This window comes from Mesorhizobium sp. G2-6-1 (assembly GCF_055809095.1).
Map to the genome: position 1 here is coordinate 3,454,436 of NZ_CM147896.1, position 57,671 is coordinate 3,512,106.

Annotated in this window: 56 protein-coding genes and 2 tRNA genes (2 of these 58 running past the window's edge); 45 read left to right on the forward strand and 13 right to left on the reverse strand. The window is 54.0% G+C overall.

Annotated elements, in window-relative coordinates:
* The 8 genes from AC0L7S_RS16640 to AC0L7S_RS16675 form a co-directional block, all read left to right on the forward strand.
* Nucleotides 1–1,073: the 3' portion of a BTAD domain-containing putative transcriptional regulator gene (locus tag AC0L7S_RS16640; protein ID WP_473474337.1), read on the forward strand. 937 nt of this gene lie to the left of the window's left edge; 1,073 of the gene's 2,010 nt are visible here — the last part of the coding sequence; its start codon lies beyond the left edge, outside the window; its stop codon occupies nt 1,071–1,073.
* 135 nt (nt 1,074–1,208) lie between these two features.
* Entirely contained in the window at nt 1,209–1,772 is a 564-nt protein-coding gene (locus AC0L7S_RS16645) for a type I restriction-modification system subunit M N-terminal domain-containing protein (RefSeq protein ID WP_473472029.1), read from the forward strand.
* Nucleotides 1,772–3,370: an HsdM family class I SAM-dependent methyltransferase gene (locus tag AC0L7S_RS16650; protein ID WP_473474338.1), complete on the forward strand. Its 1,599-nt coding sequence runs from the start codon at nt 1,772–1,774 to the stop codon at nt 3,368–3,370. Before AC0L7S_RS16645 ends, AC0L7S_RS16650 begins: the two co-directional genes overlap by 1 nt.
* Nucleotides 3,371–3,396: 26 nt before the next feature.
* Complete coding sequence (locus tag AC0L7S_RS16655; RefSeq protein ID WP_473472030.1) at nt 3,397–3,945, forward strand: hypothetical protein; 549 nt, start codon at nt 3,397–3,399, stop codon at nt 3,943–3,945.
* Nucleotides 3,938–5,254, forward strand: coding sequence for a restriction endonuclease subunit S (locus tag AC0L7S_RS16660; RefSeq protein WP_473472031.1), 1,317 nt, complete (start codon nt 3,938–3,940; stop codon nt 5,252–5,254). The genes AC0L7S_RS16655 and AC0L7S_RS16660 overlap by 8 nt, the downstream gene beginning before the upstream one ends.
* Complete coding sequence (locus AC0L7S_RS16665) at nt 5,247–8,510, forward strand: type I restriction endonuclease subunit R (protein ID WP_473472032.1); 3,264 nt, start codon at nt 5,247–5,249, stop codon at nt 8,508–8,510. Before AC0L7S_RS16660 ends, AC0L7S_RS16665 begins: the two co-directional genes overlap by 8 nt.
* A complete protein-coding gene (locus AC0L7S_RS16670) occupies nt 8,510–9,217 on the forward strand; it encodes a M48 family metallopeptidase (RefSeq protein WP_473472033.1) in 708 nt (235 codons plus the stop codon). Before AC0L7S_RS16665 ends, AC0L7S_RS16670 begins: the two co-directional genes overlap by 1 nt.
* A gap of 584 nt (nt 9,218–9,801) precedes the next feature.
* Nucleotides 9,802–11,073, forward strand: coding sequence for an alpha/beta hydrolase (locus AC0L7S_RS16675; protein ID WP_473472034.1), 1,272 nt, complete (start codon nt 9,802–9,804; stop codon nt 11,071–11,073).
* A 1-nt stretch (nt 11,074) separates the two neighbouring features.
* On the opposite strand, the gene AC0L7S_RS16680 is transcribed toward AC0L7S_RS16675, so the two are convergent.
* Nucleotides 11,075–11,157: transfer RNA gene (locus tag AC0L7S_RS16680), tRNA-Ser, on the reverse strand.
* Nucleotides 11,158–11,289: 132 nt separating this feature from the next.
* Here AC0L7S_RS16680 and AC0L7S_RS16685 point away from each other — a divergent pair.
* On the forward strand, nt 11,290–12,522 hold the full coding sequence (locus tag AC0L7S_RS16685; RefSeq protein ID WP_473472035.1) for a tyrosine-type recombinase/integrase: 1,233 nt from the start codon (nt 11,290–11,292) through the stop codon (nt 12,520–12,522).
* A gap of 386 nt (nt 12,523–12,908) precedes the next feature.
* Entirely contained in the window at nt 12,909–13,106 is a 198-nt protein-coding gene (locus AC0L7S_RS16690) for a hypothetical protein (RefSeq protein ID WP_473472036.1), read from the forward strand.
* Between the two features lie 240 nt (nt 13,107–13,346).
* On the opposite strand, the gene AC0L7S_RS16695 is transcribed toward AC0L7S_RS16690, so the two are convergent.
* Nucleotides 13,347–13,769: an Arc family DNA-binding protein gene (locus AC0L7S_RS16695; RefSeq protein WP_473472037.1), complete on the reverse strand. Its 423-nt coding sequence runs from the start codon at nt 13,767–13,769 to the stop codon at nt 13,347–13,349.
* A 69-nt stretch (nt 13,770–13,838) separates the two neighbouring features.
* On the opposite strand from AC0L7S_RS16695, the gene AC0L7S_RS16700 reads away from it, so the two are divergent.
* The 7 genes from AC0L7S_RS16700 to nusG all read left to right on the forward strand — a co-directional run bounded on the left by AC0L7S_RS16700 (nt 13,839) and on the right by nusG (nt 19,007).
* Entirely contained in the window at nt 13,839–14,072 is a 234-nt protein-coding gene (locus tag AC0L7S_RS16700; RefSeq protein WP_473474339.1) for an Arc family DNA-binding protein, read from the forward strand.
* A gap of 241 nt (nt 14,073–14,313) precedes the next feature.
* Complete coding sequence (locus tag AC0L7S_RS16705; RefSeq protein ID WP_473472038.1) at nt 14,314–15,282, forward strand: P-loop NTPase family protein; 969 nt, start codon at nt 14,314–14,316, stop codon at nt 15,280–15,282.
* Complete coding sequence (locus tag AC0L7S_RS16710) at nt 15,279–15,515, forward strand: hypothetical protein (RefSeq protein WP_473472039.1); 237 nt, start codon at nt 15,279–15,281, stop codon at nt 15,513–15,515. Before AC0L7S_RS16705 ends, AC0L7S_RS16710 begins: the two co-directional genes overlap by 4 nt.
* Before the next feature lie 469 nt (nt 15,516–15,984).
* Nucleotides 15,985–16,563 (forward strand): HNH endonuclease, encoded by a 579-nt coding sequence (locus AC0L7S_RS16715; RefSeq protein ID WP_473472040.1) that lies wholly within the window; start codon nt 15,985–15,987, stop codon nt 16,561–16,563.
* A gap of 162 nt (nt 16,564–16,725) precedes the next feature.
* Nucleotides 16,726–17,928: a bifunctional DNA primase/polymerase gene (locus AC0L7S_RS16720; RefSeq protein ID WP_473472041.1), complete on the forward strand. Its 1,203-nt coding sequence runs from the start codon at nt 16,726–16,728 to the stop codon at nt 17,926–17,928.
* A 189-nt stretch (nt 17,929–18,117) separates the two neighbouring features.
* Nucleotides 18,118–18,474 carry a hypothetical protein gene (locus AC0L7S_RS16725; RefSeq protein WP_473472042.1) on the forward strand — a complete coding sequence of 119 codons (357 nt, stop codon included), beginning with the start codon at nt 18,118–18,120 and terminating at the stop codon, nt 18,472–18,474.
* The gene (gene nusG / locus AC0L7S_RS16730) at nt 18,471–19,007 is read left to right on the forward strand and encodes a transcription termination/antitermination protein NusG (RefSeq protein WP_473472043.1); all 537 of its coding nucleotides are present in this window, start codon (nt 18,471–18,473) and stop codon (nt 19,005–19,007) included. The genes AC0L7S_RS16725 and nusG overlap by 4 nt, the downstream gene beginning before the upstream one ends.
* Nucleotides 19,008–19,131: 124 nt before the next feature.
* Here nusG and AC0L7S_RS16735 read toward each other — a convergent pair whose 3' ends face one another.
* A complete protein-coding gene (locus tag AC0L7S_RS16735) occupies nt 19,132–19,404 on the reverse strand; it encodes a hypothetical protein (RefSeq protein ID WP_473472044.1) in 273 nt (90 codons plus the stop codon).
* A gap of 191 nt (nt 19,405–19,595) precedes the next feature.
* On the opposite strand from AC0L7S_RS16735, the gene AC0L7S_RS16740 reads away from it, so the two are divergent.
* From AC0L7S_RS16740 to AC0L7S_RS16835, 20 genes are all read left to right on the forward strand, one after another.
* A complete protein-coding gene (locus tag AC0L7S_RS16740) occupies nt 19,596–19,850 on the forward strand; it encodes a hypothetical protein (protein ID WP_473472045.1) in 255 nt (84 codons plus the stop codon).
* Nucleotides 19,851–20,032: 182 nt separating this feature from the next.
* Complete coding sequence (locus tag AC0L7S_RS16745) at nt 20,033–20,434, forward strand: terminase small subunit (protein WP_473472046.1); 402 nt, start codon at nt 20,033–20,035, stop codon at nt 20,432–20,434.
* Nucleotides 20,431–21,771, forward strand: coding sequence for a phage terminase large subunit (locus tag AC0L7S_RS16750; RefSeq protein ID WP_473472047.1), 1,341 nt, complete (start codon nt 20,431–20,433; stop codon nt 21,769–21,771). Before AC0L7S_RS16745 ends, AC0L7S_RS16750 begins: the two co-directional genes overlap by 4 nt.
* A gap of 52 nt (nt 21,772–21,823) precedes the next feature.
* Nucleotides 21,824–22,009: a hypothetical protein gene (locus AC0L7S_RS16755; protein ID WP_473472048.1), complete on the forward strand. Its 186-nt coding sequence runs from the start codon at nt 21,824–21,826 to the stop codon at nt 22,007–22,009.
* A 3-nt stretch (nt 22,010–22,012) separates the two neighbouring features.
* On the forward strand, nt 22,013–23,287 hold the full coding sequence (locus AC0L7S_RS16760; protein WP_473472049.1) for a portal protein: 1,275 nt from the start codon (nt 22,013–22,015) through the stop codon (nt 23,285–23,287).
* 61 nt (nt 23,288–23,348) lie between these two features.
* The gene (locus tag AC0L7S_RS16765; protein WP_473472050.1) at nt 23,349–23,651 is read left to right on the forward strand and encodes a hypothetical protein; all 303 of its coding nucleotides are present in this window, start codon (nt 23,349–23,351) and stop codon (nt 23,649–23,651) included.
* Nucleotides 23,648–23,926, forward strand: coding sequence for a hypothetical protein (locus AC0L7S_RS16770; protein ID WP_473472051.1), 279 nt, complete (start codon nt 23,648–23,650; stop codon nt 23,924–23,926). The genes AC0L7S_RS16765 and AC0L7S_RS16770 overlap by 4 nt, the downstream gene beginning before the upstream one ends.
* On the forward strand, nt 23,926–24,885 hold the full coding sequence (locus tag AC0L7S_RS16775; protein WP_473472052.1) for a hypothetical protein: 960 nt from the start codon (nt 23,926–23,928) through the stop codon (nt 24,883–24,885). The genes AC0L7S_RS16770 and AC0L7S_RS16775 overlap by 1 nt, the downstream gene beginning before the upstream one ends.
* 179 nt (nt 24,886–25,064) lie before the next feature.
* Nucleotides 25,065–25,904, forward strand: coding sequence for a phage capsid protein (locus AC0L7S_RS16780; RefSeq protein ID WP_473472053.1), 840 nt, complete (start codon nt 25,065–25,067; stop codon nt 25,902–25,904).
* Nucleotides 25,905–25,917: 13 nt separating this feature from the next.
* Complete coding sequence (locus AC0L7S_RS16785; RefSeq protein WP_473472054.1) at nt 25,918–26,178, forward strand: hypothetical protein; 261 nt, start codon at nt 25,918–25,920, stop codon at nt 26,176–26,178.
* 57 nt (nt 26,179–26,235) lie between these two features.
* Nucleotides 26,236–26,691 (forward strand): hypothetical protein, encoded by a 456-nt coding sequence (locus AC0L7S_RS16790; RefSeq protein ID WP_473472055.1) that lies wholly within the window; start codon nt 26,236–26,238, stop codon nt 26,689–26,691.
* 3 nt (nt 26,692–26,694) lie between these two features.
* The gene (locus AC0L7S_RS16795) at nt 26,695–27,315 is read left to right on the forward strand and encodes a phage connector family protein (RefSeq protein WP_473472056.1); all 621 of its coding nucleotides are present in this window, start codon (nt 26,695–26,697) and stop codon (nt 27,313–27,315) included.
* A gap of 146 nt (nt 27,316–27,461) precedes the next feature.
* Complete coding sequence (locus tag AC0L7S_RS16800; RefSeq protein WP_473472057.1) at nt 27,462–28,199, forward strand: hypothetical protein; 738 nt, start codon at nt 27,462–27,464, stop codon at nt 28,197–28,199.
* A complete protein-coding gene (locus tag AC0L7S_RS16805; RefSeq protein WP_473472058.1) occupies nt 28,196–30,037 on the forward strand; it encodes a phage tail protein in 1,842 nt (613 codons plus the stop codon). Before AC0L7S_RS16800 ends, AC0L7S_RS16805 begins: the two co-directional genes overlap by 4 nt.
* Entirely contained in the window at nt 30,037–30,390 is a 354-nt protein-coding gene (locus AC0L7S_RS16810; RefSeq protein ID WP_473472059.1) for a hypothetical protein, read from the forward strand. Before AC0L7S_RS16805 ends, AC0L7S_RS16810 begins: the two co-directional genes overlap by 1 nt.
* Complete coding sequence (locus AC0L7S_RS16815; protein WP_473472060.1) at nt 30,378–30,887, forward strand: hypothetical protein; 510 nt, start codon at nt 30,378–30,380, stop codon at nt 30,885–30,887. Before AC0L7S_RS16810 ends, AC0L7S_RS16815 begins: the two co-directional genes overlap by 13 nt.
* Nucleotides 30,887–33,583, forward strand: coding sequence for a phage tail tip lysozyme (locus AC0L7S_RS16820; protein ID WP_473472061.1), 2,697 nt, complete (start codon nt 30,887–30,889; stop codon nt 33,581–33,583). The genes AC0L7S_RS16815 and AC0L7S_RS16820 overlap by 1 nt, the downstream gene beginning before the upstream one ends.
* On the forward strand, nt 33,583–33,990 hold the full coding sequence (locus AC0L7S_RS16825) for a hypothetical protein (RefSeq protein WP_473472062.1): 408 nt from the start codon (nt 33,583–33,585) through the stop codon (nt 33,988–33,990). The genes AC0L7S_RS16820 and AC0L7S_RS16825 overlap by 1 nt, the downstream gene beginning before the upstream one ends.
* 17 nt (nt 33,991–34,007) lie before the next feature.
* The gene (locus AC0L7S_RS16830) at nt 34,008–37,823 is read left to right on the forward strand and encodes a hypothetical protein (protein WP_473472063.1); all 3,816 of its coding nucleotides are present in this window, start codon (nt 34,008–34,010) and stop codon (nt 37,821–37,823) included.
* A 385-nt stretch (nt 37,824–38,208) separates the two neighbouring features.
* A complete protein-coding gene (locus AC0L7S_RS16835; protein WP_473472064.1) occupies nt 38,209–39,771 on the forward strand; it encodes a hypothetical protein in 1,563 nt (520 codons plus the stop codon).
* 39 nt (nt 39,772–39,810) lie between these two features.
* On the opposite strand, the gene AC0L7S_RS16840 is transcribed toward AC0L7S_RS16835, so the two are convergent.
* Nucleotides 39,811–40,890: an acyltransferase family protein gene (locus AC0L7S_RS16840; RefSeq protein ID WP_473472065.1), complete on the reverse strand. Its 1,080-nt coding sequence runs from the start codon at nt 40,888–40,890 to the stop codon at nt 39,811–39,813.
* 95 nt (nt 40,891–40,985) lie between these two features.
* Here AC0L7S_RS16840 and AC0L7S_RS16845 point away from each other — a divergent pair, with 95 nt between their 5' ends.
* From AC0L7S_RS16845 to AC0L7S_RS16855, 3 genes are all read left to right on the forward strand, one after another.
* The gene (locus AC0L7S_RS16845) at nt 40,986–41,993 is read left to right on the forward strand and encodes a glycoside hydrolase family 19 protein (RefSeq protein ID WP_473472066.1); all 1,008 of its coding nucleotides are present in this window, start codon (nt 40,986–40,988) and stop codon (nt 41,991–41,993) included.
* A gap of 3 nt (nt 41,994–41,996) precedes the next feature.
* A complete protein-coding gene (locus tag AC0L7S_RS16850) occupies nt 41,997–42,251 on the forward strand; it encodes a hypothetical protein (protein WP_473472067.1) in 255 nt (84 codons plus the stop codon).
* A 169-nt stretch (nt 42,252–42,420) separates the two neighbouring features.
* Nucleotides 42,421–42,783 (forward strand): hypothetical protein, encoded by a 363-nt coding sequence (locus tag AC0L7S_RS16855; RefSeq protein WP_473472068.1) that lies wholly within the window; start codon nt 42,421–42,423, stop codon nt 42,781–42,783.
* A 685-nt stretch (nt 42,784–43,468) separates the two neighbouring features.
* Here AC0L7S_RS16855 and AC0L7S_RS16860 read toward each other — a convergent pair.
* The 7 genes from AC0L7S_RS16860 to metC all read right to left on the reverse strand — a co-directional run bounded on the left by AC0L7S_RS16860 (nt 43,469) and on the right by metC (nt 50,935).
* A tRNA-Arg gene (locus AC0L7S_RS16860) sits at nt 43,469–43,545 on the reverse strand.
* A 293-nt stretch (nt 43,546–43,838) separates the two neighbouring features.
* Nucleotides 43,839–44,438: an invasion associated locus B family protein gene (locus AC0L7S_RS16865; protein ID WP_473472069.1), complete on the reverse strand. Its 600-nt coding sequence runs from the start codon at nt 44,436–44,438 to the stop codon at nt 43,839–43,841.
* Complete coding sequence (locus AC0L7S_RS16870) at nt 44,404–46,365, reverse strand: YadA-like family protein (RefSeq protein ID WP_473472070.1); 1,962 nt, start codon at nt 46,363–46,365, stop codon at nt 44,404–44,406. Before AC0L7S_RS16870 ends, AC0L7S_RS16865 begins: the two co-directional genes overlap by 35 nt.
* 696 nt (nt 46,366–47,061) lie before the next feature.
* The gene (locus tag AC0L7S_RS16875) at nt 47,062–48,372 is read right to left on the reverse strand and encodes a mechanosensitive ion channel family protein (RefSeq protein ID WP_473472071.1); all 1,311 of its coding nucleotides are present in this window, start codon (nt 48,370–48,372) and stop codon (nt 47,062–47,064) included.
* 300 nt (nt 48,373–48,672) lie between these two features.
* Nucleotides 48,673–49,266 carry an OsmC-related (seleno)protein gene (locus AC0L7S_RS16880; RefSeq protein WP_473472072.1) on the reverse strand — a complete coding sequence of 198 codons (594 nt, stop codon included), beginning with the start codon at nt 49,264–49,266 and terminating at the stop codon, nt 48,673–48,675.
* 248 nt (nt 49,267–49,514) lie between these two features.
* Nucleotides 49,515–49,664 carry a hypothetical protein gene (locus AC0L7S_RS16885; RefSeq protein ID WP_473472073.1) on the reverse strand — a complete coding sequence of 50 codons (150 nt, stop codon included), beginning with the start codon at nt 49,662–49,664 and terminating at the stop codon, nt 49,515–49,517.
* Entirely contained in the window at nt 49,661–50,935 is a 1,275-nt protein-coding gene (gene metC, locus AC0L7S_RS16890) for a cystathionine beta-lyase (protein WP_473472074.1), read from the reverse strand. The genes AC0L7S_RS16885 and metC overlap by 4 nt, the downstream gene beginning before the upstream one ends.
* A gap of 444 nt (nt 50,936–51,379) precedes the next feature.
* Between metC and AC0L7S_RS16895 the strand changes: the two genes are divergently transcribed.
* From AC0L7S_RS16895 to AC0L7S_RS16915, 5 genes are all read left to right on the forward strand, one after another.
* On the forward strand, nt 51,380–52,408 hold the full coding sequence (locus tag AC0L7S_RS16895) for an amino acid ABC transporter substrate-binding protein (protein WP_473472075.1): 1,029 nt from the start codon (nt 51,380–51,382) through the stop codon (nt 52,406–52,408).
* 63 nt (nt 52,409–52,471) lie between these two features.
* On the forward strand, nt 52,472–53,659 hold the full coding sequence (locus AC0L7S_RS16900) for an amino acid ABC transporter permease (protein WP_473472076.1): 1,188 nt from the start codon (nt 52,472–52,474) through the stop codon (nt 53,657–53,659).
* Between the two features lie 3 nt (nt 53,660–53,662).
* Nucleotides 53,663–54,820, forward strand: a complete 1,158-nt coding sequence (locus AC0L7S_RS16905) for an amino acid ABC transporter permease (RefSeq protein ID WP_473472077.1) — start codon at nt 53,663–53,665, stop codon at nt 54,818–54,820.
* A gap of 21 nt (nt 54,821–54,841) precedes the next feature.
* The gene (locus tag AC0L7S_RS16910; protein ID WP_473472078.1) at nt 54,842–55,645 is read left to right on the forward strand and encodes an amino acid ABC transporter ATP-binding protein; all 804 of its coding nucleotides are present in this window, start codon (nt 54,842–54,844) and stop codon (nt 55,643–55,645) included.
* Nucleotides 55,646–55,897: 252 nt separating this feature from the next.
* On the forward strand, nt 55,898–56,527 hold the full coding sequence (locus AC0L7S_RS16915; protein ID WP_473472079.1) for a TIGR02117 family protein: 630 nt from the start codon (nt 55,898–55,900) through the stop codon (nt 56,525–56,527).
* 104 nt (nt 56,528–56,631) lie between these two features.
* On the opposite strand, the gene AC0L7S_RS16920 is transcribed toward AC0L7S_RS16915, so the two are convergent.
* Complete coding sequence (locus AC0L7S_RS16920; RefSeq protein WP_473472080.1) at nt 56,632–57,501, reverse strand: FAD-dependent monooxygenase; 870 nt, start codon at nt 57,499–57,501, stop codon at nt 56,632–56,634.
* A protein-coding gene (locus tag AC0L7S_RS16925; RefSeq protein WP_473472081.1) for an NAD(P)-binding protein crosses the window boundary here: on the reverse strand, nt 57,498–57,671 show its final stretch. 180 nt of this gene lie beyond the right edge of the window; only the last 174 of its 354 coding nucleotides appear in the window; the start codon falls outside the window, past its right edge; its stop codon occupies nt 57,498–57,500. The genes AC0L7S_RS16920 and AC0L7S_RS16925 overlap by 4 nt, the downstream gene beginning before the upstream one ends.

Here is a 57,671-nt window from a genome sequence, read left to right on the forward strand (position 1 = left end):
TGCGCGACCTTTTCGTCATAGCGCGCGGTTCCGTTTTCGCGCTTGCTGAACGCGCTATTGGCCCTGAAGACGCCGGCCGACGCCTTAATGTTGACTATGTCGCCAGCGGAACCGTTCGCCGCCGCGATGACCGTATCCTGACCACAATCGAACTGGTCGAGGTTCGCTCTGCCCGGATCGTCTGGACAGAAACCTTCGATCACGTGCTGGACGCAGCCTTCATCGTCCTCGACGAGATCGGCAACCAGATCGTGTCGTCGATCACCAGCGAAATCGAGATCGTCGAGCGTAACCGCGCCATTCTCAAACCGCCAAATTCGCTCGATGCCTGGGAGGCCTACCACCGCGGCCTATGGCATATGTATCGCTTCACTCAAACGGAAAACGAACAAGCCCAGCACTTCTTCCGCATGGCGATCCGTCTGGACCCGACCTTTGCACGCGCCTATGCTGGTCTGTCCTTCACCCATTGGCAAAATGCTTTCCAGCACTGGTCCGATGACGTGCAGGAAGCCGACTGGGCGCTTCAATCCGCCAGCCAAAGCCTCATCGTTGACGATCACAACCCGGCCTCACACTGGGCAATGGGCCGAGCTTTGTGGTTGAGGGGGCAAAACGATGAGTCGCTCGGTGAGTTGACGCGGGCTGTTGATCTCAGCCCGAATTTCGCGCTTGGCCACTACGCATTGTCTTTCGTCCATTCCCAGACGGGCGACCCGCATGCCGCTATCCGGTCGGCCGACCATTCGCGTCAACTCAGTCCGTTCGATCCATTGCTGTTCGGGATGATGGGGGCCCGCGCAATGGCCCATATCCGGCTCGGCCAGTTCGAGGAAGCTGCCGAATGGAGCCTCAAGGCAGCAGGCCGCCCCAATGCTCATGCCAATATTTTTGCGATAGCGGCCCACTCGCTCGCTCTGGCGGGACGGGTCGAGGAGGGGCGCGCTATTGCCGCCACCATCCGCAAATCGCTGCCGCACTACAATGTCGACGATTTCCTTACCTCGTTCCATTTCGCGTCCGATGATGCGAAGCTGTTTCGGCAAGGCGCGCGGCAAATCGGTTTGGACTGATGCACAGCCTGCCTCCCTTCAAAAGTCAATCGCAAGATCTACGGTCTTGACGGAGTGCAGTTCTCGGCGGCGGTATCTTTCCGGCAATATTCTGATTCTCGAAACTGAATGGTTCCTCGTTAAATGAAATCAAAATTGACGTTAACCCGGCTCGAGAGCCTGTTGTTGACCGCCTGCGACGATCTGCGCGGCAGCATGGATGCCAGTGAGTACAAGGAATACATTTTCGGCATGTTGTTCCTCAAGCGCGCCAGCGATCTGTTCGATCAGCGCCGTTTGGAAATGACCGCCGACCTCAACGCCAAAGGCATGAGTGCCGACGACATCGCCATCGAGCTGGAAGACCCAGATAACTACTCGGGCAAATACTTTTTCGTGCCTGAGCGGGCGCGTTGGAATGAGGGCTGGGAAACAGAACTTGTCGAGGATGGCGAAACCAGACTTGTGCAGCACCCAGCACTCAAGCATGTCAAGGAAAACGTCGGCACCACGCTGAACAAGGCTCTGGAAGCGATCGAGGACGCGAACCCCGACGCCCTGGAGGATGTTCTCAAGGGGATCAATTTCAACCGCAAGATCGGCCAACGCACGCTCGACGACGATACGCTCGCTGACTTCGTCCAGAATTTTGAAAAATACCGCTCCGGGACGAGCATTTTGAGTTTCCCGACCTGCTCGGCGCCGCCTATGAATGGCTGATCAAGTTCTTTGCCGATTCTGCTGGCAAGAAGGCCGGTGAATTCTATACCCCTGCCGAAGTGGTGCGTATCTGTGTCGAGATTTGCGACCCCAGGGAAGGCATGAGCGTATATGACCCGACAGTCGGTTCAGGCGGCATGCTGATCCAGACGCGGGACTATCTGCGCGAGAATAATGGTGATGCCAATGAGGTGTCGCTGAACGGCCAGGAGAAGATCGGTACCACCTGGTCGATTTGCAAGATGAACATGCTGCTGCATGGCATTTCGCATGCTGACATCCGCCAGGAAGATACGATCAAGGAGCCGCAGCACCTTGATGAGAACAATGAGCTGAGGCGCTTCGACCGGGTGCTTGCCAATCCGCCGTTCAGCCAGAACTACAGCAAGACCAATTTGAAATTTCCCGGGCGTTTCCCGGTGATGATGCCTGAAGGCGGCAAGAAAGCCGACTTGATGTTCGTGCAGCACATGCTCTCGGTGCTCAAGCACGATGGACGCCTCGCCACCGTCATGCCGCACGGGGTGCTGTTCCGGGGCGGCGAAGAGCAGGCGGCGCGCAAGCATTTCATCGAGCAGGGCTATCTCGAGGCGATCATCGGCCTGCCCAGCAATCTGTTTTATGGCACCGGCATTCCCGCCTGCATTCTGGTGATGAACAAGGCTGGCGCAAAACATTCTGATGGAAAGATCAAACGCGAACACGTCCTGTTCATCAATGCGGATCGCGAATATCGCGAAGGCAAGGCGCAGAACCATTTGCGGGCCGAGGACATCGACAAGATCATCGAAGCGTACCGATCGGGCAAGGATATCCCCGCCTATGCGCGCCGTGTACCAAAGGCGGAGATCGAGGCGGAGGACTACAATTGCAACATTCGCCGCTATGTCGATAACGCACCGCCGCCAGAGCCACAGGATGTCCGGGCGCATCTGCATGGTGGTGTGCCAATTGTTGAGGTGGACAACCTCGCGTATTTCTGGGTGAACTATCCGCAATTGCGCCAAGACTGCTTCGTGCCCCGCGACGAAGCATATTGTGACCTTGCGCCGGCTATTGGCCAAAAGCGCGATATTGCCAAGCTTGTCGCCACGCATCAAAGTGTGTTGGCCAGCCATGCGGCATTCATGCAGCAGCTCGAAGACTGGTGGCAGGCCAGTTTCCCGATTGTCGAAGCGCTTGCACCAGATCCCGAGAACCAGCACGAGCATGCGGGCAATGTCTATGTCATGCGCAGCACGATGCTGAGCAGCATCAATCAGGAACTCGCTGACCAGAAGCTGCTCACACCGTCCCAGGTGCGCGGTGCGTTTGCCAAATATGTTGACCTGCTCAAGGCCGACTTCAAATCCATCGCTGCCAGCGGCTGGAGGCCTGAGTTGATCCCGGGCGAGGATATCCTGCAAAGCCAGTTCCCCGAAGTGCTGGAAGACATGGAGAAGGCACAGGCACGATTGGGCGAGTTGCAGGCCCTTTTGCGGCGGCCGGTGAGGAAGACTTTGAAGATAGTGACGACAGCGGTGTCCTGCCTGCCGAAGAGGTTAAAAGCAAAAAGGCGGAACTTAAAACCGCCACCGCAGACTGGAAGGCTCAGCTAAAAACCATCAAGGATCTGGCCACCAACATGTTTGTCGAGCTGCAGGCGGCAGGATTGCTGCCCGCTGGTTCAAAAAAGGCCACCTATTGCAGCGAAGGTTTCACAGTCGGCAATCCGGTCTTTGACAATGGCCAGCGCATTCTCGATCTGGCCGCACAGGTGAACCACCAGTCAGACTATGCAGCGCCCCTGAGCGACGCCATTACGCTTGGCAAGCTTGGCTACCAATCGGCCCAGACCATCACCAAGGCGCTGGAGCAGCACAAGCTGCTGGAAGATGAAGTGAAGACGCTGAAGGCGACGATCAAGGCGATCGAGGGCAGGCGGGACGAACTGGTGGCCAGTGCGCGGGCAAAAATCTCGAATGACGAGGCGCGCATTGTCATTGTCGAGCGGTTGCGCAAAATCCTGATGCAGACCTATGCGGCCTATCTTCGCACCGACCAACGCGCCTGCGTCAAGGCCATCGAGAACCTTTGGTCGAAATACGCGGTGACGGCGAAGTCGATTGAAAAGGCACGGGATGAGGCCACGGCCAGGTTGCAGGGTTTTCTGGCGGAGCTCGGGTATGAGTGAGTGGAATGATTTCCAACTGTCGGAAATCGCAGACATTCGGATTAGCAATGTGGACAAGAAGGCACGGCAAGGCCAAGAGCCAGTTCGCCTATGCAACTACATGGACGTCTACTCGAATCCCTACGTTCGCGCAGAACTCGCCTTCATGGAGGCAACTGCCAGCCCGGCAGAAATAGAAAAATTCAGGGTCCTCAAAGGTGATGTCCTTATCACAAAGGACTCAGAAACCCCTTTTGACATAGGGATTTCGACCGTTGTTGTCGACGAGATTGAAAACCTCGTATGCGGGTATCATTTGGCGCGCATCAGGCCGAAGTCCTTGCTTGTCGATCCTGTCTACCTCTCCAAACTCCTCGGCACTGAAAGGAGCCAAAGATACTTCGCGCGGGTTGCGGCCGGGTCTACACGATATGGTCTTTCCAACGGAGCCATAGACAAGACCGCCGTCCGCCTACCTTCTGTTGGCCGACAGCGGTCGATCGCCACCATCCTTCAAACCATCGACCAAGCCATCGAGAAAACCGAGGCGTTGATTGAGAAGTACGGGCAGATCGAAGCGGGGATGATGCATGATTTGTTTACCCGGGGCCTCACCCCCGACGGCAAACTCCGCCCGCCCCGCGACCAAGCCCCCGAGCTTTACAAGGAAACACCTATTGGGTGGATTCCGAAAGAGTGGACGGCAAGAGATTTAAAAAGCATTCTCTTGGATGCTGGAGGCTACTTGCAAACCGGTCCATTCGGCAGCCAATTGCATGCTCATGAATATACTTCTGAAGGTGTCGAGGTAGTGATGCCTCAAGATATAAATGGGGGTCAAATATGTCTCGACCAAATTGCTCGCATTTCTAACACTCGTGCAAATACCCTTGAGAAGCACCGATTGAAAAACAAAGACATCATTGTTGCTAGAAGGGGCGATTTGAGTCGTGCTGCGGCGATAGGTGAAGACCATGTTGGTTCGATTTGCGGCACAGGGTGCTTTTTATTGCGGCTTGGCTCGAGCAGCCTAGATGCTAGATTTTTCAGTCAAATATATCGACATGATACAATCCAGCGTCAGGTAATGGGTTTGGCCGTTGGCTCTACTATGCCAAGTCTAAATAATGAAATCATGAGCAAGCTAATATTCCCGTATATGGTTACGACTGAACAAAATAGGATATCTGATAGGCTGGGACTGGTTGAGGGCAGAATCCTTGAACTAGTGGCAAATGCTGACAAGCTTAAGCTTCAAAAATCCGGCTTGATGCATGACCTTCTCACCGGCAAGGTCTCGGTCAAAGTGGACGAGGCCGCCAATGTCTGAATATACCGAGGTCGAGCAACCCTTCCTGAAGCAACTGTCGGACCTCGGCTGGACCAGCATCGACCAGGGTGCGGAGGTACCTCAAAATCCGCTCAAGAGCTTGCGGCAGAATTTTCGCCAGTGGATTTTGCCCGAAATCTTTGCCGCCGCCGTCTCACGCATCAACAAGATGGCCAAGGGCGGCGAATGGCTGACCAAGAAGCAGTTGCAGGATTTGCACGACGAGATTTCTCGCCAGCCCAACCGCACCCTGCTGGAGGCCAATGAAGCCATCCAGAAATTGCTGTTCAAGGCGCAGGTCGATGTCAACGAAGTGACGGGCGAACAAGACCCGATCGTTAAACTGATCGACTTTGCCAATCCGCAAAACAACAGTTTTCACGCCATCAACCAGTTTCGCATCGACACACCCGGCTGCGTGAAGCAGTTCATGGTTCCAGACCTTGTGCTGTTCGTGAACGGCATTCCGCTGATTGTCGTTGAATGCAAGAAGGGCGGCCCGACCTGCGCCAACCCGATGCCCGAAGCTTTTGAGCAGTTGCAGCGTTATATGAACGCCCGCAGCGCCACCAGACAGCAGGGTCTGAAAGAGGGCGAGCCACGCCTGTTCCATACCGCGATGATGCTGATCCGTAGTTGTGGGCTGGAAGCGGACTATGGCACCATCACCTCCGGCGAAGAGCATTTCTTTCCCTGGAAGACCCAGTGGCCGAATGATGATGCCACGGCCAAGGGCATGACCCAGCAAGAGCAGTTGATCAACGGCATGCTGACCAAGGCCAATTTGCTGAACATTTTGCGAACATGCTCGGTGTTCATGGACATTGATGGCGGGCCGCGCATCAAGGTGATTTGCCGCTATCAGCAGTTCCGTGCCGCCAACAAGATCGTTGAACGCCTGCGCAATGGCCACAGCGTTGCCGAGAAAAGCGGCGTCGTCTGGCACACGCAAGGATCGGGCAAGAGCCTGACCATGGTGTTCGTGGCGCGGATGCTGCGCACCTCCAAAGACCTGAACGATTACAAGATACTGCTGATCAATGACCGGATCGATCTGGAAGACCAGTTGACGGCGACTGCTGCGCTGATTGGCGGGCGCGTCAACACCATTGAAAGCGCCCAGGCGCTGCGCGCCGATCTGGCGAGCGACAGCTCGGACGTCAACATGGTCATGGTGCACAAGTTCCTGCTGCGCGACCAAAGCCTGCCGCTGACGGTGGCCGAAGCGCTGGGCACCTATCAGGCCATGCCGACCGGCCAGGTATTCGGGGTGGTGAATGCCTCGCCGCGCATCGTGCTGATGATTGATGAAGCGCACCGCACCCAGGGTTCGGATCTGGGTGACAATATTTTTGAGGCATTCCCCAATGCGGCACGGATCGCCTTCACCGGCACGCCGCTGATCACCGAACGTCATGGTGAGAAGAAGACACACAAGCGATTTGGCGAATATATCGACACCTACCGCCTGATGGACGCCGTCAACGACGGCGCTACGCTGCAAATCCTCTATGAAGGGCGCACGGCGGATTCCGCGCTCAACGACAAGCACGGCTTTGAAACCGAGTTTGAGAACCTGTTCAAGGATCGCAGCGACGAAGACCTGCTGGCCATCAAGAAGAAATACGGCGCCACCGGTGATATCCTTGAAGCTGAAGAGCGCATCAAGGCCATTGCCAAGGATATGGTCAGCCACTACTTGCAGCAAATCTTCCCCAACGGCTTCAAGGCGCAGGTGGTTTGTCATTCAAAACTGGCGGCCGTTCGTTACCAAAGCGCCATCACCAATGAGTTGAACGAGCGCGTGCAGGCGCTGAAAGCTGCGCCTGTTCCTGACCATGCGCTGATCAGGAAAGTGGAATTCCTGAAAGCTGCCGTGGTGATCTCCAGCGACGGGACCAACGAAGCCGCCTACATCACCGAGGCGCGCAAACAGGCCAAGGCCTGGAATGCGGTGGACAATTTTTGCCGGTCTTTCGATATGGACGATCCGGACAGGTCTCTCACCGGGATCGCCTTCCTGATCGTCTGCGACATGCTGATGACCGGCTTCGATGCGCCCGTTGAGCAGGTGATGTATATCGACAAGCGCATTCGCGAGCACACATTGTTGCAGGCCATCGCCCGCACAAACCGGGTCAAGAAGGGCAAGACGCGGGGCTACGTCGTCGATTATATCGGGCTGACGGAAAACCTCACCGATGCGCTGACCCTTTACGCTGCCGTTGACGAACAGCAGGAGCTTGCCCAGGGCTTAAAGAGCATCACGTCCGAAATGCCGGTTTTGGAGGAACGCTATCAACGCCTTCTGCAGATGTTTTCGGCAAACAAGGTCGCCAAGGTCGAGGCATTTGTTCAGGGCAAGCTGCCCAACCTCGAGGCTGACGCTGCTGTGGTTCATGCGGCCGTCAAGCTGCTCAAGGACGAGAAGTTGCGGGCGGATTTCGATGTCTATCTGAAGAAGTTTTTGGCGAGCATGGATATCATCCTGCCGCACCAGGCGGCGAACCCGTTCAAGGTGCCCGCCAAGCGTTTTGGTTACATCCTTCGGGTGACCAAGGAACGCTACAAGGATACAAGCTTGAACCTTGGTGATGCGGGCGAGAAGGTGAAAGACCTGATCAATGAGCATCTCATCAGCCTGGGCATCAACCCCAGGGTTCCTCCGGTTGAGTTGTTGTCCGATGACTTTATCGAAAGCCTCAATCTGCACGCCGCAGGAAATGCGGAAGCCAAGGCCAGCGAGATGGAACACGCCATTCGCAAGCATTGCACGGTGCATCACGACGAGGACCCCGCCTTTTACAAAAGCCTGTCTGAGAAAGTCGAAAACCTGCTCAACCAGCATCAAAACGACTGGATCCGATTGGCTGAAGAGCTGGAGCAACTGCGCACCGATGCCGCCGCTGGCCGGCAGGGTGGCGAGGACGGCATGAGCCGGGAAGCCACCACATTTTACGACCATGTTGCCAATCAAGCTTTTGACAACGGTATTGTGCCGCCCAAATCCAAGGCACAAATGAAGGTCGTGATGGAGGCCATCGTCGAGACCATGCAGGACAGCATTGGCAGCATCGATTTCTGGAACAATGCCGACAAGCAGAAGAAAACCCGTAGCGACATCAAGATCGCCCTGACGATGACCGGTATCGTGGAACTGAAAACCAAGCGAGAACGTATCGCGGTCGAGATCATGAAGCTGGCAAAAAACCGCCACACAGAGTTGCTCAAGGGCGCGACAGAAGGAGCATCGTGATGAACTCGCGTCGTGTTCTGGATATCGAGTATCAGCTGTTGCCTGGCACAGAACGCAGCACGACCGACATCGTCATCGAGCGCAATGGCGCAGTGGTGGTGCGCCCGCCCAAAAACCTCAGCCCGGAAAACGTCGACGCTGTGGTCGAAAGCAAACGCCTTTGGATTTACCGAAACCTGGCGGAGTGGCGCGATTTGAATGCGACCGTCGTCATCCGAGAATGGGTGAATGGCGAGACGTTTCTCTATCTGGGACGGGTATATCGACTATCGCTGATTGAGGGCCAGGAGGTGGACCTCAAGCTGAAGGAAGGCCGCTTTTGCCTTAGCCGCGATTTGATTGACAAGTCCGGCGTGAGCGCCGCAAAACGTGCCTTTGAAACCTATTACTCGGAAAACGGCCTGCGCCGCATCAAAGCCCGTGTTGCTTATTTCGCACCCAAAGTCGGCGTTAGCCCTATCTCGACGCAGGTAAGAGAACTCGGTTACCGCTGGGCTACCTGCAGCACCGAGGGCGCACTGTCGTTTCACTGGAAATGCATGATGGCTACACCCAGCGTCATCGATTACCTGGTGGTGCACGAGCTTTGCCACATGCATCACCACAATCACACAGATTCTTTTTGGAATGAAGTTGACAAAGTTCTGCCCGACTACGGTGAGCGCAAGGCCTGGCTAAGAACACACGGCGCTGCGCTGGACTTGTAAGGACCAGAATACGATGCGAGCTGTTTCCGTGGCAGCTTTTGCAAAAAATACAAAACCGATAAGCTAGTAAGCATTTGAAAAGGCTGGCGCGCCGGAGAGGATGAAACTGGGAACTCGTATGTTATTGTTTTCGCGATCCGTTTCTGAAAAATGCGCCGCTTGCCCGGACTTCAAAGAAGCAGAGCTTTTCAGCACATCCATCGGCATGTTTGGAGGGTGGTTCAGGAAAATGGCTCGAATCGTTGTCAATCCTCAATTGCTGAACGCTCTGGAGCGATACCTCGGATAGGTAGGCCTTTCACAAGGATATGGGCGGCATGTTGTACGGCTGCCTTTCTTGCACTGCTCCGAAGTCGCGCGGCTCGCCTGACATAAAATTCAGTGTCAATGGACCCGTCCGGCCGCCGAAGAATGGCGATATCAAGTTGCTGGGTCATGGTTTAATTCCTGTTTACTGACCATGCAGCGCAGCATGCGCCGGCTCCTCTGGACACGCTTGATGAGTGCCTTGCTGAATCCTTGTCTTTTCCTGATTTTTCCTTTGCCGCGATAGTGTCGTTAGCGCTTTGTGGTATCATCTTGCCATGCGCTATAAATTTGGTTCGTTCGAACTGGTCGAGGAAACCCGCGAATTACTGGAGCAGGGACGGCCGCGCACTACCGAACCGCAAGTCTTCGACCTGTTGTGCCAACTATTGCAGTCGCGTGGTCGCGTTGTCACTCAAGATGAACTAATCGCAACGGTTTGGAACCGAAATATCGTTTCCGACGCGGCAATCAGCGCTCGCATCAGTGCTGCACGAGCGGCCATAAACGACGATGGAAAACGCCAACAATGGATCAGGACGATGCCGCGTCGTGGCTTTCGCTTCGTCGGTGTGGTCGAGCAGTTCGATAGCGCCCACCCCGCTGCGATGGTCAACACCCAACCGGTGACACAGCAACAACGCGTTGCCTTTTGCCGTTCGAGCGATGGCGCACGCATTGCATATGCAACGAGCGGGCAGGGCTATCCCCTGGTAAAAGCGGGACACTGGCTCACACATCTCGAACATGACTGGCGCAGCCCGATCTGGCGGCCATTCCTTGATGCCATGAACAAGAAGTTCCGGGTTCTCCGCTATGATCAACGCGGCAATGGCTTGTCTGATTGGGATATCACGACGTTTTCGCTCGACGCCTTCGTTGACGACCTGGAAGCCGTCGTCGATGCGGCCGGTCTTGATCGCTTTGCGCTATACGGCACCTCGCAAGGTGGCCCGATTGCCCTCGCCTACGCCTGCCGTCATCCGGCGCGCGTCAGCCATCTGGTGCTTCACGGTGGCTTTGAAAAGGGGCGACTGATCCGACTGGCCGAAAGCGAGCGGGCGCAGGGCGAGGCCATTCTGACATTGATGCGCCACGGCTGGGGCAAACCCGATAGCGCCTTCATTAATGCCTTTGCCGCCATGTTCATTCCCGACGGCAGTCGGGAACAAGTTGAATCCCTGGTGGACCTGCAACGTCAGACAACGTCACCCGAAAATGCCGTCGCCATACGGTCCGCAGTGGATCGGTTCGATGTCAGCAATATGCTGGACAAGGTCGCCGCGCCGACACTAGTTATCCACGCCCGCCACGACGCTGTTCAACCACTTGATGAGGGTCGCCAACTCGCCGCGAGAATCGCCGACGCGGAATTCCTGATGCTTGAGAGCCGAAATCATGTGGTTCTGGAGCAGGAGCAAGCATGGCCGATACTCATCGAGAGACTGGGGCGTTTTATCCTCGAGAACGCAACCAGCACAGATTTTGCAAACCGGCTGCAAACCACGGATTACAGCAAGGACAAAAATACAACTAAGTCATTGAAATAATTGGCGCACCCGACAGGATTCGAACCTGTGACCTCTGCCTTCGGAGGGCAGTTCTAAAAGGTTTTCCCATGTTTTCTATGGTGCGACAATCCTTCCTAACCCTCTGAAATTACGTCCATATACCCCGACTGTCAATTACTGTTCTTTACTCGCGTATTCCCTAGTTTCCGATTTTGTGGTGAGTGTGTGGTGAGTTTTTCACCAGGGCGATTTCACATGTCGAAACTAACGAAGTCCATTGTCGATAGGGCGGAACCTCGAACCAAGCAATTCACGATATGGGATAGTGAGTTAAAAGGCTTCGGGGTTTACGTCCAGCCATCGGGGAGCCGAACATATTTTGTAGATTATCGAACCGGGGACGGTAGACGGCGTCGAATGACCATTGGGCGTCACGGCGCAATCACAACGGAACAGGCGCGCAAGCTGGCTATTGAGACAATGGGCGGCGTGGTGCTTCAGAAATCCGATCCCTTGTTAGAAAAGAGGACGCGACGGGCTTCGCTCACTGTTGCCGAACTATGCGACGCTTATGTTCTCGCGGCTGAAAAAGGGTTGATAATTGGCCGTAGTGGTCGGCCCAAAAAGGTTTCGACGCTCGCGACGGACAAGGGACGAATAGAGCGCCATATAAAGCCGCTGCTTGGAGCCAAGCTTGTTCTGGACCTGAAGCCTTCAGATATTGCGAAATTCATTCGAGACGTGACAGCGGGCAAGACAGCCATTGTCGAGAAATCGGAAAAGTTGCGCGGTAAAAGCGTTGTCCAGGGTGGGGCAGGGACGGCAAGCCGCACGGCGGGTTTATTTGGCGGGATCCTTTCTTATGCTGCCTCGGAAGGGATAATCGACAAAAACCCCGTTCATGGTGTGAAGCGTCCAAACGATAACAAGCGCCAACGGCGCTTGACTGCTGGTGAATTTAGAGCGCTTGCCAAAGTGTTAAACGAGGGTACCGAACCATGGCAATCCGTGGCCTGCATCAAGCTGCTGGCGTTTACTGGTTGCCGTCGCGGTGAAGTGGTGAGCCTGAAATGGTCTGAAGTCGATATCAAGGGTAGGGCGCTTCATCTGAGCGATACCAAAACGGGTCAGTCAGTGCGGCCTTTGGCAAATCCTGCGCTAGATGTTCTTAACGGTATCGAGCGCAAGACCGGGGCGGTTTACGTGCTGACCGGCATGCGTGATGAAACGCAACACTATGCAGGGCTCGCCGGGGCAATGGATCGGATAATGAAAGCGGCAAATCTGCAAGGCGTCACGGCTCACACATTGCGCCATAGCTTTGCGTCTGTCGGCGCTGACCTTGGTTTCAGCGATAGCACCATTGGGGCGTGTCTCGGTCATTCAGCAACCGGGATAACTTCACGCTATACACATAGGCTTGATTCGGTGCTGATCGCTGCTGCTGACAAGATTGCTTGTGAAATCGAAAATCAGATGGGCGGATAGGAGCCGTTGTAAATTGAAGTATTTGAGCTGCATCGGAAGCAGCAGAGACGCTAACCTTGCCAGTCTCCACAGCCTGAATGAGTTCTGGCGCACCTTCATCTTCAACCTTCCGGGCGCGTTGAAGACTATCAACGCTCACATTCATCATGTCGGCAGCTTGTTCTTGGGACGGCGAGCATACCGCAATTGCGGTATGCTGATTTGTGCCTCTTGGGAGTTTCGCCAACTTCGCCGCCACCATGGCGCGCTGGCTTGCTATTTTCAACTTGCGATTTGCAGATGGTGTGGAGGTATCTGCGAGTACGTAAGAACTTCGCGACGTCGCGAAGCTTGAAACCGACGCTGCTGAAATCCGCATCCGTGCCGAACGTCGCATCGGGGAACTGATGGCCGCGCAACGTGACGCGGGGTTGATGGCAACAGGCACAGCCGGAACTGGCAACGCCAATGTCACCGGTGGGTTGAAAGAAAACCCGCCGGTAGATCGCACACTCACCCTTGCCGAAGCCGGCATAGATAAGAACCTTGCAGATAGAGCGCGTCTAGCTATGCCGGGTTCATTGACTTCTGCGTCTCGAAATTGACGGGCTTCGTGAATGTCTTTGTGAGTAAGGCCGATGTCGGCGGCAGAAACCTTCTTCTGTTCTGGAAGAAGGTTTTGGTCCGCCCTTGTGGAAACTTCACCCCGTTCTTGAGCCGCGTCGTATTCATCCGCCAGCCTTCGTTTTGCCATTGCCTCGATTTCGAGAGCGTCGGCTTGGACGCGGTGAGACGCTGCAATCAGCGTGATGCAAATCAGCATACGAATCCCGAAAGCAAACTAGTCATCGCGTGTTTTGTACAAGCCCTTTCTCACTCAAGTAATCCCGCAAAATCGTCCTGATCGCTTCGGCCCGGGTGAAATGGTTCCCTACTTTTCGCTGAGCTTCAATATAGACGTCCAAATTAATATCCCGACAATCGAACAAGAGCTCTTCCAATGCAATTTGTGTGGCTTCGAAGCGCTTCATCCACGCGACAAAACCTTCTCCTGATAGATCAAGGAAGTAGCCATTTATCGATTGATCCAGCCGCACAACGATTTCGGAATTCATCGACCTGCCGCTTTCATCTGCTGCCTTCTTTATCTTTTCCCTCATGCCATCGGGGAACCGGAGGACGTATTTGTCCTGCGGCTGGAGCGGTTCTTTCGCCATCTCTTGATGCCCTTTCAGTGATTTTCCACAAGTAAGGCTAATAGCCATCATTTTTCGCTTGACGCAACAATGGCTATTAGCCATGGTGAATTTGTGGCTAATAGCCATCGTGAACAAAAGATGAAAGGAGAACTAGTGACTAAGACTTCTGTCAGTCGTTCCGCCGACAAATACATAGTCCGCCTGCCTCAAGGCATGCGTGATCGAATTCGCGAACGTGCGTCTGCAAATCGTAGATCAATGAATGCTGAAATCGTCCACTACCTGGACCGCGCTCTCGCGGGCCAATTGGAAGCAAAAGGCCCGGAAGCTGCGCTAACAGCCCCGAGCCATATCACCCAACAACCCGCTTAAGGATAGCAAAGATGATTATTGAACATAGCACTGCTGAAACTAGAAGCGCAAGGATCGACCTTTTAGACCTGTCGGACGAACTACTTCGCGCGGTCGAAATGGTTGAGTGCGTTGTCTTGGCTGCTCGCGGCATAGATGACCGTCGAACGATGAACGCAATATCGCGCGTTGGATACGACGCGGTTGATGCTCTCGAAGCTATCAAAACCCGCCTTGTGGACGCGGCGAAAGGCGGTGCGGCATGAATACCATGTCTTTAGATGACGCGCCTACTTTCATAGGAAATATTTCCGTTCTACTCGACAGCGTTGGCAACATTCTTCACACGGCAAGCTGCAACAGTGCGGCTACAGCAAATAGTGAAATCAACAGGGCTTCATCGTTGATTGCCATCGCCCACGATGCTTGCGAGACGACATTAGCGGCAATTGAGGCTGGTCCTGACTACCTTCAGCCAGAAAGCGCAGTCGTGAATGTGGGCCATGTGCTTTCAGAAATGATCGACTGCTATGAAACTCTTCGGGACAAGATCAACCAGATTCCGGGAAATGTGGACGACGCAACCGTTCGGTTCATGACGGAAGCTGCAAGCTCCATCATCGCCTATCGCCCATTTACAAAAGAGGACGAACGCCACAAGGCCCAATTCCTGCGCGAATATCTAAATGGTTCGATGCTCACTGAACCCGATCAAGACGCGCTCATTGCGTCTCTGATGCCTGACAGTGATGGTGCAGACGGGTGCTCTTCTGCGTTTCCTGACCCAGTGGTTGAACTCGGTGCCACCATTGGCGCAACCATGCGCCAGATGGCGATGCTTGAGGCCAAGGAAGGGCAAGCGAGCAGGGACAACAAGCGCTCCTTGCAAACTTACATTTCGAATACACGGCGTCACGTCGAAGATGCATATTTCGACCAGAAGGACATGCTTTCCCAAGTCAAGGCAACGAGCTTGGAAGGCGCAGCAATTCAAACCGCTCAAGTTATCGTTTCGCTGGAAAGAGCATGGGATCTGGTGCCCGAAGATCGGGATAGCCATGAAGACGAAATCATACGACGCGCTGTCAAGCGTATGCTCTTCTCGATCTTGGACGTTCTGGAAGCGAAGGCCGATAAGCGGATTTCAGAAACTGTCGAGCATGACTTTGACCTTCAACATATGAATCCTTGGGTTCCGGTTGAAGATAGCTGCCCGAAGGAGTTCCAATGAGCGGGCGTCCTCGGCTCCGTCGCAAAGACGTCCCTGCCTATCTGGCGGAACGTCACGGCATAGATATAGCCGTGGCGACGCTCAACAAGCTTGCCACAATCGGCGGCGGTCCTGTCATGCAGTACAGCGGCAGGATACCGCTTTATCACGTCGATGCGCTTGATGAATGGGCGAACATACGCCTTTCCAAGCCTGTCAGATCAACGGCGGAAAGAGGGTCCGCCGCTGCGTAGCTTAACACAATGATGAAAAGAACTAAACAAGAACAAATATTTTTCCATAATCTGCGGAAAAATGCGTAACCGTTTGAAATATCTGAATAATAAAAATGATAATAATGGGGAAAATAAGTCCAGACGATTAGACCCGATTCAGGCAGAGTGGTAAATTGTAGCGTGTTTGAGTTTGTTTGCTGACAGAAAGGAGGGGCGTATGGACACAAGCCCTAATGCGTACTCGGTAGATGCTTTTTGTGATGCCTACGGTGTGCGTCGAAATCTTGCCTACGACGAAATGAAAGCGGGTCGCCTCGAATATCGGAAGGTTGGCCGAAGAACGCTAATTCGCAGGATCGACGCAGATAGCTGGCTGAACAATCTACCCAAGGGAAACACTGATGAAAACAAAGAGAGTGAGCGGGATGGTTTGGCGACTGACCCCGCTCACTCTCCAAACAGCGTCAACCAAATATAGGAAGACAGCATGGAATGCATATCAGGCGATGTTGCGTCCGCCAATTCACAAACGAAGAAATCCAGAAAAGAACCGCGCAAGAGTAACCGTCCTATCCTGACGGCCAAGCGCGCGCGTGAACTGCTGGTATATGACCCTGAAACCGGAAGCCTCACATGGCGTATTGCCAGGCCGGGGGCTGTACGTGGTGCCTTGGTCGGCACAAGGACGGTTGAGGGATACACTCAGGTCGAGATTGATTATCGGCTGTATCGTGCGCACCGCGTCATCTGGTTGATAATGACAGGGCGTTGGCCGAAAAATCTGGTCGACCATATCAATAGAATGCGGGCCGATAACAGGTGGAAGAACCTGCGAGAGGCTACCAATGCCGAGAATTGCCGAAACCGTAAGCTCGATAATCGCAACACAAGCGGCCATATTGGCGTCTGCCCGTCTGGTCGCAAGTGGAATGCGTTCATTGGCTACAACAACAAGACAATCAATCTAGGCTTGTTTGACGATATCAACGATGCGGTTGCGGCTCGGCTTGAAGCTGAACGTGCGTTCTTTGGTGAGTTTGCGCGGGGGCAGTCAAATGCAGCCTGATCGCCAAACAACCATCAATAGCGCGGCGCAATGGATTGCTGATGCGAACGCGTCGGTAAGTCGCGCCATAATTCCACAAATAAGAGAGACGTTTCACTTGTCCATCGCTGACGCCGTTGAGGCAATTCGCGTGGCGAACGTGATCCGGGCGAGGTCTGGCTAATGTCAGCTCTTCCCATACTCAAACAAGAGCCGGTGCAAGAAATTATGGCACGGCTCTTCCGAGCGGGCTTCACACTAATCCCGCTCGGTGGTCCAGATGGCAAGAAACCACTCATTACGGGTTGGACCGACCGGCGCTTGTCGCTCGAAGCTTGCTTAAAGCGCATGGCGAACGGACACTCCCAGACGTACGGAGTTCGGCTCGATAGCTCGCTCGTCGTGGATATTGATACTGATAACGAGGAGACACGTAGTTATATTGCGGGTCGTTTCGATCCGTCGTCCGTCACTGTTCGGACTGCGCGGGGTATCCATCATTACTACCGCCATGACGGTATTGTTCCGCAGGCGGTTCGCACCAGCGATATCGCGATTGACTTCAAAGCTGGCAGTCACGCCTTCGTTGTAGGGCCTGGGTCAATCCGTCCAGATGGGAGCCGCTATTCCGCTTGTGATGGTGATTTAGCCTTCTCCACCTTGCCTACGTTTCGTGACCGTCAACCCCTGCAGACGGTGGCAAATGCAGGCAAGATACCAGAGGGTCAGCGCAATACAAAATTATATAAATGCGCGGTCGAGTATGCGCCATTTGCCGACAATTTTGACGGCCTTATGGCGGACTTGGTAGCGCTCCGCGATATCGAGTTTGACGACTCCGCCAGCGTTCCAGACAGCGAAATTTCAAAGGTGGCCGAATGGGCTTGGAACCTCCGTTTGGAGGGCCGCTTGTGGATGGGGAGAAATTCAGCCGTGCAGATTTACCGCTCAGTGGCGGACGCGCTTCTTATCCGAAAGGATGGCGCAGACGCTTTTGCCCTTTACTACGTGCTTGTCTCCAATCACGGGCATATTCCCGGCAGAACATTTGCCATCGTGCCGGATGCGATGATTGAGGCTGGCCATATCTCAATGTCCCGTTCTGCCGCCTACCGCGCCCGCGCGGTACTACTGGAGGAGCACCTCATTTCCCGCGTCAGGACCGGAAAACGCGGGCCTCATCGTCTTGAAGCCGACCAATTTCGTCTTAACAGCCCGCAAATGGCGGTTGCCCTCAAAGGTAACTCCAACAGCAGGGGGGAGGAGGGTTTACCAGTTATATTAATCCCATATGGGGACAAGAGATTGAAGGGGACGCGGCTTGAAGACGCAACACAAATTGGCAGATACCTGGCCGACAACGGAAAATGGTTTCGTGATTGTTGACGGGCGAGGCACCGTGTGGGGCCGTCAACTCTTCAAGACGAAGGGTGCAGCGGAAAAGACGGCGCGGTCCTGCGTTGCGCATCCCTATTCGATCTCACCCGCTCGCAGAGTCCGTTTCTACACACGCGATGAAAAGCGTCACCAAAAACTTTGCCACCTTCAATGCAGCATCTTGGTCGGGGATCCAAAATGACGATAGCTGAAAGAAAGGCGCGCGAAGCGTCGGAACGCGAAAACCCTTGGCGATCCCGCAAATTGATCCGCTCCGAACCTGCCGGGATGATATGCGAATTGCGCCGCTCTGATCTGACAGACTTTGGCAAAGCCCGTTTTATCTACCGTGATGGTGATTGGTATCGAATTGAGCCATCACGAAAGCTGTTTTGGTTTGATGTGATGGAATATCGGCCAACGGGAACAATTTTGAGTGCTCATCGCGTGGCTTCAGTTGTCAGCAAGGCCGAATACAAAATGAACGAATATTTCGGCGTTCGCGGGTTACGAAAACCAAGACCATACAAGCTCTATTGGAGGGCCGACGATTGAATCCTGCAAACAGCAATACACAGTCCTGGTATATCGTTCGCATTCAAACGGGCTTCGAATGCGCTAGCGGTGAAGACCTGCTCGGTATGGGCTTCACGGTCTATGTGCCGCAATATCGCAAGGAATACCGCAATCACCGAACCAAGGGCTGGTCCACGAAATATTTTCCGCTTTTGCGGGGATATATCTTTGTCCTGGCGTCTCAACATTGGGCGCGCATTGTGTCGTGCAAGAACGTCATCAGCGTTTTATGCAGCAAGGACTTTGGGGGCGATGGCGCTCCAGTGCCAATTCCAGATGATGAAGTAGGCAGGATGCGTGCGGCGCAAGATGCTGGCGATTTCGATCAACTACGTGTTCATGCCAGCGATGTGAAGGCCGGGGATAGGGTGCGCATATCAGAGGGTGCATTCGCTGGCATCAAGGCGACGGTAGAACAGGCGGGCGATCACAACTTGACGGTTCTTCTATCCCTGTTGGGTAGAGAAGTAAAAGCTGCTGTGCCTCTTGAAATCCTTCAAAAGACAGGTTAGTTTCGGTATCGAAATGATTTGGTGATTTGCCCGTCTGTGCGGGGCCTAAGTGCCACTCGCCGGGGTAATGTGGGAAATTCACCACCCACGCGCTGGGAAAGTGCGCCTAAGGATAGGGCTGTTGTTAAGGCCATCCCTTGTAATAGGAGAGGCCATCCTGTATCGGCGTCAACTCTTCAATTAGCTTATCGAAGCGCTTATGGATGGTGCCTAGTTCTTTCACCTCCAATTCGTCTTGCAGACGAGTAATTTCGCGACGTCGAGCCGATACCGGTGCTTTGAATGCTTCAGACGCAACTTTTCGCAGTTGTTCGGCAACGTCCGTAAGTTCGGAGGCAAGTGTCACGAGCATATCGGCTTCCTCGTAAATAAGCCTTCTTGCTTTGTGTCTGCGCATGGTTCCTCCCTGCTTTGTACAATCAAGAACATTACAAGAAATTGCCCCGGTGAATCCACCGCTTATACCGGCTATGCGGGCAAAGCTTCTCGTTCGCTCCTAAGAAGAACCTGTCGGGGCATAGCGCCAATTGGCGCGAGGTCATGAATGCAGGGAAGCGGAAGCGCCGGAATAGGGAGATTTATTCCTGCATGTCTGCGCAACCACAAAACAGCGTTGTAAAGCTGGCCACAAAGCAATCAATCCGGTCCGAGGGTTGTAGAACCACGCTTGAAAACATGCTCGATCTGGCCCGGAAGGGTGAACTGGTGGGCGTTGCTGTGGCTGGTGTAGATGCCGAGGGCTGCACAATGACGGCATTTGAAAGCGGGGAAAATCCGGGGACGCTTCTAGGTGCCTTAACCCGCCTGGAACATCGAATTATCCAATGGCAGGGATGCGAGTAATGGTGCCAAGGTCAATCCTTGCCCTTCTGGCGGTCCTCGTCCTTGCTTCATGTGCGACGCAAAACCCTTGCAACATCAGGGATTACCTCACACACCAATGGTGCCAGTAATGCGAGCAGGCAACCAACACCCAAACAGGCAAATTTGCCCGATAACTCGCCTGAAGGCTGGCGCGATCACGTATGTCTGACCTGACTGCAAAACAAGAAGCTTTCTGCCTCGCCTATTTCGAGACGGGCAACGCCTCTGAAGCTTATCGGCGTTCCTATGATGTAGGGGAAAACACCAAGCCGGAAACGATATGGCCTGAGGCTTCGCGTCTACTGTCTAGCCCTAAGGTGTCCGCAAGGGTTCAAGAACTGCTGGACGAAGCCCGGCAATTGGCTCTGGTTTCAGTCGGCTCGCTTACGCAAGAGCTTGAAGACGCCCGCACTCACGCAATGAAAAACGATAAGGGCGCTTCTGCTGCTGTCTCTGCAATCATGGGCAAGGCCAAGCTTCACAAGCTTCTGGATGAGGACAAGCAAGGCGGCGCTCTCACTGTGCAAGTGGTCATATCTGACCGGGATGCTTCCATCCTTTGACATTCAAACTCACTAGCAAGCAGGATGCGCAACTACAGTTGATGGGTTCTGACGCCACGCATGTCATGGCCTATGGTGGTGCGCGATCTGGTAAGACGTTTGGGTTTGTCCGTGGAATTGTGGTGAGGGCGCTGGCGCACAAAAGCCGCCACGCAATGCTTCGCTATCGGTTCAACCATATCAAGGCGTCGATCATCCTCGATACGCTGCCGAGTGTCATGGACATGTGCTTTCCCGGCGTCGCCAAAAGCTGCCGGATGGATAAGACAGATTGGTATTATGAACTCCCGAACGGTTCTGAACTCTGGTTCGGCGGTCTGGATGACAAGGAACGGACTGAAAAGATACTAGGTCAGCAATACGCGACGGTCTACCTGAACGAATGTTCTCAGATCCCGTATGCCTCTCGCAACATGGCGATGACACGTCTTGCACAAAATACGCCTTTAAGGCTCAAGGCCTATTACGACTGCAATCCTCCCGGCATGGCTCACTGGACCTACCGGCTGTTTGTCGAAAAGCGCGATCCTGACCGCAAGACTGGGCTTTCAAAGCCTGGAAACTATGCCGCGCTTGTGATGAACCCGAAGGATAACGAGGCCAACCTCCCGGCTTCCTATCTGGAAGAACTACAAGACATGTCGGAAGCCATGCGTCGGCGCTTCTGGCTCGGTCAATTCGCTGATGTGTCAGATTCGGCGCTATGGACATTGGAGCTTCTAGATCAGCAACGGATTGTCGATGGCCGGGTGCCTGAGATGGTCCGCATTGTCGTCGCGGTCGATCCTTCCGGCGTCTCTGGCGATGAAGACAAGCGCTCTGATGAAGTCGGCATTGTCGTTGTGGGTCTTGGCAAGGATGGCCGGGGTTACGTTCTGGAGGATTTATCCGGTCGCATGTCCCCGGCTCTATGGGGTGATGCTGTTGTATCAGCCTTTGAACGTCACGGCGCTGATTGCGTGGTGGCTGAAGAGAACTTCGGCGGGGCGATGGTTGCCGAGATTGTTCGTTCCGCTGCGTCAAGGCAATCAACGTCTGTTCCATACAGGGCGGTCAAGGCCAGCCGCGGCAAGATTGTGCGGGCTGAACCTGTGTCTGTGCTGTTTGAACAGCAAAAGGTTTCACTGGTTGGGCGGTTCGCTGATCTTGAAGACCAACTCTGCGCAATGACCACGGCGGGCTATGTAGGCTCCAAGTCGCCAGACAGGGCCGACGCTATGGTGTGGGGGCTGGCTTCTCTCTTCCCTGCTCTGACGAGGCGGCAAGACGGCCCCAACGGGCAATTGGCTCCACAAGTCAAGCTTGGTTACGCCAAGCACAAAAGGGGCCGTAAATGAAGCAGAATACTTCCGGGCTGCTGCCCTTCACCCAGACAGAAAGGAATTAGCTATGGCTGGCTTATTCAAGACCAAAACCCCGAAGGTTGAGCCTGCGGCTCGTATGCCTGACGCTGAAGATCCTGCAATCATTGCAGAACGGCGTCGCAAGATTGCTGAACAGCGATCAAGAAGCGGTCGGGAATCAACGATTCTGTCTGACAACCTGATCGGCGCAACCGGCAAGCTGGGCGCTTAGTTCATGGCTTTGTCGCCTGTGCAACAGACGGTTATCGACAACGGTAACACGTTGTTCAAGGACCGCTCCGGGCTCCTGCTTATGTGGCAAGAGTTTGCGGAACATTTTTACTATGAAAGAGCGTCCTTCACGACGCCTCTCGTTGTAGGGGCAGAATATGCGCAACAGGCGTTTTCGTCGGACGGTGCATTGTTCCGCCGTGAAATGGGGAACCTGTTTCAACCAATGATCCGTCCCGCCGATTTCTTTGAGGTCAAGGCAGCGGATGATGACAGGAACAAGAACAGCGATGCGCGGGCGTGGTTGCAGGAAGCGACCAAGCTTCAGCGCAAGGTGATGTTCTCTCAAGCTTCGCAGTATTACCGGACAACGGTTCTGGCCGATCATGACTTCGTGACATTCGGGCAAGGCGTTCTTGAAGTATGCCCTTTGAAGGATCGTTCGGGGCTATATTATCGCAATTGGCATTTGCGAGATGTGGCATGGTCGCAAGACTATACCGGCGCTGTGACAGATATTCACCGAAACGATACTACGACGCTTCGCAATCTGGTTACTACCTTCGGTGATAAGGTGCCGGAATCGCTTCGAAACGACGCCTCGCAAACTCCGTTCAAGACGGTGACTGTTCGGCACGTAGCAGTGCCGTCTTCGTCCTATGACTTCGATATGCCAAACAGGGAGAACCAGCCTTTCGTCTCGCTGTGGGTGCTTCCTGGGCATGGTGAAGTCCTCGAAATGGTTCCTCGCTCGTACAGGGGCTATGTTATTCCTCGCGGGCTGTCTGTTTCCGGGACGCAATACGGAAGTTCGCCGTTTACCTCGATCATTATCGCTGATGCACGAACGGCGGATTCTGTAGAGCGCATACTATTGGAAGCTGGCGAAAAGGCCGTTGACCCTCCAATGGTCGGGACGCTCGATGCGATACGGGGCGACGTGGGGCTGTACGCTGGCGGCATTACTTGGGTTGACGCCGAATATGATGAAAAGCTAGGCGAGGCGCTTCGCCCGTTGAACATTGATAGCAGCGGGCTTGGTTTCGGTTCTGACATGGCGCAACGCTTTGCAATGCGTCAACGCCTGGGTTTCATGCTGGATAAGGTCAGCTTGCCGGAAACAAGCGGCAAGACGGCCTATGAGGTTCGCAAGATTGTCGAACAACAGATGCGTTCACAGATACCTGTGTTCGGGCCTATTGAGGCAGAATATTCAGAACCTCTATGCTCTGAAACTTTCCTCGTCATGCGCTCGCTTGGTGCCTTCCCGGCGAGATGAGATCCCCGAATCTTTGCGTGGGGAGAATGTAGACTTCTCATTCAAGTCTCCACTGGCGGATTTGGAAAGCGACTCGCTAAAGGCCAAGCTCTCGGAAGGCATGGAAGTTATCGGGGCGGCTGCGCAATTTGACCCATCTGTCGGACAGCTTGCTGACCCGATGGCGATAACGCGCGATATGCTTCAGCGTATCGGTTGGCCTGAAGAATGGCTCAAGGATGAAAAGCGGCTCGCTGCGGCAATAGAGCAGGCGAAGAATGCACAAAAGGCGCAAGCTGCTGCGGCTGAGGTCGGGGGCGCTGCTGATGTAGCTAATAAGGCTGCACCAATGGTCAAGGCTCTGACGAGCGCCGGTGCCGCGTGAAGACGATACCCTTCGGCCCTGCAAAATATTCACGGCTCGATGCTTTTGCCGTCAAGGCTGTGGCAACCGGGACAGCAACTGAAGAGCAACAAAAACGGGCGCTGCATTGGATCATCCATGCGGCGGCGATGACGTACGACGAAACATTCGTTGCCGGTCAACCTGATGTTGCCGGGTTTCTGCAAGGTCGGCGTAGCGTCGGTCTACAAATTGTAAAGCTGGTCAACGTGCCGATTGATGCGTTGAAACCAGACGAACCAGAAAGGAAAGCTTGATGGCCGATGACACTCTAGCAGCGGGCGCGGCTGATGCCGAAAACCTCGCTCCGGGTGCGCAAGACGCAAACGTCGATGCGTCTGCTCAACAGACTTCTGAGGCTTCTGCTGACGCAACAGAAAAGGCAGCACCAAAGGGCGATGCCGGTGCCGCCGAAGCTGACGCAAAAGGCCCGTGGGGCGATGACTGGCGCGAACGGCTATCTAGCGGCGATGAAAAGCGGCTTGAGCGTCTAAAACGCTTTGCCTCTCCTGAAGCATTGTTGCAGGCACAAGAGGAAGGCCAGCGAAAAATCAGTGAGGGGCTCAAGGCAAAGGACAAGCCGGGGGACAAGGCGACTGACGAGGAATGGGCTGAATATCGAAAGGAACGCGGCATTCCTGACAAGGTCGAAGATTTTGTCAAATCAATTACTCTGCCCGATAACAGGCAGATTGGCGACATTGACAAGCCGGTTGTGGAAGCGTTTGCCGAACGTGCGATCAAGACCGGCATTGCCCCCAACGATATGTCTGTATTGGTCGATGAATATTATCGGATGCAGGAAGAGACGCAGTTTCAGCAAGCCGAAGATGATTCCAAGTTCCGCATGGAAGCTGAAACCGAACTGAAAGAGGCATGGGGCGGCGATTACAAAGGCAATATCGCTGCGATGCGGCCTTACTTTGAAAGCGTCGATCCTGATTTGTTTGATGCTCTCATGGGCGGGCGAACTGCTGACGGTCGCAAGATCGGCAATCATCCGGGAATTATGAAATTTTTCGCTGCAAAGGCTGTTGCTGAAAATCCCCTGGCAACGGTCCTGACGTCAAACAACCAAGGCGTTGCGGCTCTCGACACTGAAATTGCCACGCTCGAAAAGCGCATGGGTGAAGACCGCGCTGCATGGTTCAAAGACACGGCGGCGCAATCGCGCTTGCAATCCCTTTACAACGCCCGCGACAAGGTCAAGGCGTAGTATATCGGCGGCATATAACGGCTAACCCGCTTCGCGGCTCCGTTCTCCCGCCAATCTCCACAAAGCACTAGTCAGCACCAAGGCCAAAGAAGCGGCTCCGGGCAACCGGGCAACCCGCTACATGGCGCTGTGGTCAACCTGCCTATGGCTCTTTCCCAATCAATCGAAGGAATAGAGAAATGGCTGACACAGCCTTTATGAAACAGTACCGGCAGGAATACATTGCCGGGTTTGAGTTCGGCCAGTCGATGCTTCGTTCGACGGTCACAACCGAAATCATGCGACAGGGCAATGAGGCAATCTTCCTCGTCGCTGACAGTGGCGGGGCTGAGGCCGTGACGCGTGGCGTCGATGGTATGATCCCGGCCAATGTCGACAACGATAGCCAACTGACGGCTACGCTTGTCGAGTGGCATGACTATCGCAAGAAGACCAGTTTCAATATTTTCGCGTCTCAAGGCAATCAGCGCAGAATCATGCAGGACAATTCCCTGCGCGTGATGAACCGCCGCATTGACGACGATATTATTGCGGAACTGGCGACTGCCAGCAATGATACCGGAACGGCTGCAACTGGCTCTCTGGAACTTGTGACGCTGGCAAAAGGTATCCTCGGCAATGCCGATGTTCCGACCGAAGAAGAAGACAATATGTTCGGTCTGATGACTCCGGGAATGGAGGCCTATCTCTTGCGGGATGAGGCTTACACCTCGGCGGATTACGTTGAAATCAAACCGCTATCCGGTCCGGCACGCAAAATGCGCCGTTGGGCTGGCATCAACTGGATGGTTCATTCTCGCCTTCCAGGTCGCACAACCAACGCCGAAAAGTGCTTTGTCTATCATCGCAACTCTATCGGTCACGCCTGCGACACTGAAACACTGAAAGCTGTGGTCGGGTTTAACGAGGAACAGGATTATTCCTTTGCTCGGGTGTCCAACTTCATGGGTTCAAAGTTGCTGCAGAACAGCGGTGTCGTTGTCATCAACCACGATGGCTCTGCCATTGTTGCGGCATAAGGAGGTATGACAAATGGCATATGATGTCTCGAACTCCCCGAAGTGCATTCTTTCCGGTTTCGGCACGTCTGCGTCGATATGGGTTTACACCGATGGTGACGCACATACGGACGTGGATGCGACGGGGTATTTCACCAACGGCGGCCAGTTGGGAATGAAGGTTGGCGATATTGTCTACGTTCAAAACACAACTGGCTATACGACAACGCTCCATTCGGTGAGCGCTGTTAGCGCTGCTGGCGCGGCAACAGTCTCGTCGGCTGTCCTCGCATAGAAACAAGGCGGGGGCTTCGGCCCCCGTTTCCCTGTTTAATCGCAAAAGGAATAGAGTATGGCTTCCAAAGAACAGGCAGTTCTTGCGCCTCTCGGCGTCAATGGACTGAAGCAAGCGGCGTCTGTCCGCAATCAATACCATATCATCGCCACGGAAGGGACCAAGCCGGAAGACCTCATTGCTCCCACATACTGGCGACATGTCGCGCGTCTGATGCGCGTTGGTGACAAGATTGAAGTTATGGCCGTTGATGCGTCCTGGTATGCTGAACTGCGCGTTATGGAAGTCGGCAAGACTGAATCGTTTGGCGCTCGCGTAGCATTCACGCTCAAACCTGTGTCACTGGCGAACGAACACGTCTTGGCGCAGTTGAACGATTACGAAAGCCGCCCGTCTGGTTCTGGCTGGCAGGTCTTCAAAAGAGGCCAAAGCGAACCGGTCAAGAAAGACCTCCCTGACAAGAATGCGGCTGACAAGTGGATATCGTCGCAGCGCCGCGCAATGGCGGCTTAAAGCATGGCCGACAAGCTGAGCCTCTACAATGGCGGGTTGGTCAAGCTTGGTCAGCCACGTCTTGCCACGTTGAGCGACGAAGTGAAGTCTCGGCGCGCGATGGACTTTGCCTATGACAAGACGGTCAAGGGCTGTCTTGAAGCAGGGCAATGGAACTTTGCATTGCGCTTTGCTTCGGCAACGGCTTCGCCTTCACTTGATACGACGCTCGGGTATCGTTTCGTTTTTGAAAAGCCTGACGATTGGCTGCGCACGGTGGGTGTGACCGTCGATGCTTATGGCAAGGTTCCGCTTCTCGAATATGATGATCGTGCAGGGTATTGGTTGGCCGATATCGAATCGATCTATGTGCGCTATGTTTCCAATGATCAGGATTACGGGCTTGACCTTGGAAAATGGCCTGAAAGTTTCGTTGGCTTTGTTGAAACCTCCTTGGCCGTGGCGACGTGTGAAGAGATTACGGGTTCAAACACCAAGCTTGAAAAGCTGGAAAAAGATCAAGCCAAGTTCTGGAAGCGCGCCTCTAACCGCGACGTGATGAACGAAGCTGTCACAAAGTTTCCGCCTCCTGGGCGGCTTGTGCGTAGCCGTGCGCCTACATTCAGCACGCGGGAACGTGGCTGATAATGGCAAAGACCAATGCTCCGCTATTAGCGTTCAATCGAGGGCTGGTGTCATCTACGGCGCTTGTCCGGGTTGATGTGGACAGAATCCGCCTATCGGCTGAAATCATGACGAACTGGTTGCCAAAGACAGCCGGGGCGATGTTCTTGCGTCCGGGTCTTGGCTGGCTCGGTTCAAGTCGCAACGATGCGTTCGCAATCGACGTTCCGTTTGTCGCTGCAACCGATGACACGGCGCTGATAGAACTATCAGACGGGAAAATGCGAGTTCGTGTCGATGATACTTTGGTGTCGCGTGTAGCTGTTTCCACAACAATATCCAACTCCGACTTTGCAACGTCTTCTGGGTGGACCGATGGGTCAACTTCTGGCGGCGATGTGACCTTTACCACCTCCGGTCTTGTCCTCGATGCTGTCAATATTGGTGGGCTTGCGGTGTGCCGGCGTCAAGTCACGGTTTCAGCGGCTGATGCTTACAAGCGACATGCCCTAAATATCAGTGTTACGCGCGGGCCTGTTGTCTTCCGGTGCGGTGCAACATCTGGTGGTGACGAGTATATTTCTGAAACAACCTTGCGTACTGGCTTTCACAGTCTCGCCTTCACGCCATCTGCTGACTTTTGGGTGCAATTCCAGAATGATCTTGACGTGGATAAATTCGTTGCATCCTGCCAAGTGGCTTCAGCCGGGACAATGGAACTGGATATGCCGTATGTCGCGGCTGATCTTCCGTTCGTCAGGTGGGACCAGTCAGCCGATGTTCTTTTTTGGCCTGCGATGGATACCAGCAACGGCGTATTGAGCGCCGGTCAACAGATAGCTGGTCAATTGTACTGTATCAACCAGACGCGGGCCCGTTCTTTAGTGGCAGAACGGCGAAGGTGAAGCTGAAAGCTGGCGCGGTTCAAGGCAATACGACCCTCACGTCAGATAAACCGTTTTTCAAGCCTCAACATGTCGGCGCTATATTCCGGTTGTGGAACTCTGGCTATTATCAGCCGACAAGGCTTGGTGCCGAAGACACATTCACTGACTCGATTAGAATTTCGGGCGTTGGTGCAGATATGAATTTCGATGTTGTCCGCTCTGGCACATGGGCGGGAACATTGACGCTTCAACGGTCATTCGACGGCCCGGATTCGGGCTTTGTGGATACGATTACGGCTTCAAGTGCCGATGATAGTTCAGACATTACCGCAACCTACACGGATAATGGGCTAACGACGATCAAGCCGGGGTCGAGGCTCGACAATGCGATCCATTATTACCGAATAGGCTTCAAGACCGGCGCGTACACGTCTGGAGCGGCGGTTGTGTCTCTTTCCTATCGTGGTGGTGGTTCCCCTGGGATTTGCCGCGTTACAGGCTATACCAACAGAAATCAGGTCACAATCGAAGTGCTGAACGCTTTCAGCACCACGTTTTATACCGATGACTGGCAAGAAGGCGTCTGGTCGGATCAACGAGGCTGGCCGAGTGCTGTTGCCTTCCATAAGGGCCGGTTGTGGTGGGCTGGTAAATCAAGATTCATTGGGTCCATCTCCGATGACTACGAAAACTTTGATCCTGATTTTGAAGGCGATGCCGGTCCTATCAACAGAACGCTTGGTTCTGGTCCTGTCGATACAATCAATTTTATGCTGTCCTTATCGCGTCTCATTATCGGTACGCCTGGTGCTGAATATTCGATAAAATCGACTTCTTTCGATGAACCGTTGACGCCTGAGAATGCGCAAGCCAGTGATCCTTCAACGCAAGGGTCAAGGCACGGCGCGAACGCCGCAAAGATTGATGACCGGGGCGTGTTTGCACAACGGTCTGGAAAGCGCCTGTTTGAACTGGTGTTCAATCCTGACAATTACGAATACCGGCCTCACGATCTCATGCTTTTAACTCCCAACCTTACGGCTTCGGCTAATGTCGTTGGGATGACAGTGCAGCGTCAACCGGATACACGAATCCATGTCTGGCTAACAGACGGGACCGTTATTCTGCTGACCTATGAACCAACGGAAGACGTGACATGTTGGTCGAGGGTTGAGACAGACGGGTTTATTGAAGGCGTCGCTGTCCTTCCTGGTGAAGATGAAGATCGGGTTTATTACCGTGTAAGCAGGGTCATCAACTCGCAAACGAAACGCTACGTCGAGAAGATGGCGCTGGAATCTGAGTGCATTGGCGGCACGGTAAACAAGCAAGGTGATGCATTCATCATCATTGCCAATGTGACGGGAACGGTTGTTCCGGGACTGTCGCACCTCGAAGGCAAACAAGTTGTCGCGTGGGCTGAAGGCAAAGACCTCGGAACATATACCGTTTCGGGCGGCTCGGTCACATTGAATGAGGCTGTGACGGCTTCTGATGTGATGGTCGGGATTGGATATTCCGCAACATACAAGTCAACGAAACTCGCCTATGCGGCATCGGCTGGTACGGCTCTGGCTCAGACAAAGCGGGTAAATATGGTCGCGGTTATCCTTGGGTTGGTCCATAATAACGGGATTGAGTTTGGCCGAGACTTCTCCAATATGGACGGCTTGCCGCGTCTCTACAGGGGGCGTCCTGTAGATCCCCATGAAGTATTCTCACACTATGAGGAACCGGCAATTTCGTTCCCCGGTGAGTGGGATACCGACTCCCGCATTTGTTTACGTGCCACGGCTCCAAGGCCGTGCATGGTGGAAGCCGCGATTGTCGATGTCGAGACGAACGACAAAATTTGATGAAGCCTGAAATTATCCCGCTCACACATGAGCATATGCGTCAATGGTATGGCGAGCAAGGAAGCTTGCCGACTGTTAAGGGCGTCGCTGGGTATGTCGGCGGTGAACTCGTGGCCGTGGCGGGGTTCCGAATCTATCGGGGCGAAATACTGGCGTTTTGCGGGCTGAACGATAAGGCAAGGCCTTACAAGGTCCAGATGCACAAGACGGCGCTGGCGCTCATGTCTGACGCCAAAAAGCATCACAGGCGCATTCTGGCCCAATGCGATCCCGACGAACCAACGGCGGCTCGCTGGTTGTCAAGGCTCGGTTTTACTCATGAAGACGGGGACATTTGGTTATGGCGGATTTAGGTCTAACGACCATCCTTAGCCTTGTTGGAACTGGTGTTTCTGCTGTTGGCACGTTGGCCGCTGGTGCTGCTCAAAAAAGCGCGGCGGATTTCCAGGCTCAACAGCTTGAACAACAGGCGGCGGAAGAACGCGCTGCGGCGGGCCGCGATGCCGACCGCCAAAAGAGAGAGACGCAAATGTTATTGTCTCGGCAACAGGCGGTCGCCTCTGCGTCCAACCTTGGCGCGCTTGATGATACCGTTCTTGATCTGGCAGGCGACGTTGTTCAGCAGGGAGCGGTCAATGAAGGCATGATCCGATATGGCGGTGTTGAACGCGCAAAAGGCCGGCGCGCACAAGCTGCGTCGGCGCGGCTTGAAGGCAAAGCTGCGCAAACCGGCTCCTATTTTTCGGCGGCTGGCACCTTGATGGACGGCATAGGTTCCTTTGCGAAAGACTTCGGGGCAAAGAAAAAGCCAGTTAGCGGAAATTACATTTACGGCGGGGGCTTCGGCTGATGGCGTTGAAACTTCCCGGCGTGGAATCCCTTAGCGGTCCTGTCAGCGGGCGTTCTGGCCGCGCAATAGCCTCGGTCGATACTTCTGCCATTGGCCGGGGTGTCGCTCAATTCGGGCAAGGCGTTCAATCACTGTCTGCAAATCTGAAAGCGGCTGAGGCTGGACGCAAGAAACAGGTGGACAGCGAATCGGCTTTCGATACGCAATCGCGATATCTTCAGTTTGAGGATCAACAGCGCAAGTCGTTTTCCGATGCCATTATGAATGCGCCTGTTGGAGCTGGTGGGTTCGTCAAAAATCAGACGGGACAATACCAGAAAGCCGCAAAAGATTTCTTCTCGACGGTCCCTGATGACCTCAAGCCGGAATATGACCAGACGCTTTTCAAACTGGAGTCTGCAATAACCTCCAAGGCCAGTGCTTTCGCGGTGGAAGAGAGCGATCGCGTTGCCAAAGCCAAGGTGGATGACGGCCAAAATGTTATTCTGCAAGGATTGCAGGATAACCCGTCTGGTTGGCGGGACGCTGATGCGCAAGCGGAAAGCCTTGTGCGCAACTCTGGGCGAACTGCGATAGATCAAGACATAACGCTGCGCGAATGGCGCAAGCGACGTGCTGAAGCACTATGGGAGATTGACAGCAAGGCCAATAGTGCGGCTGCTCGCGACAAGTTGGGTGTTGGTGGGCCAATTACTCCAATGCCAGCAGACGTGCAAAGCCGTGCACAGATGGCGCGGGATCACTTCGTCAAGCTTGGATATACGCCTGACCAAGCTGCGGGTATCGTTGGCAATCTGGTGCAAGAATCCGGTGTCCGTTCGGACGGGCCAAGCGGGGACAAGGGCTCCGCGCATGGTATTGCGCAATGGCGCGGCGCGCGTTTTGACAAGCTGCAACGGTTTGCAACGGCTCGCGGTAAAGACTGGCGAGATTTCAATACCCAACTTGATTTCATTGACGTTGAATTGAAGGAAGATGAGACGGATGCCTATCGTCGCCTCAAGAGCGCGGGAAGTATTGATGATGCGACGGCGGCCTTTATCGGCTTTGAACGACCTCAAGGCTGGTCAACCGGCAACCCGCGTGGTGGGCATGGATGGAACAACCGGCTTGCGGCTGCTCAGCGCACGGCGGGCCATGAGGTGCGAGTTTCCGAGGTGGCTCCAGAATATGAGGCTTTGCCCTACGAAGACCGGGTTAAACTGTTCGACCAGTCTAGCGTTGCAGAACAGAAAGCAAATGAGGCGATGGCTGTGCAGGCCAAGGCGCAACAGGCGGCTTTCAAGGACGCTCTGTCGCTCGACATCCAGACTGGCAAGATTGTCAGCGATCAGGACATTCTAGGCGCTGATATAGACGATGGCGACAAGGTGCAGCTATTGAAGGCGCTGCAAAGCAAGAGGAAAGAAGACGGCGGGGTTAGTGAATTGACCGCACACATTCTGGCCGGTTCGCCCGACGCTACGATCAACACTTTTGACGAAGGCCAGCGCAAGGTAGCCGATAAAGCCTACGACTCCATGCTGTCGGCTATTCCTGAAGATCAGCGGGCAGTTGTGACAGACAGTTTTGTGCGGTCAACGGGCTACATTCCGCAAAGCGTTCAAGCCCAAATCAGGAAGGGGGCGTTCTCGACCGATCCAGCGCAATTTGCTGCTGCAATGTCTCAAGCCGATACGTTACAAATTGCTGCCCCAATATCGTTTGAGACTTTTGCCGGTGGGTCTGATGTTCGCAACAAACTGGCAGACTTCCGGCATTTCGTGAATGACCTTGCCATGAGCGGTGAAGATGCTGCGGCGGAAGTGCTTCGTCGCAATGATCCTGCTGTGAAGGTGAATCGTGAAATCTTGAAACCGGAAGCAGAAAAATTCCTGAAGACGCTTTCTATCGGCCAAGTGACAGACGCCTTCGATCCGGGAATATTTTCGTCGGAACCTGGCGCTGGCATAATGCCGGAACAAGCTTCCGGGCTGCTGGCGGAATATAAGGCGATCAGCGAAGAAGCCTTTTATGCGACGGGCGGCGATGCCGGATTGGCAAAGGCTCGTGCCTTGGCTGAGATAAAGACGAGGTGGAACATAAGCAATATTTCTGGCGCTCCAAACCTTATGCGCCTTCCTCCAGAAATGCATTATCCTTCAATAGATGGTGGCTTCGACTATCTGCGCGATGACGCCATGAAGACGGCTGCGACCTATGCTGACACGCTTGGCCGCAAGGTCGAGAACGTCGCGATCTGGCCAACTACGCAAACGCGCGCCGATATCGAGATGAAACGCGCTCCGCGTTATCGCCTGTTCTACCAGTACACTGAAGACGGCCAAAAAAAGTTCGATGAAGTGTTATCCGGCCTTTGGGGTGTCGATGCGGCAGCGATCCGCAAAAATGCGAACGAGACAAAGGTGAAATTCACCGCGGCTCTTTCGAAAGATGGCAAGGCAAACCAGATAGAGCGGGACGCTAACGCGCGGGCTGACAAAGCGCTTGAATTGACGGTCGGGCCCGACTGGATGAAGGCGAACGCGGCTGAGGCGGAACGTGAACGCGGCAAAGTTGAAGCCGATACTTTTCGGGCTACGTCTGGCGCTTCGCTTCCTGACGGCGGGCGATCAAAGCCCAATTTAGGTGCAGATCCCGAAGTTCGTCGCAATATCCAAGGCCTGTCGGCAAAAACGCAAGCAGGTAAATTCTGATGCCAATTTTGGATTATCCAGAAGACAGAAAGCCGCTTGGTGCGTTTTCGGCTGTGGATTACACGCCGGAAGTTGACAACGAAGTGTCACCCGAAACCATGACAGTCATTGGTTCGGCCTTCAGGCAAGATAACATTATCGGGTCGGCTGTCTCGAACAAGATGGCCGGGATAGACACAACGACGCCGGAAGATGGGTTCACCGGCGATGTGATGTGGAATGAAATCAAGGGAACTCGCTATGAAAGGACGTGGGACCGCTTTGCGCTGGTTCATAATCGCGTCGCCTTCAATGCCTTGAAATCTCAAATTGACATGGAAGACGAAGACCGGCGCAATGTAGACGCCGGGGGTGGTTGGGGACGGCTGCGACGTTTGGCGCTTCGGTTCTTGATATACCTTCATTGATACCGGGCGGCGCTGTGGTGAAGGGTGCGACAACGGGGGCGACTGTTCTGCGCTCCGGTATTGAAACGGGGCTGGCCGGTGCGCTCGCTGCCGGTAGTTCTGAAATAGCGTTGCAACAGTCACAAAAGACACGGCCAACCTCTGAAAGCCTGATTGGTGTTGGCTCCGGGGCTGTCTTTGGTGCGCTACTCGGTGCTGGTGCTGGTGCTTTGTTCTCTGCTGCCGAACAGAAGACAGCTCTCAAGAGCATTGAACAGGCAATGACGGGGGTTGATGACGTACCGGAGAACCTCACCCGTCAAGCCCAAAGCGGGGGCTCTGCTGCTGTTGATAAGCCAGTTCTGAAAGACTTCGCGATTGCCAAGGGGGCAAAAACCATCGGGGCGGCACAAGCGCGTCTAAACCCGCTCCTACGTGCAGCGCAAAGTCCCTCGGCTGTGCATCGCTCGATCATGGCCGATATGGCAGAAACTGGTTATTACCTCGAAAAGAATGTTCGCGGTGAGGGCAATATCGCTGTCGAAAGCGCTGTGAAGTTTTGGGACCGTGGAGCGCTAACAAAGGGCTTGACGGATATGCGCTCGATTTATCGAGAGGCGCGCAAGACTCCCGGCTTTGAAATGACGCAAGAGGAATTTCGTGCCGCTGTCAGCAAGGCAATGCGGCGTGGTGACGTTGGCGAAAACGATGCCGTGACGAAGGCTGCGCAATCCTGGCGCTCGTCTCTGTTCGATCCTCTTAAAAATGAGGCGATAGATGCGGGCTTGCTGCCTCCCGATGTGAATGTGAAAACTGCAACGTCTTATCTTACAAGACTTTGGAATGCGCCGCGTCTGAACGCAGGTGAAGCGCGGTTCAAGCAGATCGTTCGACCCTGGCTCAATGACCAGTTGCAACAGCTTGAATTTAAGGCTGACGAAATTAGAGTAGGCAACAAGATCGTTGATGCTGAACGCCTGCGCGATAGCTTTTCAAGGGTAGACGAACGGGTTCAAAAACTAGAAGAGCGCCGGGTGGGGCGACAAGCTATTCGTGACCGCAAAACAACGAACCTCGATAGTCTACGCCAGACACGTCTTGACGTGATGAAGAAACGCGCTCCTGCGCAACTGGTCAAGATGCTTCGCGGCTCCGATGAAAATGCGTCAATGATTGATGCCGTGAAACAATCGCGCGCCGCTGCACGTTCGGCCAACAAAAAACCACGCTTTGTTGATCGTTCGCCAGTCTTAGCGCTCATCAAGAGCAAGGGTGGCGTTCGCGTTGGGTCTAAACTCGATAGCGAATTGCGGGCTATGGACGTGACGCCAAGAACTCACCCGGGATTGTTCAAAAGCCGGGGCGGGATTGGTGACGTTGATAACTTCGTGAAGTCAGAAGATGAAATATTCGCCAATCTTCAGGATGACGGCAACGGATATGTCAACCCGACTGAGGTGATGGATGCGATTAGATCTGAACTTGGTGGCGACCCTCTTCGTACGCCTGATGAAATGGCGGCGGAAGAAATCTTGAACCAGATTGACCGCGTTGCTTCGGAATGGCTTTCCGACATTGGCCTTCCTGATAATACGACAGTGAAAGACGTACGTGAATTTATTGACCGTGTGACAGGGGCAGAGAAAAACCTGACCGGTCTGGATACGCGCATTTCCCGTTTGGAAAATGAAATAAGCGACTTCGATGCGGTAACAGACAAGATCGTAAACGATCATGACATAACGGGCGCTGAGGCAAAATCCGTGAAGCAACAGCTTGACGCGCTGGAGACTGAACTTGACGGCGTCAAAGACCTTTCAAATGCTTCACCTCGCGTTGGGCTTGTGGTCGATTACGGCACTGTGAAGCGCGATATATTCAAGGCCAAACTCAAGGAACGTAATCTTTCAAAGCGTGTCGATGCAATCAAACGTCTCGATGCTGAAGGCGCTGCGAACGATGAAATTCTAGCGGAACTCGCTGCAAAGGAAGTGGACCTCGGAAGGCTCCGGGATGAAATTGAAGGCTTGAAGGTGAAGGCGGATAGGCTTGAACCAATGGTCCCCAAGATCAAGCAGGAAATTCCTGATTTTGTGTCAGATGAAGACCGTGCGGATTACGTCAACGGGATTGTTGAAGACATATTCTCGCAACTGACAGGTAGGGCAAATCAGGGGATGCCGTCATACGATATGACCATGAGCGCACGCGGGCCCTTGAAGGAACGCACGTTCAACATTCCAGACCATTTGATTGAAGACTTTCTCGAACACGATATCGAGCTGATTGGTCGCCGGTATGCGCGTGTGATGGCTGCTGACGTTGAATTGACGCGGATGGATAAGCGTCTCGGCGGGGATGGCAAACCAAGCCTGAAGAGCCAGTTGGATCGCGTGACAAAGGAATATCAGGGGATGCGCGACGCTGTGCATTCTTCGGATATGGAGCAGCCATCCAAGGAAATGGCGCTTGCAGAACTGGCGCGGCGTGAAAAGAGCGACGTTGAAGACGTAGCCGGGGTTCGGGATCTGCTGCGCGGTCAATATAAAGTGGAAAGCCAGCACACGAACTTTGCAAAGGTTCTCCGCACTGCTGGCACGTTCAATTTTGTCCGTTCGCTCGGTGGCGTCCTCGTATCGTCACTGTCTGACGTTGTCCGTCCTGCAATGGTCAACGGGCTTGGGCGTTATATGGGCGAGGGGCTTGCTCCACTCCTTACAAACCTCGATGCGGTCAAACTGTCTGTTGCTGATGCAAAACTGTTGGGTGCCGTAACCGAACGGACCCTGCAATCGCGCCTTGCGACGATGGCTGAACTTGCTGATCCGTATGCTCACAATTCGCCGTTTGAACGGCTGCTGGATAACATGGGCTCGGCATTTTCCAATATGACGCTGCTGCCCTGGTGGAACGATATGCACAAGTCCATCTCTTCAGTGCTGACACAAAACAGATTGCTGAAGAATGTCCAGGCCGACTATGGGGAACTCGGCGCTTCAGAACTGAAATATATGGGCTTCGTTGGCATTGATGAACATATGGCCGAACGGGTTGCCAAGCAGTTTGCAGAGTTTGGCGATATCGAAGCAAATGTTCACATCCCAGGTATTGAACGCTGGACCGATGACGGCGCGCGCCGTGCATTCGCGGCCGCGGTCAACAAGGACGTTGACGGGACAATTGTGACTAAATCGGTCGCCGATGTGCCTCTGTTCATCCATACCCCGACCGGACGGGCTTTGCTGCAATTCAAGAGCTTTGCGCTGGCGTCCAATCAAAGGGTTCTTATGCGCGGTATGCAAGATGGTGTTGGCTCTATGGTGACCGGCATTGTTGGCATGACGGCGTTTGGAATGCTGACCTACTGGCTGAAACAAGCGGAGTCAGGTCGATTGAAAGATAACAGCCTGATGCCGTCCACCAACCCCGGAACATGGATTGCGGAAGGTCTTGACCGTTCCGGGTTGTTCGCAACGGCTTTCGAAATCAACAGCACATGGGAAAAGATCGGCGGGCCGGGATTCTATGCGCTGGCTTCCAAGGGCGGGCAACTTGTAAATCCTGAAGCCGACAAACGAATGAGGGCTTCCCGGTTTGCCAACCGTGACGCTTTCGGTGCGCTGCTTGGCCCTTCATTCCAACTTGGAACGGACCTTTCGCAACTCTTGGGGATACCGGCGCGGGCTGTCTCGGGTGAACTCGACTTGACTCCGGCTGACATAAACCGTGCGTCTCACATGCTGCCTTTTATCACTCTGCCTTACTGGCGGTGGATTATCGAAGGCGGATTTGGAATGCAGGGAAGTGACACGTTCAAAGGCATAAAGCCGGAACTGAAAGACATGGTTCGCTAGCAGTTCCAATTGTCGTCTGATCGACCGCCTGAACTCCAACACTTTTCATCTGAAGCGTATTGGTCAACCGGCACAAAACCCCGGCTTACACCTAATCCAACAATGAACACGGCTGCGCCAATAGCGACCCATCGCATTTGATGGGTGGAACTGTACTTGTGCCAAAGCCACCAACACGCCGCGATAGTGGCTACTGAAATTAAAAACCCGACAATAATCATGAAAGGCCTCTAGTATGGCGACGACATTCATTGACCAGATAACTGGTAGCGGGGAGACGGTAGCATATAAAGCGCCGTGTCGTGTAGCAACTACCGCGACCATACTCTTGTCGGGGTTAATAGCGGTCGATGGAGTGACACTCGCGGCCAATGACAGGGTGTTGGTGAAGGACCAGACGGATGCCAAGCAGAACGGCATTTATATTGCCTCAACAGGCCCCTGGCCGCGCTCCCGCGATTTTGACAGCAACCGTGACATTACCAAAGGAACCCGCATTTCAATAACGGATGGCAGCACGGAAGCGGGATATGAATACCGGATTACGACCGACAATCCAATTAACGTTGGTAGTACAAATATCAGCTTTTCGCGGTCTGATGTGTTGTTGGCCGCTGAGGGCGCAAGAGATATTGCTATAGCAAAAGCCGCAGCTGCTGCCGCGTCTGCGGCGGGCGTCGATCTGCCCGCTGTTACGGCAGACACGATGCTGGTTGACAATGCTGCTGGCGATGCGCGGGAGAGTAAGACGGCAAGTGAAGTGAGGGGTTTCCTTGGTGTAATTGACCCGCCGCCTCGGTACGTCGGTTTTTACAACGGGATGGGTCCGAACACGACGCCAGCCTACGCTTACAATATTGGCTTGGCTTTGGGTTCCAGCCCATTAGCTATGGGCCGTGCTGGTATTCTTGCACCAACATGGGACCAGACCACGACATACAAGGATACAAGCGGGCGGCAATGCCCTTGCCCGGTTCTTGTGGGAGACCGCATTTTCGTTTTCTACGAAGGTTATGACGGAACGCGAAAAAGCATCTTCCTTGAAATTTACAGCAAGGAAGGGCGGCTGATGGAAAAGCCCATCGAGCCAGTCCTTCTTTACTCTGACGTTTCTGGCGCAACGAGCGTACAGCGACCGGCTGTCCTTTACGAGCCGACAGACTCAGGCGCTCCGTTTAAAATGCTGTTCACAAGGGCAACATCGGGCGTAAATGCCACAACGATTTATGCGGCAACATCGCTCGACGGAGTGAACTGGACTGTTCTAGGGTTGGTGCTTTCAACCAGCAGTGGTTGGGAGAGCACATATCTTGAAACCTCTGGGAAATTCCTGAAGGACGGCAGCACGTATCGACTGTTCTATAGCGGACATAACGGGTCTTATTGGCAGTCGGGTGAGCTTTACAATTCGGGGACATTCGGCACTTCTGGCTGGTCGAAGAACGCCAATAATCCGCTTCTCACACCGCGCGGTGGTCATCTACAGGCGCTTACCGCCAACAGTAATCAGGGCACCAAAACGGTTAAGGTTGCTGATAGTTCGCTATTCGACGTTGGTGCGGTTGTCGCTCTCTGTGAAAATGGCGCAGGAACTTCTTACCAGTTTAACCGCATCGCTGCTATTCCTGATAGCACAACGATTACATTACTCTATGCAGTGCAAGGCAATTACACCACGTCAATTAGCTCCTGCCTCAGCCAACTGACTAGCTACTCAGTTGAAATATCTGATGTCTGGTATGAAGATGCTAAGTGGAAAGCGATTATTACGGGGTTTCAGTTTGTTAAAAGCGGGGTGCTGGTCGAAACCACTGGCTATGCGGAAACAGATGATCTTGACACGCCTTTTACAATTCACCCCGCAGAATGGCCTTTGCCATTAAATACTAAACTCGATACGTGGGATCAGGTATCGTCGGAGAACTTCAAGGTCATCAGGATACAATGATTTCAGGTGTGGGCAGCTTGCGGTTGATAATCGCACGTCCTAGCGATTGCGCGGGGGTTTCCAAGACCAAGTACGAAACTCCCGCGAATCCAAGCGCCAAGCAAACTGCAAGCCACCAAGGCAGGCCATATGCCAATGTGGCATAGCAGATCGGTGCATGGAACGCATAAAGGTTGTAACCTGATTTCCCGATTGCGGACAGGCCGGGGAATTTAAGACCGGGGCGGTCGAGTTGCAGAATGACGTAGCAAACAAAGAGCGCGAAAAGCAGCTTTCGGGTTTCAACCAGTGGTGCGCTTGGTGAAATAAATTGGAGCAAAACCACCATCGCGAGCCATGCAAGGATAATCGCTGCCCCCGCTTTCGGATAAATGCGGCGAACTTGTCATTGAACAAAGCCACGCCTAACCACCAATAAGGTAGGAATCCAAACAGGCTTGAGTTGTGCCACCACCAACGAAGATTGTCCGACAAAGTGATTGCCGCAAGGCCGATCAGCCACACCGAGATAATCACAGCCCATAGGGGGCGCATACCATAACGCCGACCAATGCCAAGCAAAAGCACAGGATAGACCGCGTAAAGCGTCATTTCCACCATGACAGTGTTCAGCGGCCCGTCAGCTTGATAGCGGCACGGCATATCACTCAACCATGGTATGATGGTCGGCAGCGCAACCAATTTTGCGGATATGCACAGCGGGTAGATTTTGGCTGATCCGCTTAATGCGTCTCCCAATTCGGCGTTGGTTTGGGTTGCAAACCACCAAGCTGCGATTCCGAAAAAGGTGGCCACGATATATACGGGATAGATTCGAAAGGCCCGCTTGATTGCATAGGCTCGTACATTTGTGTGGCCGTTACGAAGGCCAGCCCGGTGAATGCAATAGCCACTCAGGACGATGAAGGCCAGGACTGCCGGATGGGTTTCCCCGCCGTTCTGAAACAATGAACCGGCCCATCTGGCGACAGTATCGAGAACTGGAATAGGTTCTCCGGTTGCGAATTTTGTCCACGGCGTCAGATGAGCAAACACAACCCAAAGAGCGAAGATAGCCCGCATAGCGTCTAGACCGTCAGCACGGCCGAACTTATGCCGTGCCGTAAGCACTGAATGCACGAAACCACTCCGCCGAACACTAATCCACATTAGTGTTACGCCCGTTCTGGTCGCGTTTCAAGCCACCCACAACCTCACAATCTGAAGGAACTGCTATGCCCAACGTGCCAAGTGGCGCGGCGATTTCGCTTGCGCTGATCGAAAAGATAATTGGCCGGAAGATGACAAAGGCGCAGACGGCCAATGCGACCAGTGTTGTCGTGGCGCTCGATAAATATGGGGCGCGGTTTGGCCTCGATCAGCCGCACCGGCTGGCGCAATTTCTGGCGCAGATCATCCATGAAAGCGGTGCTTTCAAATATGATCGTGAGCTTTGGGGGCCGACACCGGCACAAAAACGCTATGACACGCGCACCGATCTCGGCAATACAAAGGCCAAGGACGGTGACGGCAAACTACGTTCCGGCAAAGGGCCGCTGCAACTCACAGGCGGGTTCAACGAGAAGGCTTTCACGGCATGGGCGCGCAAGAACATCGACTTGAACGCACCCGATTTCTACAAGAGGCCGGATCTGATCAACACCGATCCATGGGAAGGACTTTCCGCGCTTTGGTATTGGGACACGCACAATCTCAATCGTTACGCCGATCAGGGCGATAATGAGCAAGTGACCCGGCTGATTAATGGTGGTTTGAACGGCTATTCCGACCGGCTCGACTGGTATGCCAAGGCGGCGCTGGTGCTGCTCGGCTTCGAACGCAATGGCATTACAGCCTTCCAGAAACGGGCAGGGGAGACAGTGGACGGTGTTGCCGGTCCTCGCACGCGCGCTGCCCTTCATCGTGCGCTGGTGGCGCTGACAGAGCCGGTATTTCACTCTCCCAACGTGCAGGACGCGCCTGTGGTCGAGGAAAAGACGGTCGAGAAACAGACCGTGCCGGCAACTGTCGAGGAAAAGGCCAGGAAAACCACGAACCTATGGGGCTGGCTGACAACCGTTCTCGGCGGTGGTGGTGCTGGCATTACCGCTCTGTTCGGTGCCGACTGGAAATCCATCCTTGCCTTTGGCGGGCTTGCCGTTGGCGGCATTGTCATTCTGGCATTTGTTGGCCCGCAGATTGCCAAGTCGATCAAGGCCATTCGACAAGTCGCGGAGGGGTGAGCGATGTTCGGGCTCGACAAGGTTGCCCTTATCGCGGGCGTTGTTTCTGGGGCTGTCCTTTCCGGGTTGGTGGCAATTCCCGTCGCCTACACCATCGGAAAGCATGATGGGCGCTCACTCGAGCGTGTCGATGCTTTGCAGCATTCAATGGAAGTCATTCGTGAACGGAGCGAAACCAATGCGAAAATCAATGACCTGGATGACGCTGAGCTTTGCTCTGCTATCGGTGGCGTCATGTCAAACGGCGTCTGCAATTGATGGCGCAGGGTTCTCTGCGCTCCATCCCTCCAGCGGAACACGGCAGTTCGTCATTGCCAATGACAAGCCTTTCGCCCGTGAAGTCGCAGCGCACAACGCGATATGCGCAAAACTCAAAGCATGCACCAAATAACAGGTTGGGACTGAACAAGTGAGCGAGGAACCGCCGATGCGCCTCCCGACAGGCAAGTATGAAATCAACATCAACACGCTGTTGTTGTTCATGGGCCTTCTGCTGACCGGCGTTGGGTGGGGAACCACCTATTCCGACATGCGCGGGATCCAGAGAGATAACACAATCGGGATCACACAGCTTCAGGCGCGCGTTGACCAACTGGACGCGGACAACCGGAAGTTTGACAGGCTCGACTTCCGTGTCGGTAGTTTGGAGACCGGTGCTGCGACCTTCTCGGAGACGCAAAAGGAACTGACAAAGACCCTGACGCAGCTATCGTCCGATATGCGGGTCACGAGGGAAATATTGGAACGCATCGACGCTGCCGAGAAAGACAGGCGCGCACCACAGCGATGAGCCATCGCTGTTTGTATCGTCCCCGTGTTGCCATGCCACGTAATCCTGAAACTGTCGTGGTAAAGACACCAACTGAAACGCCAGAGACATTCTTTGAAACTGTGCTGACGCCTGACGAAGCTACCCAGCTAGGCGTTGATTTGATTAACGACGCCATACGAGCGAAAGCAGCTATTGCTAGCCGAGAGTGGTTGAAGGGGGTTAAGCCTTGCTTATGAATTTGCTCTAGCCTCCTTCACATAGCGGCGCTGTCGCCAATCGTATCTAAAGCCAGTCGGGGCGTAAAAGCTTCGTGCTGGCTTTTCCTTTTTGCCCCTGCCGCAGATTGGCGCTTGGCCTTGGCGATGCTGGCTAGGTCGGTCCTGTCCTTCTCGCGGCGACAAGATTCATGAGCCGGGGCGCAGTTGGTATTGAGGTCTGCGCCAAGCAGGCCAAGGGCGCGAATGTGTTCAATCGTCCACTGATCATTATGCCTGTGGACTGGCTTGCCACATAGGCAACATGGCGCAACATTGTGGCCGGTGCAATGCTCGGAAAAAATGTGCTGGCGGCGCTTCGGTGACATTCTGCGACGGGGTGTTGGCTCGATCATTGCCTTCTCTTCAAATGCAAACTCAGTGGTGAGTATTTGGTGAGTTGGCATCACGACCAACTCTGCAATAATTCGCTAAGTCATTGATATTATTGGCGCACCCGACAGGATTCGAACCTGTGACCTCTGCCTTCGGAGGGCAGCGCTCTATCCAGCTGAGCTACGGGTGCATATGGGAACAACGTTGTAACTCTAGAGACATCAACCAGGAACCCACTCGGTTGACGAAGGCTTATTAGCGGATACCGCCGCAGGCTTCAACGGTAGAATTGGAGTTGCGCTTACTCCAGAAGACAAAAGCTGCGGTTTCGGAAATTGTCGAGGTTTGTGCCCCGATGCTAGTTAATGGAAGCGCATGAATGGTAGGGCTACAACGCAATCAAGGATCTGGAGCGTTGTGGAAATTCAATATCCGCCCTGCCGTAATGGTGGCAACCGCACGTCCTATTCGGCAGAATTGCCTCTAATCGGTCACTGACACTGCGTCGGCCAAGCCGCGAAGTGTTGCAACGAGCTTGTGCGAAATGTCGGTCTCGAACGAGATTTCAGCCGTTGCCCCCGATGCAATAGACTGGCGGATCCTCGAGCCAACAGAGAGTAATGCAACGCAAACATGTTCATCACAGGCAAGAACCGGCGCGACCGCAGCGTTTTTGTGTTGATGAAAATGGACTTTCACCGGGTTGCCAACGCCCACATCCGGTGGAGACCTTAGAATAAAAAGCGGCTCACCTTCTTCTGATGCAGTCAGGGACCAACTGAAAACAGTTTTTCCGCTGTGGTTTACGAATACCTGCGTAACGTTACATACTTTCGTTCGTTCCTTCAGATTTTCATCGCAAATCAGAGTCCAGTCGCCAAATGGTTGAATAATGCGTTTGACCTGGCCGGATTTCGTTCCTGGTGGAATGGAAATCTCAGACTTCTTGACTGTGTAGGTGTTCGTTTCTTGGGTCGCATGCGCTGGGTCCAATTGCAGGATTACTATCAGCGCGGTGAAGAAGAATGTGATCGGGTAAATCTTCATGTCAGTTAAATGTAAGGCTGATGCCCGCACCGCCACCGAAGTTGCCGCCCGCAGTTGCTGCCGAGAAATTGGCCCTTACGGCGCCAGACATGCTTGTATAACCGGCTCCGATGGCTGCGGCAGACGCGCCCCGCCAGAAGCCGCCTCCGACTCCAACACTTAATGAGCCGGGGCTGTCGGCGAACCGGATCGATGACGAGGCCAACCCGATCGCTGCTGCCTGGCGGGCTTCCGTGCGCACCTCATCGATCTGCATTTCCAACTGCCCGACCCTGAAATCCGTGTAATTGTTGGCTTTGTTCAGTGTCGTCAAGGCCACTTGATCGGTGTAGCCACGGTTGTCTGATCCATCATCAAATGCGAGGCTGTCGGCGTAGTGTTTTGCCTCATTGAGTGTAAGGCTCATCCCTGTTTCCAGCTGAACCACATTGACGGCATCCTCGGCGTCAATACCGGCGGCAACATTCTTGATCACCACGGGCGTTGAAGGATCTCCGCCGACGAGCGCAACTATGTTGGTCTTGTTGCCGTGGACATCCGACTCGTATTGAACCGCGCTGTTGCTGAGCACCGAAAGGGCGGCATTGGTCGCATGCAATTGCGAGCCGTTGACCGCATCGGTTGATGTGGCGTTGACCAGCCCAGGGCGCAGATTGGTGATAGCGCTTCCGGCGGCACCTGCAAGCGTGATGGTGGCTTTTGCTGCGCCTTCAGCGCCGTCATACCGGACGGCTCGATCAGTCACTTCCCCGACAGTCGTATCGATATTATTGACGCGTGAATTGATGTCAGTCATGCTGCCGTCAACTGCGGTAAAAGCATCGTAGATGGTCGTGTGCGATCCACCCTGAATTTGGTATGTGGGGCCGATGACAGCTCCTTGCGGATCGACGTTTGCACCTCCACCCAGAAGATCTGCGACATTCTGCGAAGCCCCGTGAAGTTGCGATCCGTTCACCGCATCGGACGAAGTCGATGAAATTTCGCCATCCGATACATTGGTGATGCGTGTCCCATCGGCGCCCTGGAGCGAAACCGTTTCCCTGGAAACCGTGTCATACCGGATGCCCCAATCATCCATCGCATCGATCTTGTTGTTGACGGCTTTCAATTGGCCGATATTGGCGGCGTCCGTGTCGTTTGTGCCAGCTGCCAGGTTCGTGAGACGTCGCTTGTCTGTGCTATTCCCCAGTGAAACCTCGCCGGCTGATGTGGCGCCTGCTATCGGATCGATTCCAGGATTAAAGGCGCTGCCAACAGGGGCGGTTCCCACCGTGGAATCGGCACCCAGCGCCACACTGTTAGGTGCGGTGGCAGACGCCCTTGATCCAATCGCCACGGAATCAATTGCACCATTGCCGACAGTAGCGTCATGGCCGATTGCCACTCCGCCAATTGCCCCGTTTTCGACTGTTGCACTACGACCGATTGCGATCGCTGCCGCTGCGTTGACATCAGTTGTTGCGGCGTTGCCGAGTGCAATCGAATCCATTTCCCCGGCGTCGGCCTCCAAGCCATTTGCACCGAGACCGGTCATGCGATTGCCGCCTATGGACAAACCTTTTTCGCCCTCCAGCGTGATCACGTCGGATGTTGCAATGCATTCGTCCGAGGGGCCAACAATTACACCATCCTTGTTCAAGACAGAAAGTGTGATGGGTGCGCCAGATGCTGCCGTATTGAGCAAACCTGTTGCGTTAATACTCAGCGGAGCAGGTAAAATACCAAGCGTGAGCAAATCAACGACGGCCAGTAGCGGATTGACCACGCCTTCGACCGGAGTGACGACGCCATTGATCACCGGGGACATGATGTCGGTGACAACCGAGCGCGGCAAACTGACGCCTGAACAGGCGCTTACGACAGATTCCTGGGCGCTCGCGCCTTGCGCAGGAAAGCAAAACAACAGCATTCCCGCTGCACGGCCTGTCGACGTTTTCGGGCAAAACTGATCAAGTGACATATTGTTCTTCCTGATGGCTGTCTGAGGAAACAACGGACACGATATCCGACAGTCAGAAACGCGTTCTGCGCCGCTGCAATGACGGATGATATTTTGGAAATGGTTGAAGCGGGCTGGCCGACATGGGTATCAGATGGTTTTTTGAACCATCAGTTGCTAAACGCAGGCTTGCGGAAGCGGGAACGACTGCTTTGGTGCATTTTTTTCAAAAACACAGAAGCCGGTGTGTTTAAGAAAACTGGATTGTCTTTCGTATCGTGATGAGTTCGATCAGGGATGGGCAATCCACGATGCGCTGACCAATGAAATGGAATTCGGCGGCTGGTGCTCGCATTTTGACAGGCTTCCAACAATATCTGGCCTTTCTGGTCGATACGGCAATTTTTCCGGTCACACTGTTATACTAAACGATTTAGTCCCCCATTAGTGATGGAGCCTGGTTAACGAATCCCTTCCAATACAACCTAAAGTAGGATTTTATGAAGCAAATTTGAAAACGTAACCATCGTCCGACCATTGAGCGCGCTTTAAGGAATAGATGAGCGGAAAGTTGGTATCATAGTGATTATACAACAAATTCTGTTAGTTATGACGTTACGTAAGCATCGATACATGCAGGGTCATAAAAAAATTCACCGGCAGCGCTGGCTGCGCATGCATTTCAGCGATGACATCGCTAAACAACGCTTTGATCTGCTATGATCGTTCAGGTGGTATTTTCGAACCATCGACGGGCAGAGTGTTTGCCTTCATGATGATTTCGCGGTGCGGGTAGGGGATTTGGATGTCGTGTTCCTTCAAAGTATCCCACAGCGCCAGCAAGACCTTGCCCCGAACATTTGTCAGGCCCTGCTGCGGGTCACGGATCCAGAAGCGCAAGACGAAGTCCAGCGACGAGTCACCAAAGCCGGTGAGCCAGCAGACCGGCCGGCGTTCGGCTTCTACGCGTCCAACACTGATGGCCGCTTTGATGGCCAACGCACTTACCTGATGAGGATCGGCGTCGTATGAGACACCAAAGGGCACGTCAAGGCGAACCAACTCGTCGCTGAACGACCAGTTGACGACCTGTTGGGTTATGAAATCCTCGTTCGGAATAAGATATTCGCGGCCATCTCGCGTGATCACCGAAACGAACCGTGCCCTAAGCTCGCGAATCCAGCCGAATGTATCGCCCAGCGTGATTGTGTCGCCCGGCTTGATTGACTTGTCGAGCAGGATGATGATCCCGGAAATGAAGTTTGAAACAACCTTTTGCAAGCCAAAACCGAGGCCGACGCCAACAGCTCCGGAAAAAACGGTCAGCGCGGTGAGATCGACGCCGACAGACGATAAGGCGATGCCGCCCGCAATGATTACCAGCCCGATCTTGACCATCTTGCCGAGAAGGACACGTATTGACGGCGTGAGTTCGCTGGAGCGCTGAACGCGTTCGTCGAAGTAATTGCCAATGGCGATTGCCAGCCAGATCGTCGCCGTTAGAAGCGCTGCCGCCTTGATGAATAACAGTGCGCTGAACCGGATATGGCCAAGGGGCAGGGCAAGCGTATCGAGAAACGCCGCGACCTGTTGATCGATGCCTAGAATTACCAGTGCGGCATAACCCCAAACGAGCCAGCCGATTGTTTTTGCCACGAGCCGATTGCGGATAATTCGTGAGATTACCGAGGCAAACAACCACGCCAGCGACAGCGACAGCGCCACGGAGATAAGCTGCGTGCGGCTTGGCCACGTCAGCGAACGCAAGATAGTGAGCGCGACGAACAACATGATCACGAACAAAATCCAGTCGATGCGGCGCATCAACGCAACGACAACGCGCAGCAACCCCTGATGACCCTTGATGCGCCGTGCGCGCGCTTCCAGTTGTTTTTCGACACGTCGCGCCGTCAATTTGGCAACAATGAACAACACGGCAATGATGCCGAGCTGGTAAAAGGTCCAGAAATTCGAAAATTCGGTTTGCACCCAGTCAAGAATGCTCTTCAGGAGATCCACGGCTGCCATGATCTCAGCTTAGTGAGAAAATCTGCGCGTGGAAACAGGCACGAAAGCCATCATGCACCGTCCGTATTCAGATCATGTTTGGATTTCCGGTTTGTTGGATGCCATCTCGAAAAGACATGGGCACTTCATGACATAGACAGCATCTTTGTCATGAGGTGCCTGCCCCTCAGATGGTCGGGGTTTGATGTGAGTGCATGACGGGTTGCCATGAGCGCGAACTCTGGATCGCCGGTTTCTGGAGTTTTTCTGGCACATTCGCATGATGGCGTCGGCAGCCCGACCACCAAGCGATACGAATCGCTATCCTTCGTGATGGACCAGTTCGTGGTTGTTGTGTACCAGACGGGTCGACCAGGGGATCGGGTTGCGCAGTGCGAAATGCGCCATGCATGCGCCCTCCGCCTCGGCCAACAACGCCTGAATCTTTTCCCCGGATTCTGGGCTGTCTATAATGACGTGCGTTTCAACTTTTTCGCATCTGCCATCGGTCGTGTGGCCAAGTTCGCGCATCGTTCCAAGATTTGTCATGAAGCGTATCCGTTGCTCAAGGCGCAAGGAGTCGACCTGAATTTTCCGGGCCGTGAGAATATCGGTGAGGTGTGTCATTAGACAGAAGGCGATACCGGCGGAGAAAAAGGCGAGGGGCGGCGGTGCCGTATCGTCCCCGACCGGTGTCTGCTCGTCGCAGTACAGCTTGACCGGGCTGAAGCCGGGTATGTTGACCTGGACCACGCCAGTCTTTTTCTGTCGATCATGGGCTTCCGCTACAATGCTGACTTCAAAGTGGAGCGGTTCTGGCGGGCGAGCTTTTCTGAAGGCTGCCGGTTCAAACTGGGTTGGCGTGGGTCCGGTGGCGGCGCGCTCACCAACGTGAAATTCTTTCTGTTCCGTCATCAGTGTCCATCTCCCCGGGTTGGTTGTTTAGATGCCCTACAGGACTTATCCGTGGTGCCCGTCTTCCGCCTTGCTTGGATCATTGGGTGAGGGACCAAGCGTTTCACGGTCGGGCGAGCAACCAAGATCAAGGCGCACCGGCGAACGCTACGTCAATCGAAAAATGTGCAAAAGCGGTTCACCTGATGGGCAAGACGGGGGGCGGTTGGGCACTTGGCCTGTCTTCGCGCAGATGATCACCAATTCGCTTAAACAAATACCATCAGGATAATGGCGCCCAGGACGATCAACACAAGGCCGCCAATGAGCATAGGTAGCAAAGAGTTGCCTTCTTCGGCGCCGCTTGCGGCCTGGGTCGTCGTGGTGATGGGCAACCCGTCTTTTTCACCGGTCGTCATAGTTTGCTTCTCCAATGCGCCACAACATTCACGCGCCCGCACAATAGCGCGAAAATTGCCATTGTCTTTGCGTTGGAGCAAATGAACCGCGGATTCGTCAATTCAGGCCGACGCCGCCGCAACGAGACCTCGCTCAAGGTCGCGTTTGATATCGGCAATGTCTTCCATCCCGATTTGCAGGCGGATAATTGAGCCCGGATAAGGACCCTTGGCAATGACACGGTCACCCAAAGAGACAGGCACGGCAAGACTTTGATAACCGCCCCAGGAAAAGCCAATTCCGAAAATTTGCAGTGCATCAAGGAAGGCATGCACCTGTTTTTCGCCACCTCCGGCCAAAACAATTGAAAAATCCCGCTCGATCCGCAGAAGTCGCGCTTCCACAAGGCGTGGTCGGGATGACTTGGCAGGGCGGGATGAAGTACTTGTGCAACCCCGCTTTGTGTTTCGAGCCATTCAGCAATAATAAGTGCGCTGCGCTGATGGTGTTCGAGGCGTACCCCCATCGTGCGCAGGCCGCGCAAGACCTGATAGACATCATCGGGACCGGCGCAACAACCAAGTGTGACGAAAGCGTCGCTTAGGCGCTTCCAGCATGTCTCATTTGCTGAAACAGTGCCAAGCAGGACATCGGAATGTCCTGCAGGATACTTCGTTGCCGCATGGATTGAAATATCCACTCCGTATACGAGAGGACGTAGATACAAGGGGGTCGCCCAGGTATTGTCCATCATGACGATAGCGCCATGGGCGTGAGCAGCCGCCGCAATTGCGGGAATGTCCTGAACTTCAAAAGTGTTGGAAGCTGGTGATTCGGTAAAGACTATTCGTGTGTTGGGTTTGATGAGTTGTGCAATATCCGCCCCAATATGGGGGTCGTAATATTCGATCTCGACGCCGAGCCGTTTCAGCATCGTATCGGCAAAATGCCTGGTTGGATAATAGACCGAATCGACAATCAGCACATGGTCTCCGGCAGCCGAAAAGCCGAGAAAAGGTATGGTCACGGCGGCCAGGCCGGACGGCACCACGATCGTGCCGGCCGAGCCTTCGAGTTCATCGATTGCTGATGCGAGCGCGTCGGTGGTTGGCGTGCCGCGGGTGCCATAGGTGTACTTCTGGTCGCGTTTGGCCAATGTGGCGGCGTCTGGAAACAGAACTGTCGAGGCGTGTACGACCGGCGGATTGACGAAGCCGAAATAATCGCGGGGGTTATTGCCTGAGTGCGCCAAGCGCGTATTGATGCCTAGTTTCGTATCGTTATTTGTCATGTTTCCAACTGCCTGATGTGTTGCGTACAAGGCATAAAACGACCGCGTTGCCTGTGCAACCAGCAAACCAACTGTGGATATATTCTTGTAGGCAATGCCGTTTACCGGTTGCTTGAATTCGCCATGGTTGCCGTAACGGAAGGTTCCATTTGACCGTAGAATCGCGATGAAAGCAGCCGAAAATATTCCTTTGCGGCGAAACAATTTCCAGGAATGAAACGCTGTGAGTTCAATGGTTTGCCTTATACGCGCAGCAAACACGTGGCAATTCCGTCATTTCTCTTGACCTCACAGAAATTATCGCTTTCGATGCTGTTCGTGAATGGGAGATGGTCGCATGTCGGCCTCAGCGCGGTGTTTTGGATGTGGGTCTTAAACACTTTGGCGCGTTCGCACGAACAATAATCGGGACTTGCCCGAATAACAAAGAAGGGTATTTGAGTTATGAAAACTATCGCAATTGGAATTCTGGGCGCTGCAGCGTTTGGCCTGTTGGCTTCATCCGCGTTCGCCGGCACCCTTGACGATGTCAAGGCAAAGGGTTTCATCCAATGCGGCGTAAGCACCGGTCTGGCCGGTTTTTCTGCGCCTGATGATAAAGGGGAATGGAAGGGGCTAGACGCCGATTTCTGTCGCGCCGTAGCTGCTGCTGTGTTTGGAGATGGCAGCAAGGTCAAATTTACCCCGCTCAGCGCCAAGGAACGATTTACAGCTTTGCAATCCGGCGAGATCGATGTCCTGTCGCGTAACACGACATGGACGATCAATCGCGATACGGCGCTCGGCCTGAATTTTGCCGGTGTGACCTACTATGACGGTCAGGGCTTCATGATCAACGCCAAGAAGCTGCCCGGTGTGAACTCCGCCCTTCAACTCTCCGGTGCCGCCGTTTGCGTGCAAACGGGAACCACGACAGAGTTGAACCTTGCCGACTACTTCAAGGCAAACAAGATGGAGTACAACCCTGTTGTCTTTGAGAAGCTCGAGGAAGTTAATGCGGCCTATGATGCCGGGCGTTGTGACGTTTACACGACGGATCAGTCCGGCCTCTATGGCATCCGCCTGACGCTTTCGTCACCAGACGACCATGTCGTGCTGCCGGAGATCATTTCCAAGGAGCCGCTTGGTCCGTCCGTGCGCCAGGGTGATGACCAGTGGTTCCATATTGTTCGCTGGACATATTATGCGCTGGTGCAGGCTGAAGAACTCGGCATTACCCAGGCAAATGTCGATGAAATGAAGAACTCGCCAAACCCCGAAATCAAGCGTGTTCTTGGTAGCGAAACGGACACCAAGATCGGCACGGATCTCGGGTTGAGCAATGACTGGGTGGTGAACATCGTCAAAGCCGTTGGCAATTACGGCGAGATGTTTGAACGCAATGTTGGCTCAGGCAGCCCGCTGAAAATTGCGCGCGGTATCAACGCACTTTGGACCAAGGGCGGCCTTCAGTACGCTATGCCAATTCGCTGATCAGAAACGTGAACCGGAAGGCAGTATTGCTGCCTTCCGGTGTCTCTTTCAGAGGATTGTCATATGGCATCGCAGGATATTCTAAGCGAGAACAGCAGCCGCGGTTCTTTGATCAATGACCCCAAAGTGCGTGGAATCGCCTTTCAGATATTGGTGGTCATTTTGCTGGTTGTTGGCGTCTGGTGGATCGTCGATAACACAATCCAGAATCTGCAACGTTCAAACATCGGTTCCGGTTTCGGGTTCCTGAATGGACGTGCTGGTTTCGATATCAGCGATACTTCCATCGAATATTCCTCGGATTCGACTTATGGCCGCGCAATCCTTGTCGGCTTTATCAATACCCTTATCGTTGCTGCCACGGGCATTGTTACCGCATCGATCATCGGTTTCCTTCTCGGTGTGGGACGACTTTCAAAGAACTGGCTGATCAGGAAAATCTGCATGGTATATGTGGAGCTTTTCCGCAATATCCCGCCGCTACTTGTGATTTTCTTTTGGTATTTCGGCGTTCTTTCAGTTCTCCCGTTACCACGGGATAGTATTCATCTTTCTCTTGGCGCGTATCTCAACAGTCGCGGCTTCTATTTCCCCAAAGCGATTTGGGGCGAGGGGGCTTGGTTGATCCTTGTGGCATTTTTGCTGGCCATCGGTCTTTCCTGGTTCGTTGCACGACGCGCCAAGCAGCGACAGATGGCGACAGGTGAGCAATTCCCCGTTTTATGGACATCTATAGGCTTGATCGTCGGCCTGCCGTTGCTCGCCTTCGTGCTTAGCGGTTTCCCGCTAACATTCGATATGCCGAAGCTTTCGACATTTAATCTGGTCGGTGGCTTTCAGGTAAAGCCTGAGTTTCTGGCACTGTATCTGGCGCTGTCGTTTTATACGGCTGCCTTTATCGCAGAAATCGTTCGAGCCGGAATTTTGGGCGTCAGCAAGGGCCAGACAGAAGCGTCAAGCGCGCTCGGACTGCGTAGCGGACAGGCGCTGCGATTGGTCGTTATCCCCCAGGCGATGCGCATTATTATTCCGCCGTTGACCAGCCAGTATTTGAATTTGACCAAAAACTCGTCGTTGGCCATTGCCATTGGCTATCCCGATCTAGTTGCGACAGGCGGCACTGTTCTCAATCAGACAGGGCAGGCAATCGAAATAGTGGTGATCTGGATGGTGGTGTATCTGGGGCTAAGTTTGCTTACCTCGGTCTTCATGAACTGGTTCAATGCCAAGATGGCTCTGGTGGAGAGATAAGTCATGCAAGAGCACGATCTCTCCTTCGTTCGATCGGAAATGGTTATCGCGCAGACTGCGCCAAGCAGTGAACATGGTTTCGGTGCCTGGGTACGCAAGAATCTCTTCGCATCGGTCGGCGATACGTTGTTGACGATAATCGGCTTGCTGCTGGTTGCCTATATACTGCCGCCTTTGATCAACTGGGCCTTCATTCAGGCCCAGTGGACAGGGACCGATCGCACTTTTTGTGCCACGATTGCTCAAGGCGGTATCCAACCGGATGGTTGGTCCGGCGCATGTTGGGCTTTCGTTCATACGAAATTTTCACAATTCATGTTCGGTACATACCCGATCGATGAGCGGTGGCGGGTTATCCTCGTAGCGATCATGTTTGTTGCGTTGCTGGTGCCATTGCTGGTTCCCAAAGTGCCGCGCAAGGGGCTCAATGCTCTGTTGCTGTTTGCTGTCTTGCCGGTCATCGCCTATTTTCTTCTCATTGGTGGTGTCTTTGGTTTGCGCCATGTTGAGACGCCACGCTGGGGCGGCCTCATGGTCACGCTGATCCTGTCATTTGTCGGGATCGCGGTGTCCTTGCCGCTTGGCATCGTTCTGGCGCTGGGGCGACGATCCGAGATGCCGATCGTCAAACTCATTTGTGTCATTTTCATCGAAACAGTGCGTGGTATTCCGCTCATAACGGTTCTGTTCATGGCCAGCGTCATGCTGCCACTGTTCCTGCCGCCAGGGGTTACATTCGACAAGTTCTTGCGGGCACTTATCGGCGTTTCGCTTTTTGCTGCGGCTTATATGGCTGAAGTGGTGCGCGGCGGTTTGCAGGCTGTTCCAAAAGGGCAGTATGAAGGGGCGGATTCACTCGGGCTGCGCTATTGGCAAAAAATGCGGCTTATCGTTTTGCCGCAGGCGTTGAAGCTCGTGATTCCCGGTATCGTCAATACCTTCATTGGCATGTTTAAGGACACCAGCCTTGTCTACATCATCTCGATGTTCGATCTGCTTGGCGTCGTGCGCCAGAATTTCTCAGATGCCAATTGGGCCTCGCCTCAAACGCCATCATCCGGTCTCGCATTCGCGGCGTTTGTGTTCTGGATTTTCTGTTTCGGAATGTCGCGCTACTCACTCTTCATGGAACGCCGGCTCGACACCGGCCACAAACGCTAGCCAAGACAAAGGGGAACGCTCATGGCCACCGAAAAGGCAGTCAGCGTCGATGACATCAAGGTCGAGCCGGGAAAAATGCAGATTTCCGAAACTGACGTTGCAATCGAAATCATCGCCATGCACAAGTGGTATGGCGAATTTCACGTGCTGAAAGACATCAATCTTAAAGTCATGCAGGGCGAACGTATCGTGGTTTGTGGGCCGTCCGGGTCCGGCAAATCGACGATGATCCGTTGCATCAATCGGCTTGAAGAGCACCAGAAGGGCAAGATCATTGTCGATGGTAATGAATTGACCAATGATCTGAAGAAGATTGACGAAGTGCGCCGTGAGGTCGGCATGGTTTTCCAGCACTTCAATCTTTTTCCTCATCTGACAATTCTGGAGAATTGCACGCTGGCTCCCATCTGGGTGCGCAAAGTGCCAAAGAAAGAAGCCGAAGCGACGGCGATGCATTTTCTCGAACGCGTCAAGATACCCGAACAGGCCGACAAATATCCTGGCCAATTGTCGGGTGGCCAGCAGCAACGTGTCGCCATCGCGCGGTCGCTATGCATGAACCCGCGCATCATGCTGTTTGACGAGCCGACTTCGGCGCTCGATCCTGAGATGATCAAGGAAGTTCTTGAAACGATGGTGGGCCTTGCAGAAGAAGGCATGACCATGATTTGCGTCACCCATGAAATGGGCTTTGCGCGGCAGGTCGCCAATCGAGTCATCTTCATGGATCAGGGACAGATTGTTGAACAGAACACGCCGGCCGAGTTCTTCGACAATCCTCAACATGAACGTACGAAACTATTCCTGTCGCAGATCCTTCACTAGGGTCAGGACTCATTCAAGTCACTCAAAAGTGTGCAACGACACGCTTTAAGTGCGCTCGTAGATAGTAGCGAAAGCCCGGTCATCACAGCCGGGCTTTTTGCTATTGGATGTTGGTGTTCTTGAAACACTTGCCTGCGTTGCAACGTTGATACAAAGGGTCTCGTGCGCGGCCTTCGTGGTAGGTCTTGATATGCGCATTTGGGAAGGATGGCTCTGAAAGCACTCGCACGTTGGATTGGGACACTGGCCGGCTTGGCGATTGTAGCCCTCGGCATTGGTACATTTGTGCCGCGCCCTTTGTGGCCGCCGATGGCAGATTTAGCGGCAAAGCCCAATCATGTCCTGATTTTTCACAATGCGATTCACACGGACATCGCGATCCCGCTCAATGATGAAACGCGTGCGCGGTTTGGTTTTTTGAAACGCTCCGGCATTGCCATCAACTTGCCGGAAGCACGCTACGGTGTCTTCGGGTGGGGCGGGCGCTCGTTCTATCTCGAGACGCCGACCTGGCAGGATCTGAAGCCATTGCCACTGTTGAAGGCGTTCAGCGTTGATGCTTCGGTCATTCACGTCGCCCTCACCGGGGCGGTGGATGAAACACAGGCCGATATCGTTGATATTGGCCTGAGTGATGCGAAATTTATGGCCTTGATCGAATTTATTGAACGTAGCTTTACGCGAAATGCCTCTGGGGTAATTCGCATCTCCGGCGCTGGATACAATGATTTCGATGGGTTCTTCGTATCGGACGATCTCTTCAACGCTTTCGTTGGATGCAATACATGGACTGCTTCTGCGCTGCGTGCAGCAGGTTTGCGTACCGGTATGTGGAACCCGCTTCCCTTATCGCTCGATTTGTCGATGCGGCTTTATAATTGAGCGGTGGTTCTTGGCTGCCTGGCAGAGCATCGCACCGAAAAGTGGTTGCCGGTTTTCGGAATTCTCCGATGCTCCATTAATGATGTTGAGCGGGTGTTGTGCGTCTAATCGGATGCACGGCGCTCCATGCGCCAGCCATAGAGCCAGTCGAGATCGGATGCGAGGTTTTGCGGAGATCGCATCTTTAAAAACAGATTGCGAGCCGTGGCGACGGGTCCGGCGGCATGCCATGCCAATCGGTTGATTGCACCTCGCTTGACAATTTTTGCGACACGCTTGCGGCGTTCACATTCCCAAATAGCCAGGGCGTTAGGTAGCTTGTCGTTGTTGGATGCAATCATTTCAGCAAGTGTGGCCGCATCCTCGATTGCCATGGCTCCGCCTTGGGCGGCAAACGGCGTCATCGCGTGCGCGGCGTCTCCGATCAGAGCAATAGCGGGGGCGGTCCATACGCGCTTGACGTCAACGGTGTGCAGCGGCCAGATGGTCCAGTCCGCAATTTGCGTGACCAGTTCGATCAAACCTGAGGCTGTTGTGCGCATCGCCTTTGCCAGATGCTCTGGTTGAGCATTGCTCGACCAGGAGTTGCCAACCTTATGGCCTTTGGTGAAAGCGACAAGATTGATTTCTCTGCCGCTGCTTACTGGATAGGTCACCATATGAAAGCCCGGGTGGAGGAACGCGGTGACGCGGTCTGTCACGGCCAATGCGGCATATCTGATGCCCGCGGGGCTCTGCGTACTGATGGTTGCGCGCCAGGCCAAATCGCCGGTGAAAATGTGCTCACTACCGGGGATGTGATGACGTACCGATGAGTGCACACCATCTGCGCCGATCAGCAGCATCCCGGCCGCATCAATGCTTTCACCATTGATATCAACCGACGCCGTTGCGCCTTCGGCATCGACCGACACTTTGCCAATTTGCGCGGATGTCGTGATCTGGACGCTTCTTTCCTTTTTAAGACGTTTCAATAATGCGCTTTGCAAATCAGCGCGATGGGCAACGAGATAGGGGCTTTCCATCTCGCCTCGGCCGCATCGCCAAGTGCTATGCTGGAGAGGGTGCGTAGCGTTGCTGCGTCTTTCAGATCGACCGCGCTTGGGCGCACAGCCATTGGCGTCAGATGCTCCAGTACGCCAAG

Coding starts and splice junctions, on each gene's coding strand:
- AC0L7S_RS16745 (WP_473472046.1), top strand. CDS start 20,033: ATGTCTGACCTGACTGCAAAACAAGAAGCTTTCTGCCTCGCCTATTTC.
- AC0L7S_RS16905 (WP_473472077.1), top strand. CDS start 53,663: ATGCAAGAGCACGATCTCTCCTTCGTTCGATCGGAAATGGTTATCGCG.
- AC0L7S_RS16780 (WP_473472053.1), top strand. CDS start 25,065: ATGGCTGACACAGCCTTTATGAAACAGTACCGGCAGGAATACATTGCC.
- AC0L7S_RS16875 (WP_473472071.1), bottom strand. CDS start 48,372: ATGGCAGCCGTGGATCTCCTGAAGAGCATTCTTGACTGGGTGCAAACC.
- AC0L7S_RS16660 (WP_473472031.1), top strand. CDS start 3,938: ATGAGTGAGTGGAATGATTTCCAACTGTCGGAAATCGCAGACATTCGG.
- AC0L7S_RS16725 (WP_473472042.1), top strand. CDS start 18,118: ATGACGATAGCTGAAAGAAAGGCGCGCGAAGCGTCGGAACGCGAAAAC.
- AC0L7S_RS16790 (WP_473472055.1), top strand. CDS start 26,236: ATGGCTTCCAAAGAACAGGCAGTTCTTGCGCCTCTCGGCGTCAATGGA.
- AC0L7S_RS16815 (WP_473472060.1), top strand. CDS start 30,378: ATGGCGGATTTAGGTCTAACGACCATCCTTAGCCTTGTTGGAACTGGT.
- AC0L7S_RS16655 (WP_473472030.1), top strand. CDS start 3,397: ATGTTTGTCGAGCTGCAGGCGGCAGGATTGCTGCCCGCTGGTTCAAAA.
- AC0L7S_RS16870 (WP_473472070.1), bottom strand. CDS start 46,365: ATGTCACTTGATCAGTTTTGCCCGAAAACGTCGACAGGCCGTGCAGCG.
- AC0L7S_RS16900 (WP_473472076.1), top strand. CDS start 52,472: ATGGCATCGCAGGATATTCTAAGCGAGAACAGCAGCCGCGGTTCTTTG.
- AC0L7S_RS16825 (WP_473472062.1), top strand. CDS start 33,583: ATGCCAATTTTGGATTATCCAGAAGACAGAAAGCCGCTTGGTGCGTTT.
- AC0L7S_RS16880 (WP_473472072.1), bottom strand. CDS start 49,266: ATGACGGAACAGAAAGAATTTCACGTTGGTGAGCGCGCCGCCACCGGA.
- AC0L7S_RS16715 (WP_473472040.1), top strand. CDS start 15,985: ATGGAATGCATATCAGGCGATGTTGCGTCCGCCAATTCACAAACGAAG.
- AC0L7S_RS16705 (WP_473472038.1), top strand. CDS start 14,314: ATGAATACCATGTCTTTAGATGACGCGCCTACTTTCATAGGAAATATT.
- AC0L7S_RS16810 (WP_473472059.1), top strand. CDS start 30,037: ATGAAGCCTGAAATTATCCCGCTCACACATGAGCATATGCGTCAATGG.
- AC0L7S_RS16670 (WP_473472033.1), top strand. CDS start 8,510: ATGAACTCGCGTCGTGTTCTGGATATCGAGTATCAGCTGTTGCCTGGC.
- AC0L7S_RS16845 (WP_473472066.1), top strand. CDS start 40,986: ATGCCCAACGTGCCAAGTGGCGCGGCGATTTCGCTTGCGCTGATCGAA.
- AC0L7S_RS16755 (WP_473472048.1), top strand. CDS start 21,824: ATGGCTGGCTTATTCAAGACCAAAACCCCGAAGGTTGAGCCTGCGGCT.
- AC0L7S_RS16735 (WP_473472044.1), bottom strand. CDS start 19,404: ATGCGCAGACACAAAGCAAGAAGGCTTATTTACGAGGAAGCCGATATG.
- AC0L7S_RS16685 (WP_473472035.1), top strand. CDS start 11,290: ATGTCGAAACTAACGAAGTCCATTGTCGATAGGGCGGAACCTCGAACC.
- AC0L7S_RS16760 (WP_473472049.1), top strand. CDS start 22,013: ATGGCTTTGTCGCCTGTGCAACAGACGGTTATCGACAACGGTAACACG.
- AC0L7S_RS16740 (WP_473472045.1), top strand. CDS start 19,596: ATGTCTGCGCAACCACAAAACAGCGTTGTAAAGCTGGCCACAAAGCAA.
- AC0L7S_RS16720 (WP_473472041.1), top strand. CDS start 16,726: ATGTCAGCTCTTCCCATACTCAAACAAGAGCCGGTGCAAGAAATTATG.
- AC0L7S_RS16855 (WP_473472068.1), top strand. CDS start 42,421: ATGCGCCTCCCGACAGGCAAGTATGAAATCAACATCAACACGCTGTTG.
- metC (WP_473472074.1), bottom strand. CDS start 50,935: ATGACAAATAACGATACGAAACTAGGCATCAATACGCGCTTGGCGCAC.
- AC0L7S_RS16785 (WP_473472054.1), top strand. CDS start 25,918: ATGGCATATGATGTCTCGAACTCCCCGAAGTGCATTCTTTCCGGTTTC.
- AC0L7S_RS16675 (WP_473472034.1), top strand. CDS start 9,802: ATGCGCTATAAATTTGGTTCGTTCGAACTGGTCGAGGAAACCCGCGAA.
- AC0L7S_RS16695 (WP_473472037.1), bottom strand. CDS start 13,769: ATGATGGCTATTAGCCTTACTTGTGGAAAATCACTGAAAGGGCATCAA.
- AC0L7S_RS16910 (WP_473472078.1), top strand. CDS start 54,842: ATGGCCACCGAAAAGGCAGTCAGCGTCGATGACATCAAGGTCGAGCCG.
- AC0L7S_RS16850 (WP_473472067.1), top strand. CDS start 41,997: ATGTTCGGGCTCGACAAGGTTGCCCTTATCGCGGGCGTTGTTTCTGGG.
- AC0L7S_RS16710 (WP_473472039.1), top strand. CDS start 15,279: ATGAGCGGGCGTCCTCGGCTCCGTCGCAAAGACGTCCCTGCCTATCTG.
- AC0L7S_RS16795 (WP_473472056.1), top strand. CDS start 26,695: ATGGCCGACAAGCTGAGCCTCTACAATGGCGGGTTGGTCAAGCTTGGT.
- AC0L7S_RS16820 (WP_473472061.1), top strand. CDS start 30,887: ATGGCGTTGAAACTTCCCGGCGTGGAATCCCTTAGCGGTCCTGTCAGC.
- AC0L7S_RS16775 (WP_473472052.1), top strand. CDS start 23,926: ATGGCCGATGACACTCTAGCAGCGGGCGCGGCTGATGCCGAAAACCTC.
- AC0L7S_RS16700 (WP_473474339.1), top strand. CDS start 13,839: ATGAAAGGAGAACTAGTGACTAAGACTTCTGTCAGTCGTTCCGCCGAC.
- AC0L7S_RS16665 (WP_473472032.1), top strand. CDS start 5,247: ATGTCTGAATATACCGAGGTCGAGCAACCCTTCCTGAAGCAACTGTCG.
- AC0L7S_RS16895 (WP_473472075.1), top strand. CDS start 51,380: ATGAAAACTATCGCAATTGGAATTCTGGGCGCTGCAGCGTTTGGCCTG.
- AC0L7S_RS16885 (WP_473472073.1), bottom strand. CDS start 49,664: ATGACGACCGGTGAAAAAGACGGGTTGCCCATCACCACGACGACCCAG.
- AC0L7S_RS16690 (WP_473472036.1), top strand. CDS start 12,909: ATGGCCGCGCAACGTGACGCGGGGTTGATGGCAACAGGCACAGCCGGA.